The 56,781-nt window shown below is 65.7% G+C and carries 51 protein-coding genes (2 of these 51 running past the window's edge); 23 read left to right on the top strand and 28 right to left on the bottom strand.

Annotation, left to right across the window (positions count from 1 at the left end; all coding sequences use genetic code 11):
• Positions 1–77 carry the end of a hypothetical protein gene (locus DOL89_RS04715; RefSeq protein ID WP_119678098.1) on the top strand. Its footprint begins 181 nt before the window's first position, so 77 of the gene's 258 nt are visible here — the last part of the coding sequence; the start codon falls outside the window, past its left edge; the stop codon is at positions 75–77.
• Here DOL89_RS04715 and eda read toward each other — a convergent pair.
• The 4 genes from eda to zwf are packed head-to-tail and all read right to left on the bottom strand — an operon-like array spanning position 37 to position 4,734.
• Entirely contained in the window at positions 37–705 is a 669-nt protein-coding gene (gene eda / locus DOL89_RS04710; RefSeq protein WP_225889891.1) for a bifunctional 4-hydroxy-2-oxoglutarate aldolase/2-dehydro-3-deoxy-phosphogluconate aldolase, read from the bottom strand. The genes DOL89_RS04715 and eda overlap by 41 nt on opposite strands.
• Position 706: 1 nt before the next feature.
• Positions 707–2,542, bottom strand: a complete 1,836-nt coding sequence (gene edd, locus DOL89_RS04705; protein WP_119678097.1) for a phosphogluconate dehydratase — start codon at positions 2,540–2,542, stop codon at positions 707–709.
• 25 nt (positions 2,543–2,567) lie between these two features.
• Positions 2,568–3,275: a 6-phosphogluconolactonase gene (gene pgl / locus DOL89_RS04700; RefSeq protein WP_119678096.1), complete on the bottom strand. Its 708-nt coding sequence runs from the start codon at positions 3,273–3,275 to the stop codon at positions 2,568–2,570.
• Positions 3,262–4,734, bottom strand: coding sequence for a glucose-6-phosphate dehydrogenase (gene zwf, locus DOL89_RS04695; protein WP_119678095.1), 1,473 nt, complete (start codon positions 4,732–4,734; stop codon positions 3,262–3,264). The genes pgl and zwf overlap by 14 nt, the downstream gene beginning before the upstream one ends.
• Positions 4,735–5,038: 304 nt before the next feature.
• Here zwf and DOL89_RS04690 point away from each other — a divergent pair, with 304 nt between their 5' ends.
• On the top strand, positions 5,039–5,524 hold the full coding sequence (locus tag DOL89_RS04690) for a Rap1a/Tai family immunity protein (protein ID WP_119678094.1): 486 nt from the start codon (positions 5,039–5,041) through the stop codon (positions 5,522–5,524).
• A 44-nt stretch (positions 5,525–5,568) separates the two neighbouring features.
• On the opposite strand, the gene DOL89_RS04685 is transcribed toward DOL89_RS04690, so the two are convergent.
• The 8 genes from DOL89_RS04685 to DOL89_RS04650 form a co-directional block, all read right to left on the bottom strand.
• A complete protein-coding gene (locus tag DOL89_RS04685) occupies positions 5,569–6,873 on the bottom strand; it encodes a glucodextranase DOMON-like domain-containing protein (RefSeq protein WP_119678093.1) in 1,305 nt (434 codons plus the stop codon).
• A gap of 172 nt (positions 6,874–7,045) precedes the next feature.
• Positions 7,046–9,214, bottom strand: a complete 2,169-nt coding sequence (locus DOL89_RS04680) for a hypothetical protein (RefSeq protein ID WP_119678092.1) — start codon at positions 9,212–9,214, stop codon at positions 7,046–7,048.
• 66 nt (positions 9,215–9,280) lie between these two features.
• Complete coding sequence (locus tag DOL89_RS04675; RefSeq protein WP_119678091.1) at positions 9,281–10,084, bottom strand: glucodextranase DOMON-like domain-containing protein; 804 nt, start codon at positions 10,082–10,084, stop codon at positions 9,281–9,283.
• A gap of 77 nt (positions 10,085–10,161) precedes the next feature.
• A complete protein-coding gene (locus DOL89_RS04670) occupies positions 10,162–11,088 on the bottom strand; it encodes a sugar ABC transporter permease (protein WP_205574645.1) in 927 nt (308 codons plus the stop codon).
• A gap of 4 nt (positions 11,089–11,092) precedes the next feature.
• Positions 11,093–13,057 (bottom strand): carbohydrate ABC transporter permease, encoded by a 1,965-nt coding sequence (locus tag DOL89_RS04665; RefSeq protein ID WP_205574644.1) that lies wholly within the window; start codon positions 13,055–13,057, stop codon positions 11,093–11,095.
• Between the two features lie 10 nt (positions 13,058–13,067).
• Entirely contained in the window at positions 13,068–14,330 is a 1,263-nt protein-coding gene (locus DOL89_RS04660) for an extracellular solute-binding protein (RefSeq protein ID WP_205574643.1), read from the bottom strand.
• 78 nt (positions 14,331–14,408) lie between these two features.
• On the bottom strand, positions 14,409–15,530 hold the full coding sequence (locus DOL89_RS04655) for an ABC transporter ATP-binding protein (protein WP_119678090.1): 1,122 nt from the start codon (positions 15,528–15,530) through the stop codon (positions 14,409–14,411).
• A gap of 34 nt (positions 15,531–15,564) precedes the next feature.
• Positions 15,565–17,088 carry an alpha-amylase family glycosyl hydrolase gene (locus tag DOL89_RS04650; protein ID WP_119678089.1) on the bottom strand — a complete coding sequence of 508 codons (1,524 nt, stop codon included), beginning with the start codon at positions 17,086–17,088 and terminating at the stop codon, positions 15,565–15,567.
• Positions 17,089–17,551: 463 nt separating this feature from the next.
• Between DOL89_RS04650 and hexR the strand changes: the two genes are divergently transcribed.
• The 3 genes from hexR to DOL89_RS04635 are packed head-to-tail and all read left to right on the top strand — an operon-like array spanning position 17,552 to position 21,536.
• Complete coding sequence (gene hexR, locus DOL89_RS04645; protein WP_119678088.1) at positions 17,552–18,394, top strand: transcriptional regulator HexR; 843 nt, start codon at positions 17,552–17,554, stop codon at positions 18,392–18,394.
• 44 nt (positions 18,395–18,438) lie between these two features.
• Positions 18,439–20,649 (top strand): 1,4-alpha-glucan branching protein GlgB, encoded by a 2,211-nt coding sequence (gene glgB, locus DOL89_RS04640; RefSeq protein WP_119678087.1) that lies wholly within the window; start codon positions 18,439–18,441, stop codon positions 20,647–20,649.
• Positions 20,646–21,536 (top strand): aldo/keto reductase, encoded by an 891-nt coding sequence (locus DOL89_RS04635; RefSeq protein WP_162937330.1) that lies wholly within the window; start codon positions 20,646–20,648, stop codon positions 21,534–21,536. Before glgB ends, DOL89_RS04635 begins: the two co-directional genes overlap by 4 nt.
• Before the next feature lie 6 nt (positions 21,537–21,542).
• Here the strand turns inward: DOL89_RS04635 and DOL89_RS04630 are convergent, their stop codons facing one another.
• Positions 21,543–24,596 (bottom strand): glycoside hydrolase family 15 protein, encoded by a 3,054-nt coding sequence (locus DOL89_RS04630; protein ID WP_119678085.1) that lies wholly within the window; start codon positions 24,594–24,596, stop codon positions 21,543–21,545.
• A gap of 268 nt (positions 24,597–24,864) precedes the next feature.
• Between DOL89_RS04630 and malQ the strand changes: the two genes are divergently transcribed.
• Entirely contained in the window at positions 24,865–26,385 is a 1,521-nt protein-coding gene (gene malQ, locus DOL89_RS04625; RefSeq protein ID WP_119678084.1) for a 4-alpha-glucanotransferase, read from the top strand.
• A 76-nt stretch (positions 26,386–26,461) separates the two neighbouring features.
• Here malQ and DOL89_RS04620 read toward each other — a convergent pair whose 3' ends face one another.
• The 4 genes from DOL89_RS04620 to ctrA form a co-directional block, all read right to left on the bottom strand.
• Positions 26,462–27,643: a zinc-dependent alcohol dehydrogenase gene (locus DOL89_RS04620; protein ID WP_119678083.1), complete on the bottom strand. Its 1,182-nt coding sequence runs from the start codon at positions 27,641–27,643 to the stop codon at positions 26,462–26,464.
• A 101-nt stretch (positions 27,644–27,744) separates the two neighbouring features.
• On the bottom strand, positions 27,745–28,089 hold the full coding sequence (locus DOL89_RS25465) for a YkvA family protein (protein ID WP_404813479.1): 345 nt from the start codon (positions 28,087–28,089) through the stop codon (positions 27,745–27,747).
• Positions 28,090–28,135: 46 nt separating this feature from the next.
• Positions 28,136–29,296: an NAD(P)/FAD-dependent oxidoreductase gene (locus DOL89_RS25460; RefSeq protein ID WP_119678081.1), complete on the bottom strand. Its 1,161-nt coding sequence runs from the start codon at positions 29,294–29,296 to the stop codon at positions 28,136–28,138.
• 101 nt (positions 29,297–29,397) lie between these two features.
• Positions 29,398–30,105 carry a response regulator transcription factor CtrA gene (gene ctrA / locus DOL89_RS04605; protein WP_119678080.1) on the bottom strand — a complete coding sequence of 236 codons (708 nt, stop codon included), beginning with the start codon at positions 30,103–30,105 and terminating at the stop codon, positions 29,398–29,400.
• Positions 30,106–30,314: 209 nt separating this feature from the next.
• Between ctrA and fliI the strand changes: the two genes are divergently transcribed.
• The 3 genes from fliI to DOL89_RS04590 all read left to right on the top strand — a co-directional run bounded on the left by fliI (position 30,315) and on the right by DOL89_RS04590 (position 32,451).
• Positions 30,315–31,661: a flagellar protein export ATPase FliI gene (gene fliI, locus DOL89_RS04600; RefSeq protein ID WP_119678079.1), complete on the top strand. Its 1,347-nt coding sequence runs from the start codon at positions 30,315–30,317 to the stop codon at positions 31,659–31,661.
• An 11-nt stretch (positions 31,662–31,672) separates the two neighbouring features.
• Entirely contained in the window at positions 31,673–32,098 is a 426-nt protein-coding gene (locus DOL89_RS04595) for a flagellar FliJ family protein (RefSeq protein ID WP_119678078.1), read from the top strand.
• A gap of 89 nt (positions 32,099–32,187) precedes the next feature.
• Entirely contained in the window at positions 32,188–32,451 is a 264-nt protein-coding gene (locus tag DOL89_RS04590) for a ComEA family DNA-binding protein (RefSeq protein ID WP_119678077.1), read from the top strand.
• A gap of 34 nt (positions 32,452–32,485) precedes the next feature.
• On the opposite strand, the gene DOL89_RS04585 is transcribed toward DOL89_RS04590, so the two are convergent.
• From DOL89_RS04585 to DOL89_RS04560, 6 genes are all read right to left on the bottom strand, one after another.
• Positions 32,486–33,319, bottom strand: coding sequence for a CheR family methyltransferase (locus DOL89_RS04585; RefSeq protein ID WP_119678076.1), 834 nt, complete (start codon positions 33,317–33,319; stop codon positions 32,486–32,488).
• On the bottom strand, positions 33,316–34,542 hold the full coding sequence (locus tag DOL89_RS04580; protein WP_119678075.1) for a protein-glutamate methylesterase/protein-glutamine glutaminase: 1,227 nt from the start codon (positions 34,540–34,542) through the stop codon (positions 33,316–33,318). Before DOL89_RS04580 ends, DOL89_RS04585 begins: the two co-directional genes overlap by 4 nt.
• Positions 34,543–34,564: 22 nt before the next feature.
• Entirely contained in the window at positions 34,565–34,930 is a 366-nt protein-coding gene (locus DOL89_RS04575; protein WP_119678074.1) for a response regulator, read from the bottom strand.
• A gap of 26 nt (positions 34,931–34,956) precedes the next feature.
• Positions 34,957–35,355: a chemotaxis protein CheW gene (locus DOL89_RS04570; protein WP_404813487.1), complete on the bottom strand. Its 399-nt coding sequence runs from the start codon at positions 35,353–35,355 to the stop codon at positions 34,957–34,959.
• Between the two features lie 95 nt (positions 35,356–35,450).
• On the bottom strand, positions 35,451–38,138 hold the full coding sequence (locus DOL89_RS04565) for a hybrid sensor histidine kinase/response regulator (protein WP_119678072.1): 2,688 nt from the start codon (positions 38,136–38,138) through the stop codon (positions 35,451–35,453).
• A 302-nt stretch (positions 38,139–38,440) separates the two neighbouring features.
• Positions 38,441–39,082 (bottom strand): histidine phosphotransferase family protein, encoded by a 642-nt coding sequence (locus DOL89_RS04560; protein WP_162937329.1) that lies wholly within the window; start codon positions 39,080–39,082, stop codon positions 38,441–38,443.
• Between the two features lie 134 nt (positions 39,083–39,216).
• Here DOL89_RS04560 and DOL89_RS04555 point away from each other — a divergent pair, with 134 nt between their 5' ends.
• The 10 genes from DOL89_RS04555 to DOL89_RS04510 all read left to right on the top strand — a co-directional run bounded on the left by DOL89_RS04555 (position 39,217) and on the right by DOL89_RS04510 (position 48,942).
• Positions 39,217–39,420: a DUF3553 domain-containing protein gene (locus tag DOL89_RS04555; RefSeq protein ID WP_119678070.1), complete on the top strand. Its 204-nt coding sequence runs from the start codon at positions 39,217–39,219 to the stop codon at positions 39,418–39,420.
• A gap of 132 nt (positions 39,421–39,552) precedes the next feature.
• Positions 39,553–40,230, top strand: a complete 678-nt coding sequence (locus DOL89_RS04550) for a class I SAM-dependent methyltransferase (protein ID WP_119678069.1) — start codon at positions 39,553–39,555, stop codon at positions 40,228–40,230.
• A 99-nt stretch (positions 40,231–40,329) separates the two neighbouring features.
• Positions 40,330–41,841 (top strand): UbiD family decarboxylase, encoded by a 1,512-nt coding sequence (locus DOL89_RS04545; RefSeq protein ID WP_119678068.1) that lies wholly within the window; start codon positions 40,330–40,332, stop codon positions 41,839–41,841.
• A gap of 70 nt (positions 41,842–41,911) precedes the next feature.
• The gene (locus DOL89_RS04540; protein ID WP_162937328.1) at positions 41,912–43,036 is read left to right on the top strand and encodes a DUF3616 domain-containing protein; all 1,125 of its coding nucleotides are present in this window, start codon (positions 41,912–41,914) and stop codon (positions 43,034–43,036) included.
• Between the two features lie 76 nt (positions 43,037–43,112).
• Positions 43,113–43,607, top strand: coding sequence for a peptide-methionine (R)-S-oxide reductase MsrB (msrB, locus tag DOL89_RS04535; protein WP_119678066.1), 495 nt, complete (start codon positions 43,113–43,115; stop codon positions 43,605–43,607).
• Positions 43,608–44,219: 612 nt separating this feature from the next.
• The gene (gene uvrC, locus DOL89_RS04530) at positions 44,220–46,151 is read left to right on the top strand and encodes an excinuclease ABC subunit UvrC (protein WP_119678065.1); all 1,932 of its coding nucleotides are present in this window, start codon (positions 44,220–44,222) and stop codon (positions 46,149–46,151) included.
• A gap of 36 nt (positions 46,152–46,187) precedes the next feature.
• Complete coding sequence (gene pgsA / locus DOL89_RS04525; RefSeq protein ID WP_119678064.1) at positions 46,188–46,790, top strand: CDP-diacylglycerol--glycerol-3-phosphate 3-phosphatidyltransferase; 603 nt, start codon at positions 46,188–46,190, stop codon at positions 46,788–46,790.
• Between the two features lie 10 nt (positions 46,791–46,800).
• Complete coding sequence (gene moaD, locus DOL89_RS04520; protein WP_119678063.1) at positions 46,801–47,052, top strand: molybdopterin converting factor subunit 1; 252 nt, start codon at positions 46,801–46,803, stop codon at positions 47,050–47,052.
• Between the two features lie 17 nt (positions 47,053–47,069).
• A complete protein-coding gene (locus DOL89_RS04515) occupies positions 47,070–47,543 on the top strand; it encodes a molybdenum cofactor biosynthesis protein MoaE (protein ID WP_119678062.1) in 474 nt (157 codons plus the stop codon).
• A 97-nt stretch (positions 47,544–47,640) separates the two neighbouring features.
• Positions 47,641–48,942 carry a sensor histidine kinase gene (locus DOL89_RS04510; RefSeq protein WP_119678061.1) on the top strand — a complete coding sequence of 434 codons (1,302 nt, stop codon included), beginning with the start codon at positions 47,641–47,643 and terminating at the stop codon, positions 48,940–48,942.
• 1,321 nt (positions 48,943–50,263) lie between these two features.
• Here the strand turns inward: DOL89_RS04510 and DOL89_RS04500 are convergent.
• Positions 50,264–51,166 carry a branched-chain amino acid aminotransferase gene (locus tag DOL89_RS04500; protein ID WP_119678059.1) on the bottom strand — a complete coding sequence of 301 codons (903 nt, stop codon included), beginning with the start codon at positions 51,164–51,166 and terminating at the stop codon, positions 50,264–50,266.
• Between the two features lie 89 nt (positions 51,167–51,255).
• On the opposite strand from DOL89_RS04500, the gene DOL89_RS04495 reads away from it, so the two are divergent.
• The 3 genes from DOL89_RS04495 to DOL89_RS04485 all read left to right on the top strand — a co-directional run bounded on the left by DOL89_RS04495 (position 51,256) and on the right by DOL89_RS04485 (position 53,903).
• Complete coding sequence (locus DOL89_RS04495) at positions 51,256–51,756, top strand: MarR family winged helix-turn-helix transcriptional regulator (RefSeq protein WP_119678058.1); 501 nt, start codon at positions 51,256–51,258, stop codon at positions 51,754–51,756.
• 64 nt (positions 51,757–51,820) lie between these two features.
• The gene (locus tag DOL89_RS04490) at positions 51,821–52,516 is read left to right on the top strand and encodes a response regulator (RefSeq protein WP_119678057.1); all 696 of its coding nucleotides are present in this window, start codon (positions 51,821–51,823) and stop codon (positions 52,514–52,516) included.
• Between the two features lie 16 nt (positions 52,517–52,532).
• Positions 52,533–53,903, top strand: a complete 1,371-nt coding sequence (locus DOL89_RS04485; RefSeq protein WP_119678056.1) for an ATP-binding protein — start codon at positions 52,533–52,535, stop codon at positions 53,901–53,903.
• Positions 53,904–53,965: 62 nt separating this feature from the next.
• Here DOL89_RS04485 and DOL89_RS04480 read toward each other — a convergent pair whose 3' ends face one another.
• Together DOL89_RS04480 and DOL89_RS04475 are read right to left on the bottom strand one after the other, a co-directional pair.
• On the bottom strand, positions 53,966–54,442 hold the full coding sequence (locus DOL89_RS04480) for a phasin family protein (RefSeq protein WP_119678055.1): 477 nt from the start codon (positions 54,440–54,442) through the stop codon (positions 53,966–53,968).
• 145 nt (positions 54,443–54,587) lie between these two features.
• On the bottom strand, positions 54,588–55,199 hold the full coding sequence (locus DOL89_RS04475; protein ID WP_119678054.1) for a TetR/AcrR family transcriptional regulator: 612 nt from the start codon (positions 55,197–55,199) through the stop codon (positions 54,588–54,590).
• A 153-nt stretch (positions 55,200–55,352) separates the two neighbouring features.
• Here DOL89_RS04475 and DOL89_RS04470 point away from each other — a divergent pair, with 153 nt between their 5' ends.
• Positions 55,353–55,985: a glutathione S-transferase family protein gene (locus DOL89_RS04470; protein ID WP_119678053.1), complete on the top strand. Its 633-nt coding sequence runs from the start codon at positions 55,353–55,355 to the stop codon at positions 55,983–55,985.
• 44 nt (positions 55,986–56,029) lie between these two features.
• On the opposite strand, the gene DOL89_RS04465 is transcribed toward DOL89_RS04470, so the two are convergent.
• Together DOL89_RS04465 and proC are read right to left on the bottom strand one after the other, a co-directional pair.
• Positions 56,030–56,524, bottom strand: a complete 495-nt coding sequence (locus tag DOL89_RS04465) for a YbaK/EbsC family protein (protein WP_119678052.1) — start codon at positions 56,522–56,524, stop codon at positions 56,030–56,032.
• A 3-nt stretch (positions 56,525–56,527) separates the two neighbouring features.
• Positions 56,528–56,781, bottom strand: partial view of a pyrroline-5-carboxylate reductase gene (gene proC, locus DOL89_RS04460; RefSeq protein WP_119678051.1) — the 3' end only. 547 nt of this gene lie beyond the right edge of the window; the window shows 254 of its 801 coding nt (coding positions 548–801); the start codon falls outside the window, past its right edge; the stop codon is at positions 56,528–56,530.

The following is a 56,781-nucleotide window of genomic DNA, read 5'->3' as shown; positions in this document are numbered from 1 at the left end:
TGATATCCGAGCTGGTGGAGCAAGCGCGCCGTGGCGCTAGCGCCGCAGCGACGCCGCCTGCCGGGCCAATCCGGTGATCGCCGCCCAGTCCTTCGCCGCCACCAGCTTTGGCGGGGCAATCCAGGAGCCGCCGACGCAGACCACGTTCGGCAGGGCCAGATAGTCCGGCGCCGATTCCGGCGTGACGCCGCCGGTCGGGCAGAACTTCACCGCCGCAATCGGGGCGGCCAGGGCCTTCAGCATGCCCATGCCGCCCACGACCTCCGCCGGGAAGAGCTTCTGGTAACGGAAGCCGCGGGCCAGCAGATCCATCACCTCCGACGGGGTCGCCGCCCCCGGCAGGAACGGAATGCCGGAGGCCAACACCGCTTCGGTCAGGGCCGGGTAGGCGCCGGGGCTGACGATGAAGCGGGCGCCGGCGTCGCGGACGCGGAACACCTGGGACGGCTCCACCACCGTGCCGGCTCCGACAACGGCCCCCGGCACGCTCTGCGCGATGGCCTCGATCGCCTCGATGGCGGCGTCGGAGCGCAGCGTCACCTCCAGCACCGGAAGCCCGCCCTCGACCAGCGCCTCCGCCAGCGGAACGGCGTCCTCGAGCTTCTCGATGACGATCACGGGGATGACGGGGGCGAGCCCCAGAATCTCCTCGAGCGTGGGGCCGCGATAGAGGTCGTCGGCGGGGCGGGTCATGGTGAGGGCCATCTCAGGCGATCCCTTCGAAGGAGCTGGCGCCCTGCTCCGCCCCGGTCACGGCGGCGCGGAAGGCACCGAACAGGTTGCGGCCCATGCCCCAGCCATTGGGGGTGAGGTCGGGCACCGTTATCTCACGGGCGGCGAACTCGGCCGGATCGACCAGCGCCTCCAGCGTGCCGGCCTCGGCATCCAGGCGGATGATATCGCCGTCGCGCACCCTGCCCAGCGGCCCGCCGCCAAGGCATTCCGGCGTCACATGGATGGCGGCCGGGACCTTGCCGGAGGCGCCGGACATGCGCCCGTCGGTGACCAGCGCCACCTTGAAGCCCTTGTCCTGAAGCACGCCGAGCTGTGGGGTCAGCTTGTGCAGCTCCGGCATGCCGTTGGATTTCGGCCCCTGGAAGCGCACGACCACCACCACATCCCGGTTCAGCTCGCCCGTCTTGAAGGCGGCCAGCATGGCGTCCTGGCTGTCGAACACCTTGGCCGGGGCCTCGACGATCCGGTGCTGCGGCTTCACGGCGGAGGTCTTGATGACCGCGCGCCCCAGATTGCCGGTCAGCAGGCGCAGGCCGCCCGTGGGCTGGAATGGGTTGTCGGCGGGACGCACCACCTCGGGATCGGCGCTGACCCGCGGGGCGGGACGCCAGGTGACCCGGCCGGTGCCGCCCTCCTCCAGGAAGGCCTCCATCCGGTAGGCTTCCATGCCGCCGGGACCGGCCACGGTCTTTACGTTCTTGTGCAGCAGCCCGGCATCCAGCAGGGTGGAGATCAGGAACTGGATGCCGCCGGCGGCGTGGAAATGGTTCACGTCCGCGATACCGTTGGGATAGACGCGGCAGAGCAGCGGCACCGCCTGGGACAGGTCGTTGAAGTCCTGCCAGTCGATCCGGATCCCAGCGGCGGCGGCCATCGCCACCAGATGGATGGTGTGGTTGGTGGACCCGCCGGTGGCCAGCAGCCCGACCAGCCCGTTCACCACCGCCTTCTCATCGACCACCTCCGCGATGGGGGTGTATTCGTCGCCCAGCGCCGTGATCTTCGTCGCCCGCTCGGCCGCCGCAACGGTCAGCGCGTCGCGGAGCGGCGTGTTCGGATTGATGAAACTGGCGCCCGGCAGGTGCAGCCCCATCATCTCCATCAGCATCTGGTTGGAGTTGGCCGTGCCGTAGAAGGTGCAGGTGCCCGGCCCGTGGTAGGACTGGCTTTCGGATTCCAGCAGCGCATCGCGCCCCACCTTGCCCTCGGCATAGAGCTGGCGGATGCGGGCCTTTTCCGGGTTGGACAGGCCGGAGGTCATCGGCCCCGCCGGCACGAAGATGGCCGGCAGGTGCCCGAAGCTGAGCGCCCCGATCAGCAGGCCCGGCACGATCTTGTCGCAGACGCCGAGATAAAGGGCGGCATCGAACATGTTGTGGCTGAGCGCGATGGCCGTGGACATGGCGATCACGTCGCGGCTGAACAGCGACAGCTCCATGCCGGTCTGGCCCTGGGTGACGCCGTCGCACATGGCCGGCACGCCGCCCGCGAACTGGGCCACACCGCCCAGGTTCCGCACCGCCTCCTTGATGATGGCGGGGAACCGCTCGAAGGGCTGGTGCGCCGACAGCATGTCGTTGTAGGCGGACACGATGGCGACATTGATGTCGGTGCCGCCCTTCAGCCGCTCCTTGTCCACGGCCCCGCAGGCTGCGAAGCCGTGGGCCAGGTTTCCGCAGGCCAGCGTGCCGCGCCGCGGCCCCTTATGGCCGGCGGAGCGGGTCTGCTCCAGATATTGCGCGCGGCTGTGGGCGCTGCGCTCGATGATCCGGTCGGTCACGCGGCGGATGGCGTCTTGCACGGGCATGTCTTTTCCTCCTCGGGCCAAGCGCTCAGGGCGCCCACCAGACGGACACGGGTACGCGGAACTGGTGCAGCACGGCGCGCACCGGCATGGTTTCCACGGGGCCTGGCTCCAGCGCCCGCTCATAGACCCGGCGCTTGCCGTCACCGGTGATCAGCAGCGCGATCTCCCGCGCCTCCAGCAGGGCCGGACGGGTCAGGCTGATGCGGGCGGGACCGCCGGCGGCCGGAACGATGCCGGCCACGCGGACGCCCTCGGCCGGCGACAGCGCCTGCGCCAGCCCCTCCCCGCCGGGGAACAGGCTGGCCGTATGCGCATCCTCCCCCATGCCCAGCAGGACAAGGTCGGCAGGCCAGTGCAGTCCGGCAAGCCGCGCCCCGGTCGCCGCCAGCCCCTCGTCCGGCGTGGCCCCGGCGCTCTTCAGCCCGACCAGGCGCGCGCCTGCGGCCCTGCCCTTCAGCAGCGTGCGCCCGACCATGCCCTCATTGCTGGCAGGGTCGGAAGGGTCCACCCAGCGCTCATCCGACAGGGTCAGTTCGACCCGGTCCCAGGGAAGGTCGATGCCGGAGAGCTTTTCATAGAGAGTGGCCGGCGTGGTTCCGCCGGACAGGACTAGCAGCGCCCGACCCCGAGCCGCCACTGCCTGCGCCACGATTCCGGCAATCCGGTCGGCCAGACGCGTGACCATCTCCTCCCGGCCGGCGAAGGCGCGCAGGCAGGGCTCAGAATTCGGCATCGTGCCACCTCCTGTTATCCCGCGCGAGCAGCAGGGCGGAGTTGATCGGCCCCCAGCTTCCGGCGGAATAGGGTTCCGGCTTCATGTCCGCCTCATCCCAGGCCGCCAGGATGCTGTCGATCCAGGCCCAGGCGGCGTCCACCTCGTCCCGGCGCATGAACAGGGACGGATTGCCCCGGACCACATCCATCAAGAGCCGCTCGTAGGCATCCGGATAGCGGTCCTTGAAGGTTTCCGCATAGGACAGGTTCAGCGGCACGGAGCGCAGGCGCAGCCCGCCCGGCCCCGGCACCTTGGTCATGATGGACAGCTTGACGCCCTCGTCCGGCTGCAAGCGGATCACTAGCCGGTTGGCCTGCAGCTCCCCCGCACCCTTGCCGAACACGCTGTGCGGCACGGCCTTGAACTGGATGATGATTTCGGAACAGCGGGTCGGCATGCGCTTGCCGGTGCGCAGATAGAAGGGCACGCCGGCCCAGCGCCAGTTCTCCACCTCCGCCTTGATGGCCACCAGCGTCTCGGCGTTGGACTGCCCGCCCAGCTCCTCCGGATAGCCCGGCACCGGCTTGCCGTTGATGGCGCCTGAGCGGTACTGGCCGCGCACGGTCTTGGCTTTCACATCCGCCGCGGTGATCGGCAGCAGAGCCCGCAGGACCTTGATCTTCTCATTGCGGATCATGTCCTCATGCAGGCTGGCCGGCGGCTCCATGGCGACAAGGCAGAGAAGCTGGAGGAAATGGTTCTGCACCATGTCCCGCAGCGCGCCGGAGCGGTCATAGTAATCCGCCCGCCCCTCGACCCCGATGCTCTCCGCCACAGTGATCTGCACATGATCCACCCAGGAGGAGTTCCAGAGCGGCTCGAACAAGGCGTTGCCGAAGCGCAGGACCATCAGGTTCTGCACCGACTCCTTGCCTAGATAGTGGTCGATGCGGAAGATGCGGTCTTCCGGGAAGACGGCCCCGACCTCGTCATTGATACGGTTGGCGCTGGCCCGGTCAGTACCGATGGGCTTTTCCAGCACCACCCGGCAGGACCCATTGACCAGCCCCGCCGCGTCCAGATTGCGGCAGATGGCGCCGAACAGCGACGGCGACGTCGCCAGATAGAAGACCCGCGCCCGTCCATCCGCCTCGGTCAGGTAGCGTGACAGCTCCCCGAACCCGTCCGGCTTTGTGGCGTCCAGCGTCACATAGCTCAGCCGGCCGGTGAAGCGCTTCCAGACTTCCGCATCCCGGTCGGCTTCCGGGATGTACTGCTCCAGCGCGTGGGCGATCTGGGCGTGGTACTGCTCCGTGCTCTGGTCGGTGCGGCTCACCGCGATGATGCGGCTGCAATCCGTCATCTGCCGGTCCCGCTCACGGTAATAGAGCGCCGGCATCAGCTTGCGGAGCGCCAGGTCGCCGGTCCCACCGAACACAACGAAGTCGAAAGGATTGACGGGCAAGGTGTCGGCCATGGGTCGTCTTCTCTGAGGCCGGTCCCTGCAAAACTACGGAAGGCGGGTCCGGCGGTGGGCGGCCGCTCCGGCCGCGGGCATAGGTCAGCTCCGGCGAGGATGATGCCCCCATCGCAAGGTCAGGTCAATGTAATCGCGTTACCGAAACCGTGACATTGCCGCGCCAATTCCACATAGCTCGCGCCATCACGCAACGCGATTTCGTGTAATTTCACTACATACCCTTGCCTGGACAAAGCGTCCGGCGCCCGCTTACATTCACCAGCACCCGGGCGCGTCAGCACCCCTTTTCCGGACAGGCTCAATGCTCCACCGCTCCGCCGCCCTTCTCCCGGCCGTTCTCCTTGCCACAACGGCCGCCGTGTCGCCGGCTCGTGCCGCAGATACCGACACCGCCCGGGTCTGGTATGAGAACTGTTCCGTCTTCATCGACGTGATGCGGGGGACCGGAGAAGGCAGCGACGCGGAGATTTCGTACTGCGTCGGACAGACGGAGGGGATCGTCAGCGCACTGCGTACGGGCAGCCAGATTGGAGCCCTGGCCTTCGCGGGCCTGCTGACAGTAGAAGCGGGGATGAATGAACAGGCGGTCTTTGCCCTGTTCAAGCAGACCGAACCCGACAAGCTGATCGGCATCTGCATGCCGGAAGATATCCAGACCTCTACGCAGATCGAGACGGTGCACAGCTATATCGAAGCGCACCCGGACAAGCAGGCCTTGCCCGTCACCGCACTGTTCTTCGAAGCTTTACAACAGCGCTATGCCTGCGCGCACCTGAAGAAGAAATAAGCGTCACGGGGCCGATTGCTGCCGGCCCCGCATTTCACGCCCTGTCATATGCCGGACAGGATGCGCCGCCGCGCGTCCTGATACTCCTCCTCGGAGATCAGGTTCTGCTGCCGCAATTCGGTCAGTTCGCGCAGGCGCTGGGCCACCGTGCGGCGGTCCCCGCCCGCGGCCGGCGGCGCCATGCCCAGCCCGGTGGAGGGAGCCGGAGCAGCCGCAGGGACGTCGGCTGCCGGTTCCGGCAGAATCGGTGCGCCGGACAGGGCGGCGGCGGCATCGCGGGCCGTGGGCTGGAAGGGCTTCGGTTCGGCTGGCGGCTTCCCCCCCGCCGCAGCGCCGGCCAGCTCGGTGGACGGCCCCTTGTAGGGCTGCCAAGCAGTCTGGTTCCGGCCCGTCGGCACCACGCCGGTCAGCCGCGGCAGGCGGCCTGCTACGACATCGTAATCCATCAGCATCCGGCTCTGCAGCGCGCCATCGCCGTGCAGCACATCCACCACGGCCGGCTGGGCGGGATCGCCGTTGATCCCGAAGGCATCCTCCGGGCGCCCTTCCCGCGCCGGCAGCATGAGGACCGAGAAACGGTCGTTCTTGAACGGCAGGTCGAGGGCCGCCTGGGACGGCTCCACATCGGCGCCGGTCACGAACGCCGTGTAGGCCCAGGCCGGGTTGGCCTTGCCGCCCAGGAAGCCGTCCGGCACGAAGAAGCGGATTTCCCGCCGGTTCACCTGCACGCGCGTCGGGAAGAAATAGCGGTCATCCACCGCGCCGGCCACCGACGCCTCGATATTCGCCAAGTCCTGGTTGCTCACCACGCCGGTCTGGGCGCGGCGCTGCTCCTCCAGCACGCGGCGAGCATTGGCCATCATCATGGTGCGGGCAACTTCCGGCCGGGGCGTCAGGATAACCGCCTTCTCCCAGGCATCCGCCCGGTCGATCTGCACCCCGCGGCCCGGCACCGTGGCCGTGTTGCCGGAACCGGGCTTGCGGTCGGTATCGATGTAGATGTCGAGATTCAGAGTATAGAAACCGTTCCGGGCGACACGGTCCAGCATCTCCGGTCCGATACGTCCGCGCTGCCCCTTCGGGTCGCGGATCGGATTGGCAAAATGCGCCGTGAACCAGGTGCCGCCCTTGTCCATTTCCGCCGACAGGGACAGCAGGTCCAGATCCCCGCGCTCGAAGTCGCTCCGGCCTGGATAGATCAGGTCGCCCGAACCGGCGTCGTCACCGGTTGGATCGGTCATGGTGAACAGGGTGACGTTCCGCTGCGCCGCCGCCGGAAGGGCGAAGCCGGCCAGCACGGCCAAGGCCGCCACGGCGGAAACCGGATACTTCCAACCACGCGCACGCAACTGAGCCACTCCTCTGAAGCCCTTTTGCCATGTCCCATTATTGGGCGGGCAGCCGGGCAGGGATACAGGGCGAAAATACCGCAGTCAGGGCGGTTCGCCGAAAGACATTCGCGGGGAAGGCCCCTGCGGAAAAAGGGGCGGCCCGTCAGGCCGCCCCCCGATCGGTCATGCCTTAGAACTGAACCTTGGCGAAGACCTTCATACGGTAGACCTCGAAGTTCACGTCGTTCGGGCTGATATTACCGAAGGGCGTGATGATGTCGCCGTTGGCCGCGCGCTGCAGCGTCTGGCCGGTGCCGGCCCGGAACTCGGGCGAGTACTTGCCGTCGATGTACTGGACATCGGCGCCGAGCTCGAAGCCGGACAGGAAGTAAGAGGCCTGCACGGCGAACTTGTTCGCGGAGTGCTCGCCGGTCATGTACTCGGCATAGCCGAACGTGTTCGACCCTTCGAAGCCCAGGCCCGGGTTGCGGACGTTGGTGGTGCCGTCGAACAGGTCGACATATTGCCACTCATAGACCAGCCGGGCGAAGAAATCGTCGGTGAGCTGGTAGCCCGCGGACCCGCCGACAGTCCAGTAATCCGCCTTGCGGTTGTCGTCCGAAGTGCTGGTGACGGCCCGCTGGGCCTCCGGCAGTGCCGCCCAGTCCGGATTGACAGCGATGAAACCGGCCGGCGTGGTGCCGAACGCATCGGTGTCGTTGCCGCCGTTGAAGGCGATGGTGTTGTACGCCTGCTCCAGGAAGCGGGCGCCGGTGACGCGGTTGTCCTTGTCCTTCACGTACTTCACGCGGCCGCCCAGCTGCACGCCGTTGCCGACGTCCAGCAGGTAGTTGCCGTTGAGGGCGAAAATCCAGAGGGTCTTGTCCTGGAACGGCGCATAGGGCGAGCGGAAGTCGCCGCCGACACCCCAGCTCCGCAGATTGTCATTGCGGGCGAAGGTGGCGCAATCGGTGCCGAAGTTCTCGCCACCGCAGGCCTGCCAGTTGGAGTCGAAGGTGATGAACGACGCCTCGCCTTGCAGCTCCAGGTCGCCGGCGCTGTAGCGCGGCACCAGGGTGACTCCCTGCCAGCCCAGAACGGACTCTGCCGCCCGCTCGTCGAAGTCGGTCAGGTCGTTGTCGGTGGCGAGCGAAACCACCTGGTCCATGTGGCCGTTCCAGCCGCCATAGCCGATGGAGTAGATCACCTCGCCGTTCGGCGAGGACCCGGCATTGTACAGCGGACGGTGGTTGGCCCAGAAGCCCTCGCGCCCCTCGGTCAGCAGCACGTCGCTCTCACGACGCGCGGCCATGAGGGAGTTGTACTCCGCACCGATGTGGAAGGCCTGGACGGCCAGGGAGAAGTCGGAGCCGAAGAGGCTGGCCACTTCCATGTTGGCGACGACGGAGAAGTCGTCCGCATCCTTGCGCAGGGTCGGGCTGAAGGAGCAGCCGCCGCCCCACTCCGTGCCGCAGACATCTTCCTTGATGTCCGTGTTGGAGTAATAGGCTGCGAAGGACATGTCCACGCCAGGCAGGCCGGAATACTGGCCCTTCAGACCGCCGACCGTGTTGGAATAGCGGTTGCGGGTATCGACGCCGTTGCGGATGTCGTTGTCCGCCTCCACCTCGCCATCGAAGGTCTGGGTGGCGATGACGGTAAAGTTGCTGGTGGAGCTGGGCGCGTACTTCACCTGCCCGACATAGGCGGCGTCGTTGGCGAACAGCTCGCCCGAGCCGAAGCCCGGGCCGGCCCAGAGCCGCGGCAGGGAAATGCGGGCCACGTCCCACTTGACCTGCCCCTCGACGGCGGAGCCGGCCAGCATGACGGCGGCCAGGTTGTCGCGGTCGATGTAGCGGATCTTGCCGACCGTGAACGGGTCCCACTGGCCCATGTCGTTGGTGCCGAGGAACGCGCTGTCCAGCCAGTCATAGCCCGGCGTCAGGCGGATGAAGGCGCCGCGCAGCTTGACGTACTGGGCGGACAGGGGATTCGCTTCGTCGCCGCGGACAATCTGCCCGTTGCCGTCGACCGACACGTCGCTGCCGAAGCCGCCGCCATTGGCCCAGTAGTTCTTGCTGAAGCGGCTCTGGATGCGGGCGCCGACCTCGACCTGCCGGGAAACCTGACTGCGCAGGCTCAGATCCACTTCCGTGCCCTGACCCTGGTCGCCGCCTTCGCGGGCCGGGTTGGTGTCGGCGGACGCCAGACCGCCCTGGAGATTGCGGTTGCCGTCCAGGAACTTCATGTAGACGGTACCGAACCAACGCAGATTGCTTTCCTGCGCCTGGGCCGTGCCGGCAGGCACAGCCGCAGCAAAGCCAAGCAGGGCAACCCCGCTCAGCAGTCTCTTCCTCATGATTCTCTCCTTCTGGAACCCGGGTCCCTTCTTGACGGGGACCCGGGGTGTACTCGCCTGGTTGTCTTACTTCTTGACCATGGGGATGACGGCGGTCTTCACCGCCTCGCCCTCAGGGCCGCACTCATAGGCCTTCAGCACGTCGTACTGGGCCTGAGCCTCATCCGCACCGCCGGCAGCGCCGCCGGCCAGGATGTCCATCGCGTGCGGATCGCACATGCCGTCATTGCCGCCGCCGAAACGGTGCTGGCCTTCGAACTCGTTCACGCGGCGAGTCATCAGGTCGCCGCCGGCGGGGAAGCCCTCGTTCGACTGCACCACGACCTGATAGCTCCAGCCGCTCGGATCGCCGGAGCCGATATCGCTGGCCTTCACCGAACCGGCGATGGTCTTGCCGGAGCCCTTCACGCGGCGCGGAACCAGGATGTCGTCCTTCAGGCTGGCCGCCTTGGCATTGATCTCGGAACCGATGCGGGCGGGCTTCTGCGGGGACAGCAGCACGACCTTGTCCCAGCCGGGCTCCAGCTGGACGTTCAGGCCGGCCGGGGCGTCCTTGTGCTTGCCGGTCCCGGTGTTGATGAAGACGAAGACGAGCTGGGTGGCGAAGCCGGTGCCCATGCCCCAGGGATCGTTCAGGTTGCCGGCCACGTCGACCTGGAAATCCACGTCGCTGCCGGACTTTTCGACGCGCAGGCCGGTCAGGTCGAAAGCGCCCGGCAGATAGGCGCTGTCGGTCGGGTAGACATAGGTGCCCGGGCCCTTGTCGTCGCCGACCGGGTCGCTGAAGGACACGCTCTGAGCCTGCGCCGCCGTGGCGAGGAAAGTCGCGCCGAGGATGCCGGCCAGTAGCTTGGTGTAGTTGTGCTGCATGATGCACTTCCCTGGTGGTGTTATGTTTCTGTACGCGCGGGCAAGGAACCGGGCCGCCGGCCCCGTCCGGGGCCGCCCTAGCCCTTCACGCCCCCCGCCGTGAGACCGGAGACGAGATATTTCTGCAGATAGAGAAAGAGGATCACGACCGGCAGCGAGACGATGATCGAGCCGGCGGCGAAATATCCCCACTGGGCGGAGAACCCGCCGACGAAGAAGCGCAGGCCGACCGGAGCCGTGTACCGCCCCTCCTCCGTCATGAAGACGGAGGCCAGGATGAACTCGTTCCAGCCGGTCATGAAGGAGAAGAGCGCCGTCACCGCCACCGCGGGCTTGGCCAGCGGCAGGATGATGCGGAAGAAGATCGTGGAGCGGGAAGCGCCGTCCATGATGGCGCTCTCCTCGATCTCGATGGGGATCGTGTCGAAATAGCCCTTCAGCATCCACACGCAGAAGGGAATGGCCGTCACCGCGTAGACCAGAACCAGCCCGATATAGCTGTTCCCCAGACCCAGCCAGCTCACGATGATGATGTAGAGAGGGATCATCATCAGCGTGCCCGGGAACATCTGGGACACCAGGAACATCATCATGCCCGACTGCCGCCCCGGAAACCGGAAGCGGGAGAAGGCATAGGCCGCGGTGCAGGCCAGGAAGACGCCGACGATGGTGGTCAGCCCCGCCACGATGGCGCTGTTCACCAGCCAAGTCAGGAACGGCTGCTCGGTCAGAACGTCCTTGAAGTTCTGCAATGATAGCTGCGCCGGCCAGGGAGTGACCGCGCGCAGCCGATCCAGGAAGCCTGCATCCGGCGGCAATGAGGCGATGGACAGACTCTGCTGTCCGGAGAAGGCAAGCGCCATCACCCAGAGGATCGGGTAGCAGGCCAGCAGCGTGAACAGCCCCAGCCCGAGATGCAGCCCGAGGTGACGCGGTGCCGAGCGCTTTCGCGGCATGCGGGTGCTGCCGGTTGCAGGGGTGGAGGCGGCGGTCATCGTCGTCATGGCTTCACCGCACCTGTTCCGTGGCCCGGCTGACCCGGTTCTGGAAGACCCCGTAGCCCAGCAGGATCAGGAAAATCACGAAGGAATAGGCCGCGGCGTAGGCGTACTGGTAGCGCTCGAACGCCAGCTTGTAGGCCTTGGTGATTAGGATCTCGTTAGCGCCCGCGGGCTCCCCGCCCGACACCAGATAGATCACGTTGAACATGTTGAAGGTCCAGACCACCGACAGGATGATGGCCGGGATCAGCGCCGGCTTCAGCAACGGCAGGGTAATGTTCCAGAACTGCTGCCACCGTGTGGCGCCGTCGAGCTGCGCCGCCTCGTACATGTCCGACGGGATGGAGGAGAGCGCGCCCAGGCTCACCACCATCATGAAGGGGAAGCTCAGCCAGCCGTTGGTGATGACACCGGTCATGAAGCTGCTGAACACGCTGTCGAACCAGGCGATGGGCTCGCCCCCGAACAGCATGATGGCTTGGTTGATGACGCCGAACTGCTGGTGGAACATGCCCTTCCAGGTCAACGCCGTGATGTAGTTCGGGATGGCCCAGGGCAGGATCAGCAGCACGCGGTAGACCGCCTTGCCCCGCAGCCCCTCGGTGTTCAGCGCCAGCGCAAGCGCCAGCCCGACGGCAACGCCGATGGCCACGTTCGCGACGGTCCAGCAGACGGTGATGAACAGCGTCCAGTAGAAGCTCTCGTAATTCACGCTCCAGCCGTCCGGCGTGGTGCGGATCACGTCGAAGTCGCCCAGGATGGCGGCGTAATTGGCGAAGCCCACCCACAGTTCGGTCAGCGGAACCGACTGGTTGAACAGGGTGCGCTCGGTGAAGGACAGCATCACGCCGTAGGTGAAGGGGAAGAAGACCAGGAACAGCATGCCCAGGATGGCGGGCAGCACGTAGACATACGCGTCCCGGTGCTCCCGCACCGTGCCGGCCAGCCGCCCCGCGGCTCCCAGCGCGAAAAAGGCGGTGATGCCCAGCGCCAGCGCCGCCGTCAGCCAGAGCTGCCGCCCCAGACCGTCCAGCGTGCCGGTCAGCGCCTGCCGGACGGCCGCATCCTCGACCTCTCCCGTCGGCGAAATCTGACCGAGAGGACGGCGGAAGATATCCACATCCCAGGCGCCCGCCCCCAGGCCCGCTCCCACGATGCCGGCCCCTTCCGCAGCGGAGCCGCGAAGGCCGGTGACGACCTGCTGCACCTCGGCAATCTGGCCGTTCCGCGCATCCGCCACGCGGCCGGTCTCCGTCCGCACGAACAGGGCGGCCGTGCCCAGCAGCAGAACCGCGGCGATGGCGAACAGAGTCCAGCGCGATGCGGCAGCCCCGCCCCTTCGCCGGAGCGCCAGGACCGCCGCCGCCATCAGCACCAGACCGCCGAGCGCCATGCCGACGGCCAGACCGGTTCCGGCGGCGATGGCCGGCGCCGCCCGCTCCCGCTCCACCTGGGCAAGGCCCCAGTAGCTGTCTCCGGCATAGACCGGAACCGATACGCCCAGCCGGTCGGCGGCCGGGGCGGCCAGCTCGATCTCCGGAAGCCGCTTGATCCCCTCGCCGGCGTTGCTGTCGACATTGGCGCGCAGGGCGTTGGCCAGATCGAACAGCGGCTTCTCCTCGCGGGACAGGCGGCGGGGAACATCGCCCTTCTCCAGGTCGGCCGGAACGTCGGAGTAGACGAGCTGGGCGCCGGACTGGCGGATCAGCCGGACGGCCCGGATGCCGGGGTCGCCCCGCCGCCACGTCTCCACCGCTGCGCGAACCTGTTCCGGTTCGGCCCCGGCAGCCTGCAGGGCGCCCACCATGTCGGCCAGGCTCATGGCCGACACGGTGGCCTTGCGCGCCTCCGCATCCTGCCGGGCGGACTGGATGGTCTGGCCGGCGAACCACAGGCCCGCCGCCAACAGCACCACCAGCCCGGCCAACAGGCCGAGGAGCGCCGAATACCCTGTATGCTGCCGCACCTTCATCGGCCCTGTCTCACCGGCTCTTACGCAGGTTGGCGATATCGGCGGCCAGCATCTGCTGCGCCTCGTCCAGGGCCTGCTTCGGGCTGGCGGTGCCCTTGACGATCTTGTTCATGGCCGTGGTCATCGGCGACCACATCAGCGACATCACCGCCAGGTTCGGCATCGGGACGGCGGTTTCCGCCTGGGCGCGGAAGCCGGACAGGATCGGGTCCTTGGCAATGGCCGGATCGCTGTAGACATTCTTGTTGGTGGGCTGCTGCCGGCCTTCCAGCGCCATGATCTTCGCCACCTCGTCGGTGGTCAGGAAGCGGGCCAGCTCATAGGCCGCGTCCTTGTTCTTCGACTGGGCGGAGACGAACAGCCCCTCCACCGTCATCCAGGGCCGCATCGGCTCGCCGCCGGCCTCGTCCAGCGTCGGCAGCGGCGCGACGCCGATCTCGATGCCCTTCGCGACCTCGCCCAGGAACCACGGGCCGGAGAAGACGATATCCGACTTCCCCTCGTTGAACAGGGAGGTGACCAGCGCGGTGGAGGGTTCCGCCGGCAGGACGCCGTCCTGCTTGAACCAGCTCATGAGCTGTTCGAACGACTTCACGTTCGCCGGACTGTTCACCGTCGGCTCGGCCAGGGTGCCAGCGCCGTCGGTCATGAAGAGCCCGCCGCCGAAGCCGTTCATCAGCGCGGCATGGTAGTAGAAGTCGGCATAGGTGTAGGACCAGCCATAGCGGCCGGTGGAGGCGTCGGTGTTGGCCTTGGCCCACGTCACCAGCTCGCCCGTCGTCCTGGGCGGGTTCTGGACCTTCGCCTTGTTGTAGATCATGGCGATGGCCGCGTACTTGAACGGCAGGCCGAACACCTGGTCGCGATAGGTCATCGCCTCCATCATGTTCGGCAGGAAGCGCTCGCGGACATCGTCCTCGATATAGAAGTCGATCGGCTCGATGATGTTGCCGGCCTCGATCCAGCCGCCCAGCCGGTCCTGCGCGAAGATGAACAGGTCCGGACCGGTGCCGCGCGGCACGGCGGCGGAGATCTTGTCGGCATAGGCGTCGAACGGCACCGGCAGGGCCTTGGCCTGGACGCCGCCCTGGTTCTGCTCATTGAACAGCTTGATGGCCTTGTCGAACGCCGCCCTCTCCTCGCCGCGGTAGGCGTGCCACACGGTCAGCGTCTGGCCCTGTGCCAGCGCCGGAGGTGCCGCCTGAACGGTCAGCGCCGTCGCGAACATGGCCGCTCCGGCCACAAGGATCAGGTTCCTGCGCGAAAACTGCATGATTCCTCATTCCTCCCTTGAGCAGCGGCCCCGTCCTGCGCCGGGGTCACTGCTGAACGCTGTTCCGCCTTTTTTGCCTCACGCTTCGGCGATGCGCTTTTCAGTCTGGGCGTCGAACAGGTGCAGCTCGTCCGCCTTGACCACCAGTTCGATGAGATCACCGATCCGCGGCAGCACGACGCCATGTCCACGGATTTTGCCGATCACCATTTCCTCGCCGACCCGGAAATGAACGATGGCCTCATGGCCGAGCGTCTCCACAATCTCGACCTGACCGCGGATCGGGGCGGTAGCGCCCCACTGGTGCTCCTCCACATGGCCCACATGCTCCGGCCGGAAGCCCACCGCCACCGCCTTGCCGCGGTGGGCGGAGATGCCGGCCCGGAAAGAGGCCGGCACCGGGATCGCTAGGTCGTGGTAGCGCAGGGCCGTGCCGTCCGCGTCCACCGCCATCTGGATCACGTTCATGGACGGCGTGCCGATGAATCGCGCCACGAACAGGTTCTGCGGACGGTCGTACAGCTCCAGCGGGGTGCCGACCTGCATCAGGTTGCCGCCGGGGTGCCGCTTCAGCGGGGCCAGAACGGCGATGCGGTCGCCCATGGTCATGGCTTCCACCTGATCATGGGTGACATAGACCGTGGTGATCTTCAGCCGCCGCTGAAGCTTGGAGATTTCCGCCCGCATGGTGACGCGCAGCTCCGCGTCCAGGTTCGACAGCGGCTCATCGAACAGGAAGACCTTGGGCTTTCGCACGATGGCGCGGCCCAGCGCCACGCGCTGCCGCTGGCCGCCGGACAGGGCGCGCGGCTTGCGGTCCAGATACTCGGTCAGGCCCAGCATGGTCGCCGCCTCGCCGACCAGCGCGTCGATCTGCGGCTTCGGCATCTTCCGGATCTTCAGGCCGAAGGCGATGTTCTCCCGCACCGTCATGTGCGGATACAGCGCGTAGGACTGGAAGACCATGGCCACGTCGCGGTCCTTGGGGTGGACATCATTCACCACCCGGTCCCCGATCGTGAGGTCCCCGGCGCTGATCTCCTCCAGCCCCGCGATCATGCGCAATGCCGTGGACTTGCCGCAACCCGACGGGCCGACAAAGACCATGAATTCCTGATCCGCGATGTGCAGGTTCAGGTTCTCGATGACCGGAACGTCGCCGAAGCGCTTGGCAACATTGTCGAAAATAATCTGGGCCATTCGGATCAGGTCTTCTTCTGCGGCTCGTCCGGTTTCACTTCACGACCAGATAGCGGGCGGTCAGTCCCGGCACGGTAAGGGCTATCTGCGCCCCCGCCTCGCCCAGATCCTCGCCCGTGACAGCGTCGGTAATGCTCTTGCCCGTCCAGGATTCCGGGAGCGGGATCGTGGCGGCCGCCTCCGCCTTACTCCGGTTGGCAGCGACGATGACGCTGTCACCGCTAGGCTCGTGACTGCGCTGGAACACCAGCAGGTCGCCCTCGGTGCTCAGCTCCGTGTAGTCGCCGTGGGAGAAGGCCGGATGGGCGCGGCGGGCTGCGATGATGCGCTTGTAGTAGTCGCGTAACTCCTCGTTCCGAGGCTTGCCCTTGCCGGGCTGGATATCCATGTCGCCCCAGGGCATGTCGGTTCGGTTCTCCGGCCAGTCGCCGCCCAGCCGCCCGACCTCCTCCCCGTAATAGATCTGGGGCATGCCGAGGCTGGCCATCTGCAGCGCGGCCGCCACCTTGAACCGCTCCAGATCGCCGTCGAGCTGATAGAGGAACCCCGGCACGTCATGGCTGGACAGGTAGTGCGCCATGATGTGGCCGTCGCGTACCCGGTGGCGCTTCTGCAAGAAGCGGCTGAAGGCGATGGTCCGCCCCCGCCCCTGGAGCCAGGACAGCGTCTCGCCCTGGAAGGTGAAGTCCAGCGCACTGTCCAGCCGGTTCGCCTCGAAGTACGGGTCCGCCACCTGATAGCTGCCGCCCCAGATTTCACCCAGAAGATGGAAGTCCTGACCCAGCTCCTGGTCGATGATCTTCCGGTGCATGTCCCAGAATTCGGGACCCAGATGCTTCACCGTGTCGAGCCGATAGCCGTCCAGCCCCACCGCCTTGGCACGGGGAATCTGCATCTCGATCAACCACTTGGCGACCTCGGGCTTCTCCGTCTTGAAGTCCGGCAGTCCGGCCACGCAGGTGGTCAGGTCGTCCCCTTCGGGTCCGCAGTTATTGAATTCCGTGGAGCGGAGCAGATCCCGCGCGTCCGGCCTGGCGAGATAGGCGGAGCCGTAGCCGGCGTGGTTGTAGACTGTATCCAGCAGCACCTTGATACCGCGGTCGTGGGCCGCATCCACCAGGGCCTTCAGCTCCGCCTCGGTGCCGAAGCGTGGGTCGATCAGGGAAAAGTCGTCCGCCCAGTAACCGTGATGGGGCCAATGTTCGAAATCCAGGCCGCTGTTGACCGGATGCTTGATCTGCTCCATCACCGGAGTGATCCAGATGGCGGTAACGCCAAGGTCCGCCAGATCGTCCAGCCGCTGAGTCAGCCCGACGAAGTCGCCGCCATGGAAGCCGCCTGGATTATCCCGCTGCACATCCGCGTTATTCGACTTGCTGCCGTCGGCGAAGCGATCGAGGAGCAGAAAATAGAGGATGTCCTCCGACCAGGGCCGAATCGGCTTCTGCGCCAAGGCGGGGCCGGCGGCCGTACCGAGGGCGGCAATTGCCAGCAGCGCGACGCCGCAACGACGCGCGAGGCTCCCCGCGGAGCCACGCCAGAACCTTGGATTCGGCAACGTTTCCCCCTCGCATCCAGCCGGAAGCTTGTCGCTGACCCGCGGTTCCGGACGTTGGAATGCCCCTACGTCTACGGGAAGATGCGGCGGCGATGCCTCGCTTATGGCCTTGTAGTAACATTACAATCATGAAACGGCGGATTGGCAAGCGCTTTCCTGATGGGGTGGGGTTGGTTTTCCCGCAAAAGTATTGCCCCTGATAGCCATGCACCGATGGCATATTCTGCTTTTCGATCAATCCTGTCTTTTGTGTCGCCGTGACCGGACTTGTGCTAGGTCTTACCAGCGGCGCAGAGAAATCCGTTATTCGAAGTTGCATGGCCACCACGGACCTTTGTGTAACTTTCCTACAAAACCCAGGGCATTCCTGTTGAAAAGATGCCGAAAGGCCATCACGCCCGAAGCGTTCTGATCCAAGGGCTGATAAAAGCCCGAAGGCGTGACAAGGGGGAGGAGACGAGGCGTGCTTGAACGCATCCGCGCGATGATGCCGGGCCTGCGCAAATCCGAGCAGAAGATTGCCGAGCTGGTGCTGAAGCGCCCGCATTCCATGGTCAATGCCTCGGTCGCGGAGGTGGCGCGCGATGCCGCGGTGAGCCAGCCCACCGTGGTGCGCTTCTGCCGGGCCATCGGCTGCGCCGGCTTTCAGGATTTCAAGCTTCGCCTGGCCCAGGACCTTGCCACCGGCACGCCCTATGTCCACGAAGATGTGAAACCGGACGATCCCATCGCGGATGTGGCGGCGAAGGTGCTGAACCGCTCCATGGCGGCCATCGCCCGCATCCGCAATCAGATCAATGCCGATGCCGTCGGCATGGCGGTGGATATCCTCTGCGCCGCGAAGCGGCTGGAATTCTACGGCTTCGGCGCGTCCGGCATCGTGGCGATGGACGCGCAGAACAAGTTCTTCCGCCTTGGCCTGCCCTGCACGGCCTATACCGACTTCCATGTCCAGGCCATGTCCGCCGCCATCCTTGGGCCGGAGGCAGCGGTGCTCGCCATTTCCCATACCGGACGGACCCGGGAATTGCTGCGCAGCGTCGAGCTGGCGCTGGAGAGCGGGGCGAAGGTCATCGCCCTGACCACCGGCGGCACCCCGCTGGCCGAACGCGCTACCGTGTCGCTCCTGGTGGATGTGGAGGAGGATACCAGCATCTACACGCCCATGACCTCCCGCCTCTCCCATCTGGCGATGGTGGACGTACTGCAGGTCGGCGTCGCCCTTCGGCGCGGCACCGGGCTCACTAACAGCCTGGTCCGCTCCAAGCGGCCGATCCGCGAGCGACGCACCACCCAGCGGGCCTGACGGCCCCTTCCCCTCCGCCCTCCTGCCTGCCGGAGCCTGCCGCCATGGCCATCAGCCCCGACGTCATCGCCCTTGTCGTATCCGCCAGCCACGGCAACCCGTTCGCGGTGCTCGGCCCCCATGGGGAACCGGAGCGGGACGGCCGCAGCGCCGTTCGCGCCTTCCGCCCGGAGGCGGAGCGGATGCAGCTCGTCTCCTCTGACAGCTCGGTGCTGAAGGACATGGTTCGCCGGCATGAGGATGGCTTCTTCGAAGCGGAGCTGGATGACACGACAGCTCCCACCTACCGCCTGCGCCTGTTCCGGGGGGAACGGAGCTGGGAAATTGAAGATCCCTACCGCTTCGGTCCCAGCCTGGGCGACTTGGACCGCCACCTGCTGGGCGAGGGTCGGCACTGGCGGGCCTATGACGCCATGGGCGCCCACATCTGCACCATGGATGGGGTGGCCGGGGTGCGCTTTGCTGTCTGGGCGCCCAATGCCCGCCGTGTTTCGGTGGTCGGCGACTTCAATGGCTGGGACGGGCGCGTCCATCCGATGCGCCTTCATCCCGGCCTCGGCATCTGGGAACTGTTCGTGCCTGGTGCCGCAGAGGGCGACTCCTATAAGTATGAAATCCTGGGCCCCCAGGGAAACCTGCTCCCGCTGAAAGCAGATCCCTATGCCTTCGCGGCGGAGTACAGGCCTGCCACTGCATCGAAGGTCGCCCGTATCGACCGGCATGAGTGGAGGGATGCCGCCTGGCTGGAGCAGCGCGCCGCCCGCATGGACCGTAGCGCGCCGATCAGCATCTACGAGGTGCATCTCGGCTCCTGGAAGCGGGGAGAGGAAAGCCACTTCCTCACCTACCGCGAGCTGGCGGAGCAACTCGTCCCCTACGTCAAGGAAATGGGCTTCACCCATCTGGAGGTGATGCCGGTGCATGAGCATCCCTTCGACGGTTCCTGGGGCTACCAGCCGACCGGGCTCTATGCCCCCACTGCACGCCATGGCAGCCCGGCAGACTTCCAGGCTTTCGTGGATGCGTGCCACCAGGCCGGGATCGGCCTCATCATCGACTGGGTACCGGGCCACTTCCCCAACGACGCCCATGGCCTGTACGAGTTCGACGGCACCCATCTCTATGAGCATGCCGACCCGCGCCAGGGCTATCACCCGGACTGGAACACCGCGATCTACAATTTCGGCCGGCAGGAGGTGGCGAACTTCCTGACGGCGAATGCGCTGCACTGGATCAGGAACTTCCATATCGACGGGCTCCGCGTCGATGCCGTCGCCTCCATGCTCTATCTCGATTACAGCCGCAAACAGGGCGAGTGGGTGCCCAACCGCTTCGGCGGGCGGGAGAACCTGGAGGCCATCGACTTCCTGCGCGCGATGAACGAGCTGGTCTATTCCAAGGATGAGGGGGCAGCCGGCGGCGCCGTCACCATCGCGGAGGAATCCACCGCCTGGCCGGGCGTCTCCCGCCCCACCTATGTCGGCGGGCTGGGCTTCGGCTACAAATGGAACATGGGCTGGATGCACGATACGCTGCAATACATGCAGCGCGACCCCATCCACCGCCGCTTCCACCACAACGACCTGACCTTCGGGCTGCTCTACGCCTTCTCGGAGAATTTCATCCTGCCGCTCAGCCATGACGAGGTGGTGCACGGCAAGGGTAGTCTGCTGGCCCGCATGCCGGGCGATGCCTGGCAGAAGTTCGCCAATCTCCGGGCCTATTTCGGCTTCATGTGGACCCATCCCGGCAAGAAGCTGCTGTTCATGGGCGGGGAGTTCGCCCAGGGCCGGGAATGGAATCACGATGCCAGCCTGGACTGGCACCTGCTGGACATCGACTGGCACCAGGGCGTGCAGTCCGCCGTGCGCGATTTGAACCGCCTGTACCGCGATACACCCGCCCTGCACGAGTTGGATTGCGAGGGAAATGGCTTCCGCTGGATCAAGGGCAATTCGGCGGACGAATCCATTCTGGCCTTCGCCCGCTTCGGAAAGGCTCCGGACCAGGCCGGCGGAACTGCCGTGGTGGTCTGCAACTTCACCCCGACTGTCCGCCAGGATTACCGGGTCGGCCTGCCCGAAGGCGGAGTCTGGCGGGAGGTGTTGAACACCGATGCCGCCGCCTATGGCGGGTCCGGCGTCGGCAATCCCGGTGGCACCGCCGCCGAATCGAAGGAATGGGACGGCCAGCCCTTCAGCGCCGTCTTCACCGTGCCCCCGCTGGGCACCATGGTTCTGGTGAGGGAAGCATGACGACCGCCCCTGCCCTGTCACCTGTCGTCGTTGGCTGCATGCGGCTGCTGCAATGGGGCCTGGATGCTCCTGGCCTGCGCGACTGGATGAAGGCCGCCGTCGATCTGGGCATCAACAGCTTCGACCACGCAGACTGTTATGGCGGCTACACCGTGGAGGGGCGGTTCGGGGAAGCGCTCGCGCTCGAGCCGGGGCTACGTGACCGGATCGTGCTGATCGGCAAGATCGGGGTGATGTTCGATGCCCCCGGCAACCCTGTCCGCACCAAACATTACAATCTCTCCAAGGTTCACCTGATCGAACGGGCGGAGCGGTCCCTGCGGGAGCTGCGCACTGACCGGCTGGACTACCTGCTGCTCCACCGCCCCGACCCGCTGATGAACCCGGACGAGGTGGCGGCAGCCATTACGGAGCTGAAACGATCCGGCAAGGTCCTGGCCTTCGGCGTCTCCAACTTCAGCGCCAGCCAGGTTCGCATGCTGGCCTCCCGCGTGGAGGAGCCCCTCGTGGCGAACCAGGTGGAGATCAGCCTGGAGCATCCAGACGCCCTGTTCGATGGCACGCTTGACGCTTGCATGCAGACCGGCATGGTCCCGATGGCCTGGTCGCCGCTGGGCGGCGGCGGGCTGTTCCGGGACCCCGCCGCCTCACCGGAGCTTGATCGCCTCCGCGCCGTCCTCTGGGAGGTTGGTCAGGCCCATGGCGGGGCGGTGCCCGATCAGGTGGCGCTTGCCTGGCTGATGACCCATCCCGCCGGCATCCGCCCCCTGGTCGGAACCGGCCGCCTGGACCGTCTGGCCGGTGCGGCGGGCGCAGCGCGCATCAAACTGGACCGGCAGGACTGGTACAGGCTGCTGGAAGCTGCCCGCGGCATCGAGGTGCCCTGAGCTGTCTCAGGCCGCTACGCTTACTCCTGGACTGCCGGCACGGGCTGGAAAGGTGGCGGCAACCGCCTCGGCCACCTCCGTCGGCGAAAGGGCACGGAAGCGGCGCCATGCCTCCGCCGGGTCTGCGATCCCCTGGGCGCACACAGCGGCGGCCAGAAGCTCGTCCACCGCGACGCTCCCTTTGATCCGCAGGTCCGAACGGGCCCGGAGCAGCTCCGACATGGCCCACAGCGTCTCCACCGTGAGCTGTCGATAGGCGGGATCGGCGATCCGGTCCAACAGCAGCTCCACCGCCAACGCGAAATCCCGCTCGTCCGGCGTGGCATCGGCCCGCAGCACGAAGCTGTCCAGCCGGTGTGCGGGTTCGGCTGGATCGGCGATCACCAGGGCATCGCAATGGTGCAGCACCTCCCAGACCCTGGCGAAGAAGTCAGGAGGCACCGGCAGCAGCGCACCGGTTGCGTCCCGCCATGCCGCCCAGTCGCAGCCGCCGGCGATGAAGCCCGCCACCCAGCCCGCCGTCTCCGCCTCCAGTCCGAAGACCGGCCGGTCGGACTCCATCCCGCTCAGCGTTGGAAGACAGAACTCCCCCGTCATCCCCGGACAGCCAGCGATAAGCCGGCGAAGCCGCGTCGCCACGTTATGCGGGCTCTCCCCGGCAAGGTGCCGGCAGGCCTCCGCCTCGTCGATGCTCCGGTCCCGTTGAAGGCTGCGCACCAGCAGTCCGACCAGGTCAAGCGGGCGGAGCGTCAGGCAGTGGCGGAACAGGTCCGGGTTCGCCTTCACCGCTGTCCCGCAGAACAGCACCATCTCCTCGGCCAACATGTCCTGGCAGGGGTCGCCGGCGCAGGCTCGCGCCAGCCGGGCGATCACCCCGGCATTGTCCAGCGGCGTATCAACCAGATCGCCGGGCTGTCCGGTGCGGCCCAGCATGATGCGCTTGCGGCGCACCACCATCTCCTTGACCGCGTCCTGCAACCGCTCGTCATGCCGGCCAAGCCGGTAAGCCGCGGTTCGGACGGTGGCCCATTGTCCGTGGCGTCCGGCCGTGCGGTAGAGAAGCTCCAACTGCTCCTCCTCCGACAGATCCGGACGGTCCAGCGCCTCGGTCTCGGCCGCCACTTCGAAGCGGTTGGAGGGCGCAAGCGGTCGTCCCGGCGGCACGCCGTGCAGGCTGACCGTATGGGCGTCGGCCAGCGCCTGCCCCAAGGTCACGCCCCGGATCGCCAACTCCGGAACCCGCCCCGCCGAGAGGGCGGCCAGTGTCCGCGCCAGCTCGTCGAAACCGGCGGACTCCGTCATGCCATGGGTCACTGGCAGCACCAGCAGCGGCGCCTCCGACCGGGTCCAGCTCCGGTTGACATAGGCCACCTCGGTCAGAAGCCGCTGGATCACCAAGCGGTTGTCGAAGCTGAAATAGAAGCCATCCTCACCGATGAAGGTCGGCACGAACACGGTCGGCTTGCCCGAAAGGCGGAAAGCCTGCGCCGTGATGAGGCTGCCGAGACGGCGCGGCGGCCGCCCGGTCAAACCCAGTGCGGGACAGTCGCCGATGTGGCCCAGCACCTCCGTCAGCACGTCGGGCGCGCAGACAGCGACGGGACCGGCGGGATCGAGACGCTGGGCTTCCACCCCGAACCTGCCGAGGCTGCATCGGATATCCTCATCCTCGGCCAGCACCACCAGCCGAACCGGCACCGGCGGCTTGCGCCCGATCCGTGAGCGGCGGTTCAGCGGGTCGATATCCGCCGGGGCGAGCAATCCCGCTTCCAGCAGCAGCCCCACCACATACAGGCTCTGTGCCCAGAGCAGCGGCACATTCTCGTTCGGCACGCGCGGCTGGCTGCCCGGTGCGGCCCGCTCGGCCTCTGCCAGCTCGGCAGGGACGATGAACAGCTCGGGCAGCAACGGTTCTCCATGCCGCTCCACCAGCAGCCCGTCCAGCTTCTTCCGGTAGACGGACGCCGCCTCCCGGTCTCCGGTCAGCAGAGCCGTGACATAGCGATAGGTGAAGAAGAGCGGCCATTCCGATTCGATCCCGTCGAAGCGGCTCAGCTCCCCTGCTTCGTAGTGCAGGCGGTTATGGTCTTCCAACGCGGTCTGATGCCCGTCGCGCAGGAAGCGCTTGGCGCCCCAGCGCCCTTCCAGCTTGGCCGCGATGTTGGCGCTGGTGCGGGCCACCAGATCGGGGTCCTCCACCGCGAAGGCGGGCCAGCCGATCACGGAGAGGAGCGCCGCATCCACCTCCTTGGAACCCGATTCGCGCGGCAGCAGCGCTTCCAGCGTGGCGCGGGCGCGGGCGATCTCGTCGGGGACCACATGGATGACGGCCTGCCGCCCCTCGCCGGCGCCGAACGCGTCCTCCCCGAACATGTCCATGCCCTGGATGGCTTCCAGCGCCGCCTTCGCCATGCCGATGGAACTGGCATTCAGCTCCGCCCTGCCGTCATTGATCTTCCGGCCCCGCTCCCAGATGCCGTAATCGGCGATGCGGTAGGCCGGGCCGATGTAGTGGGCCAGATTCTGGACGAACGCCACCTCGTCCATGGTGTACAGGATCGGCAGGCCGGAGCGCGTCATCTGCGCCAGCATCAGCAGGAACAGCGAGGTGGCGTCGATCTGGAGGTGCCCCCAGCCATTATCCTGCGCCACCGTTTCCCCGGTGCTGGCGGAATAGATCGCGTGCAGGCTGTCCAGCGGGTTCTGGGTGTGCTTGAACCTCTCCACCTTCGCGGCCTGCCGCATCATGGCCTGAAGCAGGCCGCGCATGGTCTTCAGCACCGACTGCTCAAGCAACCGGGCGCGAGCGGGACGGTCGCCCCTTCGGCGGTAGGCCAACCCAAGTGCCCAGGCGCCGATGACGCTGTAGACGTTGTCTCGGACCCACGCATGGGTGTAATTGCCATGCACGGTGATCGCCGTACTGGCCGGCAGCAGGCCGGTGACCGGGTGCTGGCGCGACAGCATCACCTTTGTGACATGATCGTACAGCCGGTCCAGCGCCGCGATGGACGCTTCCGGACCGCTGATGCTGCCGGGCGGAAGGAGCTGAAGTGTCATGGGGCGTCGAACCGTGGCAGGGCGCGAGGGCTATGTCTCTTGAAACGGCCGTCGGGCCATCTGTCGCACATGGATTTTGTAATCCTGGTACCGGAACGCGGTCCTTGGCAAGCCGGACATCACCGATAGCGCGCAATTCTTAACAACGGCTCACATCCGAAAGTGATTTGAGGCTTGTAACGCTACTACTAATATCACAACGCAAGGGACCGCCGGACAGCCCCGGTTCCGCGCGCCCGCCACCACCGACCCATCCCAGATCCAAGACATGAACCTCGAGCGCGCCAGCGGCATCCTGCTGCATCCAACATGCCTACCCGGTGGCCATGGCATCGGCGACCTGGGCCCGGCGGCCCGCCACTTCGTGGACCAGCTTGCGGAAGCCGGGCAGTCCTGGTGGCAGATCCTGCCGCTCGGTCCCACCAGTGCCGGCAACTCCCCTTATTCCGCCCTCTCCACCTTCGCCGGCAATCCGCTGCTGATCAGCTTCGACGACCTGATCGCGGAGGGGTTGGCCGACAGCGCTATCCAGTACCGCCTGCCGCAGAACCGGGCAAACGGCGTGGATTACGGCGACGTGGTCTCGGCAAAGCTGGCGGCGCTGGACGAGGTCTGCGCCAACTTCCTGCGCCGTGACGGCAGCGATGAGCTGTGGGCCGATTTCGACCTCTTCCGCGCCCGGCATGAAGCCGACTGGCTGGACGACTACGCCCTCTTCATCGCGCTGAAGGACCGCCATCGCGGCCGGCCCTGGCAGGAGTGGAACGCGCTCTATGTCATGCGCGACCCGATGGGCCTGTCAGAGGCGCGCCACAGCCTGGGCATGGAAATCCGCCGCATCAAGGTTCAGCAGTTCCTGTTCTTCCGCCAGTGGGAGCGGCTGCGCGCCCATGCCCATTCCAAGGGCGTGAGGATCATCGGCGACATTCCGATCTTCGTCGCCGGCGACAGCGCCGACGTCTGGTCCAAGCCACATTTGTTCGAGTTGGACAATACCGGTCGCCCGACGCTGGTCGCCGGCGTCCCGCCGGATTATTTCAGCGCGACCGGCCAGCTCTGGGGCAACCCGCTCTACCGCTGGGACGCGCACCGGGCGGAAGGATTCGCCTGGTGGCAACTCCGCATGGCCAAGACGCTCGAGATGGTCGATCTGGTCCGCGTCGACCATTTCCGCGGCTTCGAGGCATACTGGGAAATTCCCGCTGGGCAGGAAACGGCCATCAATGGCCGCTGGGTCCCCGCCCCTGGGTACGAGCTGTTCCAGTCCCTGCGGGACCGGTTCGGCGATGTGCCGGTAATTGCAGAAGACCTCGGCATCATCACGGATGAGGTGGAGCGTCTGCGGGACCATTTCGGTTTCCCCGGCATGCGCGTCCTGCCCTTCGAGTGGGGAGAGGATTTCCATCCGGAGCGGTCGGACTCGAGCCGGCATCCAGAGAACCGGATCTTCTATACCGGCACCCACGACAATGACACGATCCTGGGCTGGTTCCGCCATGTGGGCGGGGTGGACTCGGATACCGGTCGGGCGATGCTGGACTTCCTGCACAGCAACCATACCGCCGTACATTGGGACTTCATCCGCTATGCGATGGAAACCAATGCGCGCCTGGCGGTGGTGCCCGTGCAGGACGTGCTGGGCCTGGGTACGGAAGCCCGGATGAACATCCCCGGCGTGGCGGACGGCAACTGGGCCTGGCGTCTGCAGCCCGGCCAATTCGACCATCATGCCGTGGAGGGGCTCCGCGCCCTGACTGAACGGACCAGCCGCCTGCCCGGCCAGTCCTGAGCTGGCGGCAGCCGAGGACGGATTGCGACGACCAGGACAGGGAAGTCGCAATCCGCCAAGCGCCACACGTCGGCGCTTACGGCCGCAGCACCACCTTGATGCAGCCGTCCTTCTTGTCGCGGAAGGTGTGATAGGCCTCCGGCCCGTCCTTTAGGTCCAGCTTGTGCGTGATGACGAAGGTTGGGTCGATCTGCCCTTCCTCGATCCGGCGCAGCAGATCATCGGTAAAGCGCTTCACATGGGTCTGGCCCGTTCGCATGGTCAGGCCCTTGTTCATGAAGGCACCCAGCGGAATCTTGTCGGCCAGTCCCCCGAACACCCCGGCGACAGAGACGATGCCGCCGGGGCGGCAGGCATAGATCGCCTCACGCAGGGCCACCGGCCGCTCTGTCTCCAGCATCAGCGTGGATTTGGCCTTGTCGTACATGCCCATCAGCCCGTGCGCACCCAGGCCGGCATGCGCCTCCATGCCCACAGCCTCGATGCATTTATCCGGTCCGCGCCCGCCGGTCAGCTCATTGAGCCGCTCCAGCACCGGCTCCTCATCGAAGTTGATGGTGATGGCGCCCGCCTCCTTGGCAAGGGCCAGCCGTTCCGGGACGCGGTCGATGGCGATGACCGTATGGGCGCCCAGCATCAGGGCGCTCTTGATCGCGAACTGTGCCACCGGCCCGCAGCCCCAGATCGCGACGACATCCGTGGGCTGGATGTCGCAATGGACCGCCGCCTGCCAGCCGGTCGGGAAGATGTCGCTGAGGAACAGGAGTTGATCGTCGGTCAGTCCGGTCTTCGGCACCTTGATTGCCGTCGGGTCGGCGAAGGGCACCCGCACATATTCCGCCTGCCCGCCGGCATAGCCGCCGGTCAGGTGCGAATATCCGAACAAACCGGCGGTGGTATGGCCGAACATCTTGGCGGCCAGGCTGGCGTTCCGGTTGCTGTTCTCGCAGACGGAGAAGTTGCCGCGCCGGCACTGGTCGCACTTGCCGCAATTGATGGTGAAGGGGATCACCACCCGGTCGCCGACCTTCAGGTTCTTCGTTTCCTTGCCGACCTCGACCACCTCGCCCATGCATTCATGGCCCAGCACGTCGCCGCTTTCCATGAACGGAATGTACCCATCCATGAGGTGTAGGTCGGAACCGCAGATGGCGCAGCTTGTGACCTTGATAATGGCGTCCTGCGGATCCTCGATCTTCGGATCGGGAACCGTGTCGTAGCGGATATCGCCTTTCCCGTGCCAGCACAGCGCCTTCATCGTCCGGTTCCTCTCTTGTCTCGGTCGGTTGAACGCCGAACAGGCGGGGCATTGATCCGGTTCCGACCTTGGAGGGCGGCCGCTCATATCAGGTCCGGCCGTTATTCCGGCCGGATTAACCAGAACCAAGCCAGGATTCCGGCTCCTGCCAGCCAGAGCGCAAGGATCAGCGCGGCGCTAGCCCGGCTGACCGGCCGGTCGAGAGCGGCCGCCCGTTCCCGTAGTTCCGTCATCAACGCAACAGGGATCAGACGCACCGCCAGCCAGATGCCGGCCGGAACCAGGATCAGATCGTCAAGATAGCCCAGCACAGGAATAGCATCGGGGATCAGGTCGATCGGCGACAGCGCATAGGCCGCAACCACCGCCGCCAGGACCTTGGCATGCCAGGGCACCCGCCGGTCACGCGCCGCGAGCCAAAGGGCCAGTACGTCCCGCTTCATCATGCTAACCCAACGGCGTAGACGGCCGGGCGCCCGCCTCTTTGCCGCTTCAGGCAACGATGTCGCTCCCGGCGGCGATCTGATATTCCCGCAGGAATCGGCGGTCGATCCAATCCTTGAGGCGGAATGCAAGCCGCCCATGCCACCAGAGCCCGCCGCGCACGGCGAGCCCGGTTTCATCGCCGAGATTCATGATCCAGAGATAGCGCGCCTGCGGGGCATAGGTCTCCGCCGGCTCGCAGTCCAGGGCCGCAAGTAAATTGCGGAACAGGATCGGCGCCTCCCGGATGGCGTGGACGCCAATCCTGGGCAGTTCGTATCCCCTGATGGCGATGCAGTCGCCGCCGCCATGGACGTTGGGATCGGCAATGCTCCGCAACGTGTCGTCCACCAGCATCGCACCCCGGCCATCGACTGGAAGGCCGGAGCGTTTCAGAACAGGATTGGGCTGCAGGCCGGTGGCGTTGACGAACAGGTCGAAAGCAACCGCGGTCCCGCTTCCTTCCAGGATGGCGCAGCCGGGCTCCACCCGCTCTACCCGCGCGCCCGACTGCACACAGATGCCTCGCCGCTCCAGTATGTCGAGAACAAGGCTGGCTGCCGCGGGAGGAAGTTGGCGCAGAGGCCCGCCGCGACCGGCCAGCACGACGACTCGGACATTTCCGCCGAAGCGGCGGGCAAGCGCTTCGAGATTGGACGCGAGTTCCACCGCGGTAACACCGCCGCCGGCCACCACGATCCGTGGCGCGGACGAGGGATCGGCCGTCAACCGCCTTTCGATTTCCTCGCGGAGCCGGCAGATCTGGGCAATCGGCTTCACGCTATAGCAGCCTGGAACGCCTCCGGCACCGGGAACGGGATGCGGTTCGCTTCCCAGCGTGATGGACAGCGCATCGAAGCTGAGGGGATCGCCCCGTTCCAGATGCACCAGGCGCCGGGTCAGATCGACTTCCGTGATCCTGTCGCGGATGAAGCGGCCACCCGCCTGCCGGGTCAGCGCTTCCACATCCACCTTGTCGATCGCTGGCGTATAGAGGCCGGAGAGGACGCCGGTGGCCAGCCCCGAATACCAGAAGTGGTCCGGTGCGATGGTAACCAGCTCATGCCCGCGCCGGGCGAACTCGATGGCGTGCTTCAGCGTATAGAGCTGCGCATGTCCGGCCCCGGCCAGCACGACGCGCCGGCCGGAAGGCCGGGTCGATCCATTCATGGGACCGCTCCCGGAACAATCAGCGTCCGCACGCAACAGTCCAGCAGCCGGATTGACACACCCCCGTATGATTCAGGATATGCCAATCCGGCCGGCGCCCATCAACCCGCCTGACGCTGGGCCTTCGCATCGGCCGGCGGATCGCGCAACACATAGCCGCGCCCCCACACCGTCTCGATGTAGTTCTCGCCCTTGGTGGCGGTGGTGAGCTTCTTGCGGAGTTTGCAGACGAAGACGTCGATGATCTTCAGCTCCGGCTCATCCATCCCGCCATAGAGATGGTTGAGGAACATCTCCTTGGTCAGCGTGGTGCCCTTGCGCAGGGACAGCAGCTCCAGGATTCCGTACTCCTTGCCGGTCAGGTGCAGCGGACTGCCATCCACCTCCACCGTGCGGGCCTCCAGATTGACGGCCAGCTTGCCGGTCCGGATCAGGCTCTCCGAATGGCCCTTGGAGCGGCGGATGATCGCCTGAAGCCGGGCGACCAGCTCCCGCTTGTCGAACGGCTTCGTAATATAGTCGTCCGCACCGAAGCCCAGCCCCTTGATCTTGGCATCCATTTCGGTCAGGCCGGAAAGGATCAGGATCGGCGTGTTGACGCGGGCGGAGCGCAGACGGCGCAGCACCTCGTACCCGTCGATGTCGGGCAGCATCAAGTCGAGAATGATAATGTCGTAGTCATAGATTTTGCCGATTTCCAGGCCGTCTTCGCCAAGATCGGTCGTGTCCACGATGTAGCCTTCGGTACCCAGCATCAATTGGATACTCCTGGCCATGGACTTGTCGTCTTCGACCAACAGGACTCTCATCGTGTTCCTCACAATTCCGGTGCTGGTCCGGATATGACTGTATCCGGCGCGCAAAGGTGGAGAAGCCGGGCCAACCCCGTCCGATTGATCGACAGAAATAGGTTAACTGAGGTTAGTTCATTATGCTATCCGAAGGGAATACCCGTCGTTAATATTTTAGTGCCAGCATAAATTTGGCACAGCAATGCGCGCCAAGGAAACCGGACCCCGTGCAATACGACCCTGACCGGATTATCCAGGAAATTGAAGCTATTCCGGCGGCGCGCGTGTTCGGGCGGGTCACGTCTGTACTTGGCATGCTTGTTGAGGTCGGCGGGGTGGAACGCCGATTGTCGGTCGGCGGGCGGTGCCGGGTCATAACACGCGGCGGTCGCGTTGTGCCCTGCGAAGTGGTGGGGTTCCGCTCCGGAAGAGCGTTGCTCATGCCGTTCGGCAGCCTGGACGACATCGGCCTCGGCTGCCGGGCGGAGGTGGCAGACGGTCAGGCCGCCATCCATCCCACCCACGCTTGGCTAGGGCGCGTGATCAACGCGCTCGGGGAGCCGATCGACGGTCTTGGTCCCTTGCCCCAAGGGCCCGAGGCGGTGCGCGTCCGCAACGCCCCGCCGCCAGCCCATGCCCGCAAGCGGGTCGGCGCCAAGATCGATCTCGGCGTGCGCGCCCTGAACACCTTTCTGACCTGTTGCCGCGGGCAGCGGATGGGCATCTTCGCCGGCTCCGGCGTCGGCAAGTCCGTGCTGATGTCGATGCTGGCGCGCTACACCGACGCCCCGGTCAGCGTGATCGGCCTGATCGGTGAGCGTGGCCGCGAGGTGCAGGAGTTCCTGGAGAACGATCTCGGCCCCGAGGGGCTGGCGCGTAGCATCGTCATCGTCGCCACCAGCGATGAGCCCCCCCTGCTGCGCCGCCAGGCCGCCTACATGACCATGGCGGTAGCGGAGTATTTCCGCGACCAGGGCCAGGATGTGCTGTGCCTGATGGACAGCGTGACACGCTTCGCCATGGCCCAGCGGGAAATCGGACTGTCCGCCGGGGAACCGCCGACCACCAAGGGGTATCCGCCCACCGTCTTCGCCGAGCTTCCGCGCCTGCTGGAGCGGGCCGGCCCAGGTACCGGAGAAGGCAGCATCACCGGCCTGTTCACGGTCCTGGTTGAGGGCGGCGATATGGAGGAACCAATCGCCGACGCCGTGCGCGGCATCCTGGACGGCCATATCGTCATGGAACGGCGCATCGCTGAACGCGGCCGGTTCCCTGCGATCAACATCCTCCGATCCGTCAGCCGGACCATGCCGCACTGTAACTCGGAGGCGGAAAACACGCTGGTGACGCGTGCGCGCCAGCTCATGGCGACCCATGCCGACATGGAGGAGATGATCCGGCTCGGCGCTTACCGGCGCGGGTCCGACCCGCAGGTGGATGAGGCGATCCACTATGCCCCCGCCCTGGAGGCCTTCCTGAAGCAGCGGATCCATGAACAGAGCGACCTAGCCACCGGCTATGCCGAGTTGGGCGCGATCCTGGGCATGGATGCCGGCGGCACCGCCGCAGGCTGAGGAGAGTCGCCATGAAGGACCTCGGCCCCCTGATCCGACTTCACAAGCTCCAGGTGGATGAGCAGCGACGACAGCTCACGGAACTCCGGACGCTGCTGGAGCGGCTGCAGGAGGAGCGCAGTCGGGTGGACACCGAGTTGGCGGAGGAGCAGCGTGTCGCCGCCGGCTCCATCGTGGTTTCCATGACCTTCTCCGCTTACGCGCGGCAGATGCGGCTGCGGCGGGAGAATCTGGACCGCTCCATCCTCCAGGCCGGCCAGCGGGTGGAAGACGCGGAAGAGGCTTTGGCGGATGCTTTCCGGGAGCTGAAGCGTTACGAGCTGGCGCAGGAGGAGCGCGACCAGCGCCGCAGGCAGGAGCGCGCGAGGCGCGAAACCGGGACTTTCGACGAGATCAGCGCCACGCGCTTCCAGCGTCGCAAGGACGAGACGGATTGACCCCGGACCTCACCGCCGCGTGACAGCAATGGACCTCGCCGGTTGGAGCGTGACTTCGCACCACCGCCAACAAGCGAGGAGAAGCCACAATGACCAGCGAACGCCGCGAAGCGCCACGCGACCGCATCGACGGGTCCAGCGTGGAACGTCAGGTGCTGAACAAGCCCGTCGATCTGAATCATGCCGGACGTGACGAGCTGATGAGCGTGCGCGGGATCGGTCCCGGCCGTGCGGACGAGATCATCGCCCATCGCGATCGACACGGCCCCTTCGGCTCGGTCGAGGACCTTCAACGGTTGAATCTCGTCGATCCCGGCCAGATGTCGGATCTCAAGGACAGGCTGAAGGTCTGATCCAGACCGGCGCCGGCGCCGCGCATCCAACGTCCTATGCGAGCGCGCGCGCCGGAGCGCCGGCCAGGGTGTAAAGGCCGCGCTGGCCTTCCATGGGCTTGAACCTCTCGGTGATCCCCAGGACCGTTTCCGCCCCACCGAGATAGAGAACGCCGTCCGGGGCCAGGATGCGGGACATGGCTTCCAGCACCTTGGCCTTGGTGGGCTGGTCGAAATAGATCAGCACATTGCGGCAGAAGATCACGTCGAACTGGCCAAGCGGGCTCAGATCGTTCAGCAGGTTGAACTCCCGGTACTGCACCCGGTCGCGCAGATCCTGATTCAGTTGCCACTTGTCTCCCACCTGCTTGAAATACTTGACCAAGTGGGTGATGGGCAGGCCGCGCTGAACTTCGAACTGTGTGTAGATGCCGTTCCGGGCCTTGGTGATCATCTCGCCCGACAGGTCGGTAGCGACGATCTCGAACCGCCAGCCGGCGAGCTTCGTCCCCTCCTCGTTCAGGAGCATGGCAAGGCTGTAGGGCTCCTGGCCGGAGGAGCAGGCAGCCGACCAGATGCGGACCTGCCGCTTGGCCGCCCGCGCCTGGAGCATGGTGGGCAGCACCACGGATTTGAACTGGTCGAACGGCTTCTGGTCCCGGAAGAAGGACGACTCGTTGGTCGTCATCGCCTCCGTCATGTCCCTCAGCAGCGCCTCGTCCCGGCGGGTCCGGACCGCGGCGGCCAACTCGTCCAGACCCTTGAGGTTCCACTTCCGGGCGACCGGCATGAGCCGCGACTCCAGCAGATAGGCCTTGTCCTTGGTCAGGACCAGACCGGAGCGCTGGCGCAGCAGGGTGCAGAACATGTCGAAGTCTTCAACCTTCATGCTGCCCGCCTCGATGCCATCCTTCGGATGTGCGGCCCAATCTCCTTGAGCGGGAGCACGGCGCTGCACAGGCCGGCCGTGGCAACGGCGCCGGGCATACCCCAGACGACGCTCGAAGCCTCGTCCTGCCCGACCACGTTGCCGCCGGACTGCACCACCTGTTCGCAGCCTTTCTGACCGTCATGCCCCATGCCGGTCAGGATGACGGCCAGCACCTTGCGCCCCCAGAATCCGACGATGCTGCGCAGCATCGGGTCCACGGCCGGCCGACAGAAATTCTCCGGCGGGTCCTTGGTGAGCTGGATCGTAGGCAGGCCGTTCTTCGAGACGATCAGCATGTGGAAATCGCCGGGCGCCACATAGGCCCGCCCACCGACAACCGGTTCGCCGTCCTTCGCCTCCGTGCACTGCACCCCGCACTGGCGGGTAATGTGCTCGGCCAGGATGGTGGTGAAGGTCGCCGGCATGTGCTGGGTGATAAGGATCGGCTGGTCAATCCCGGCCTTGAGATGCTGAAGCACCTCGAACAGGGCCTGCGGCCCACCGGTGGAGCTTCCTATGGCGATCACGTCGGGCCGGATATCGACGGCCGGGCGAAGCGTGACCACCGCCGGCTCCGGCTTCAGCCGCATCGGCGTCGGCAGGGTGTAACCGCTGGTGGGCTGCGCCACGATGGTCGCGGCAGGCTGGACTGGCGGACGCGGGAGCGGCCGGGCCTGAGGCTCCCCGGCGGCGGTCGCCTTGCGCGGGTCGGCGCGCCGCGCGGCTTGACCCAGCGCCTTGACCTTCTCCGTCAGCTCGCGCTTGAAATTGTCCGCGCCGGTCAGTTCCCGCGTGCTCGACGGCTTTGGGATGTAGTCGGCCGCCCCCGCCCGCAGAGCGCGCAGCGACACGTCCGCTCCCTTCGCGGTGAGGGTGGAAGCCATGACGATCTTGACGTGCGGATCGACCTCGAGCAGGTGCGGCAGGGCCGAGAGCCCGTCAAGCACCGGCATCTCTATATCCAGCACGATGACGTCGATGGTCGGTTGTCGCTGAAGCGTGTTGATCGCCATCTGGCCGTTGGCGACGGACGCCACGACGCGGATTTCCGGATCGCTTTCCAACGCCCGCGTGATCAGCCCGCGGATCACCGCGCTGTCGTCCACCACCATGACCCGGAAAGGTTCATGGCCGGTCTGTGGTGCCCCCGTCGGCACGGTTCGTCCGGGAAGATCGGTCATCACGCGCACATATCCCGGGGCCTCAGAGCAGGCCGACCTGCTGAAACTTGGTCTGGATGATTTCGCTGTCGAACGGCTTCATGATGTACTCGTTGGCGCCGGCCGACAGGGCTTCCTGGATATGGGCCAGATCGTTCTCCGTGGTGCAGAAGATGACCTTCGGCCCTTCGCCGCCGGTCATCTTCCGGAGCCGGCGCAGGAACTCGATGCCGGACAGCACCGGCATGTTCCAGTCCAGGAGAACCGCATCGGGCATGGACCCGGCGCAGATGTCCATCGCCTGCTTGCCGTCCTCGGCCTCGTTGCAGGCGAACCCCAGCTCCTCCAGGATCTTCCGCGCGACCTTGCGGACCACGCGGCTGTCATCGACGACCAGGCAGGACTTCATAGAGGAACCTCATCCGAGGGGCGTGGTCACGCCGCTTCGATAGTGGCGAAATTCAGCAGACGGGACACTTCGAGTACGACCAGCAGGTTGCTCTTCAAGCGGTAGATGCCCCTCGACACCTCCCGCCAGCGCTGATCCATGGTCGCCGGATGGCGCTCGAACTCCTCGGCCGAGAGGGACAGAACCTCTCCGACATTGTCGACCATCAGGGAATAGAGTTCCCCCTTCAGGTCGACGACGATGCTCATCCCCTTGATGTCCGAAGGCCGCGGCGGCAGTCCCAGCCGCTTGCGGACATCCACTGCGGTGACGATGCGGCCGCGCAGGTTCAGCGACCCCGCGATCTCCGGCGGAGCCAGCGGAATGCGGGTGATCTTCTGCGGGCCCAGCACGTCCTGAACCTGCAGGACGGGAATGCCGAACATCTGGTCGGCGATGCTGGCCGTTACGAAGTCCTCGTTCCGGACCGTGTTGATTTCGGACGGCAGATTGGCCTTGGCGGCAACGGGCAGGCGGGAACTCATGCGGCACCTCTGGTCTCGGCGAGGGTATGCTGCAGGGTAAAGAGCAGCGCGTCGCGGTCGAACTTGGCGACATAGTCGGTGAAGCCGGCCTGACGGCCGCGATCCAAATCACGCGGGCTGGCATGGCTGGACAGGGCCACCAGCGGCACGGCGGCCCAGCGCTCGGTGCTGCGGACCGCGCGGGCGAAGTCCAGCCCGCTCATGCCCGGCATCTCGATGTCGGACACGATGACGTCGAACTCCTCCCCGGCCTCGCAGAGCGCCAAGGCGTCGTCCGCGTTGTCGACCGCATGGACATCATAGCCGGACACCGCAAGCATCGGGGTGAGCAGGTTGCGGAAGAACGGGCTGTCATCCACCAGCAGTATCCGGTGCGCCCTTCCATCCTCGTTCGCGTCCTGGGCGGCGGAGCCGAACCAGTCCTTGAACGCCTGGGTCAGGTAGAAGCCGGCATCAATCACGTCGGTGGCCTTGCCGGCGATGATGGCGCTGCCCAGGAAGCCCGGCCGCTCGGTGCCGAGCTCGACCTGCATCTTGTCGTCCACGATGTCGACGATCTCGTCCACCACCAGGCCCATGGAGCGGTCGCCATCGGCGAACACCACCACCGGCTGGCGGGCGCCGCGGCGGATCTGCCAGTTGGGATCGATGGGCACCAGGGGCATGAGCTTGCCGCGGTACTGCACGACCGGCGAACCGTTCGACAGCTCCACCTGATCGAGATCGATATCCTCCAGGCGGGCGACCAGGGCCAGGGGCACCGCCTTCGGGCCCTCCCCGCCAGCGGTGAAGACCAGAAGCGCCATGGTGTCCTCCTCCCGACGGGAGGTCTTGGTGGTCAGCTCCTGGGCGGTCTGGCTGTCCTGGACAGCCATTTCGCCGGTCTCCATGGCGATGCCGTTCGGGTCCAGGATCATGATCACCGAACCGTCGCCCAGGATCGTGTTGCCGGAGAACAGCTCCAGATGGCGCAGGATCGGCGCCACCGGCTTCACCACGATTTCCTCGGTGTCGAACACCTTGTCGACGATGATGCCGAACGTGTAGTTGCCGACCTGCGTGACGACGATGAAGGTCTCGCGCTTGTCCTCCTCGTCATCGCCCAGCTTGAGCAGCCGTTGGAGCGAAACGAGGGGGAGAAGCCGGTTGCGCAGGCGCAAAACCGGCGTGCCGTGGATGCGCTCGATCTTGTGCTCGCTGTCGCTGGCGGCACGGACCAGCTCGATCACGCTGATCTGCGGGATCGCGAACCGCTCCCCGCCGCACTCGACGATCAGGGCGGAGACAATGGCGAGGGTCAGCGGGATCTTGATGGTGAAGGTGGTGCCGCGGCCCTCCACCGACTTCATCTCGATGGTGCCGCCGATCTTCTCGATGTTGGTCTTCACCACATCCATGCCGACGCCGCGGCCGGACACGCTGGTGACAGCGGCGGCCGTGGAAAATCCGGGCTTCATGATGAAGCCCTGGATCTGCTGGTCGGTCATGGTGGCGAGCTCGGCCTCGGTGGCGAGACCGTTCTGGATCGCCTTGCGCTTGATCGCCTCGATGTTCAGGCCGCGGCCGTCATCGCTGATCTCGATGATGATGTGGCCGCCCTCGTGGAAGGCGTTCAGGGTGATGCGACCGGTCTCCGCCTTGCCCTTGGCGACGCGATCCGCCGGCTTCTCCAGCCCATGGTCGCCGGAGTTGCGGACCATGTGGGTCAGCGGGTCCTTGATCAGTTCCAGCACCTGCCGGTCCAGCTCGGTCTCCGCACCCAGCATCTGCAGCTCGATCTTCTTGCCCAGTTCGTGGGCCAGATCGCGGACCAGACGGGGCAGCTTTGCCCAGGCATTACCGATCGGCTGCATGCGCGTCTTCATGACGCCTTCCTGCAGCTCGCTGGTCACATGGTTCAGGCGCTGCAGCGGTGTCGCGAATTCCGAGTCCTTCTGCGCGCGCAGGATCTGGAGGAGCTGGTTGCGGGTCAGAACCAGCTCCGAGACCATGGTCATCAGGTTTTCCAGCAAATCCACATGCACGCGGATCGTCTGGTTGGCGAGGGCGGATTCCTTGGCCTCTCCGGCCGGGCCGTGATCCACCGCCTCGGCGCGGACCGGTTCCTGCGGATGGGCGGGCGGGGCAGCCTCCGCCACCGGCGCAACCTCGCGCGTTTCGGCCAGGGATGCGGCGGCGGCGGATGCCGCGAGCACTTCCCTGCTGGCGGGAACGGGAACGAAGCCGAACTCATCCTCTTCCGGCTCGGCCGGTGCGGGGGGCTCCACGGGCTCCGCTGCCGACGCTGCGGCGGCCTTCGGAAGCTCACGCCCTTCGGCCATGGCATTCAGACGGTTGATCAGATCCTCGTCGGACCCCGCCGGCTCCGCCTCGGTCTGCTCCAGAACGGACAGGATGTTCTTGATGGTGTCCAGCGATTCCAGGATCAGGGTCACGGCATAGGGTGTGACCTCCAGTTCCCCGTCGCGGAACCGGCCCAGGACGTTCTCCGCGGCATGGGCGACCGATTCCAGCCGGGGGAGCCCCAGGAACCCGCAGGTTCCCTTGATGGTATGAACCAGGCGAAAGATGTTGCTGAGCAGGTTCGGATCGTTCGGGTTCTGCTCCAGCCGCACCAATTCGACGTCGAGAACGGCAAGATTCTCATTGGTTTCGGTGAGGAACTCGCTCAGCAGATCGTCCATGGTCCTCGCCCCAGTCGGGTTTTCGCCGTTATTGAGCCTGTCTCTGGTCGTTCCGGTGCCGTCCCCTGGTTGCAGCGGGTAGCGGGCCTCCGGCGCCACCATGGATCATGGCGCAATGGTGTTAAATACACCTTACTATAACCCGATGGATAGCATATCTGCTTTCCATCGGGCTGGGCGAGATTACCCGTTCGTTCGGGAAAGAACCACTTTCTATATTCGGTCGCGGACAGAACCGTGCGCCGAGCTACAGAAAGGCGCCGGCGATCCGGCTTTCCTCCGCCTCGACGACGAAAACGTATCTAGACCAGCGGTGCGCCGGATTGGGGCAGGACCCGGATGGCCACACGCCCAGGTTCTTCCGCCTCGATGGCGAGGCCTAAACCATATGCGGCCGCAATGCGCCCCGCGGCATAGCCAAGGACAGCGCGCGGGGTCAGATCATCCTCCACGCTTCCGCCTTCCAGAGCGGTTCGCACCTCTTCGCGAACGCTGGCGGCCCGTCCCTCCCCCGCGAGACGCACGCCGCCGCTGCCGGCGGTCAGGGTCAGGGCTCCCCCTTGGGGCATTGCCTCATCGGCAAGGAGAACAGCGCAGAGAAGCACTTTCATGAAGCCACGGGGCGTCTCCGGAAAGCTGGCGGCGCTCCAGACGAAGCGGACCTTCCCGCCGCGGAACCAGCCTTCGATGACCGCCCGGATGTCGCCCAGGCCCAACGTATCCTGGGCGCCGGCTGCGCCGAAGGCTAGGCGGAACATCTTCAGCCGGCGGGAAGCGATCTCGGCGCTTTCCGATACCAGATCGAACGCGTCCTCCGAACCGGCAAGGCCGCTCTCCTCGATCAGCTCGACTCCGTTGTTGATCGCGCCGACCGGACCCACCAGATCATGGCAGAGGCGGGAGATGAGCAGTTCCATGGCGCGGACGCCGATCATGGCTGGCATGGACGGTTCCTTCCCTGGCTTGGCCCCGTCCGGGGCGGGCCGCCGCATCCTGGGCGGCTGACGGTGAGTATGGCTCGCGGGAGCGCCCGGACGGTTATCACAGGGCGCGATGCAGACGAAGGAGAACCGTACACGTGACCGATTTCCTGTCGCCGGGAAGCATAGTGCGTCATCCGGAACAACCCGACTGGGGCCTGGGGCAGGTCCAGTCCGTTATCGGCAACCGGGTGACCGTCAATTTCGAGCATGTCGGCAAGCTGTTGATCAACACGGCCGTGGTTTCCCTCGCAGTGGTCGATCCGGACGATCCCTCGCTCCTGCCTGAGAACAGAAGCTGAGCCGAATCCATCCCGACTGGAGCGGTTGTCGATCTTCCTCCCCGCGCCTTACCTTCGTCCTGTCGCGGCCGACGGCAGGTCCGCGCCGTTACGCTGTGCGGGTCCGGGCCGCCGCATTATGAATGAGCCAGCATGACCGACCGGTCTCCCCTTGACGGCGACAGCCGCCATCTCGACTTCGTCCGTGCCCACACGGCAATTGGTCGCGCGCCACTGCTGCCCGAGTTGCGCCTCCACCTCGCAACCGAGATCACGCCGCTCTGGGAAGCGACGGAGGCGTGGCTGGAGCGGAACGGCGTGCCGCCGCCCTTCTGGGCCTTTGCCTGGGCCGGCGGACAGGCCCTGGCCCGTCATGTGCTGGATCATCCGGAGATCGTCCGCGGCAAGCGCGTGCTGGACTTCGCGACCGGCGGCGGCCTGGTGGCGCTGGCCGCCGCCAAGTCCGGCGCCGCCCATGTCATGGCAGCGGAGATCGACCCGTTCGCCATCGCGGCGACCCGGCTGAATGACGCCCTGAACGGGCTTGCGGTGGAAACCACCTGTCAGGACCTCATCGGCAGTCCGCTGCCCGGCATTGATGTGCTGCTGGCCGGCGACATCTGCTATGAGCGCCCCTTGGCCGAGCGCGCGCTGGCATGGTTCAAGGCGGTGGCGGCCACCGGAACGCTGGTGCTGATCGGCGACCCCGGCCGCACCTATCTGCCCCGCGAGGGGCTGGAGCATCGAGCCACCTATATCGTGCCCACCAGCCGCGAGCTGGAAGACCGGGAGGAGCGGGAAACCAAAGTCTGGCGGGTGCCGCCCGGCTGAACGGGCCGTCTCCGCCCGCGCAGGAAATCGGCACGCAGCTTGTCTGCTGCCAAGCACCCCATTACTAAGGCTGCACGCCTGCAACGGAAGTCCACGCCCATGCCCTATGCCTCCCTCCGTGAGTTCATCGCCCGCCTGGAAGAGACAGGCCGCCTCGTCCGGGTGCGGGAGCCGGTTTCCACCGTGCTGGAGATGACGGAGATCCACACCCGCCTGCTGGCGGAAGGCGGGCCGGCCGTGTTGTTCGAGAACCCGATCAAGGCGGACGGCACCCGTAGCGATATGCCGGTGCTGATCAACCTGTTCGGCACGGTGGAGCGTGTGGCCTGGGGCATGGACCGGGAGCCGCATGAGCTGCGCCAGGTCGGCGAGACCCTGGCATTCCTGAAGCAGCCGGAGCCGCCGCGCGGCCTGCGGGAGGCGTTCGACCTGCTGCCGCTGGCGAAGACGGTGATGGCCATGCGGCCGGGCAATGTATCCCGCGCGCCCTGCCAGGAGGTGGTGCTGACCGGCGATCAGGTGGACCTGTCCCGCCTGCCCGTCCAGACCTGCTGGCCGGGGGAGCCGGCGCCGCTGATCACTTGGCCGCTGGTGGTGACCAGGGGGCCCAGCGACAAGCGGGAGGATGCCTTCAACCTGGGCATCTACCGCATGCAGGTGCTGGGGAAGAACAAGACCATCATGCGCTGGCTGAAGCACCGCGGCGGGGCGCAGCACCATCAGCGCTGGAAGCAGGCCGGCAAGCGGGAGCCGCTTCCCGCCGCCGCCGTGCTGGGCGCCGATCCCGGCACCATCCTGGCCGCCGTGACGCCGGTGCCGGATACTCTGTCCGAATACCAGTTCGCCGGCCTGCTGCGCGGCAAGAAGGTGGATCTGGTGGACTGCAGGACCGTACCCATCAAGGTTCCTGCCACGGCGGAGATCGTGCTGGAGGGCTATGTCTCACTGGACGAGTACGCCGATGAGGGGCCGTATGGCGACCACACCGGCTATTACAACAGCGTGGAGCAGTTCCCGGTGTTCGAGGTCACGGCCATCACCATGCGCCGCGATCCGATCTACCTCTCCACCTTCACCGGCCGCCCGCCGGACGAGCCCAGCGTGCTGGGAGAGGCGCTGAACGAGGTCTTCATCCCCCTGCTCCAGCAGCAGTTCCCGGAAATCGTGGATTTCTGGCTGCCGCCCGAGGGGTGCAGCTACCGCATCGCCGTGGTCAGCATGAAGAAGGCCTATCCCGGCCATGCCAAGCGCGTGATGATGGGCGTCTGGTCCTTCCTGCGGCAGTTCATGTACACGAAGTGGGTGATCGTCGTGGACCATGACGTGAACGCCCGCGACTGGAAGGATGTGATGTGGGCCATCTCCACCAAGATGGACCCCGCCCGCGACATCACGGTGATCGAGGGCACGCCCATCGATTATCTGGACTTCGCCAGTCCCGAATCCGGCCTCGGCGGCAAGATCGGGCTGGATGCCACCGATAAGCTGCCCCCCGAGACCCACCGCGAATGGGGCGAGGTGCTGCGCATGGACCAGGGCGTGGTGGATCGGGTCAGCGAAATCTGGGGCAAACTGGGCCTGCCGGGAGCGGGAACGCCGATCTGGAAATAGTCCTGCCTGACCGATGACGTCGGCGCGTGGATGGGTGTTAAGCTCCGGCAATGCCTTATCGGAGACGCCCATGTCCGCACCCGCCACGCCCGCCCGCACCATCACCCTTCGCCTTCCGCATCATGATGAACTGCCGGAGGCGGTGGATGAACCATTGCGGAACAATCTTTCGGCCCTTGAGCTGACGGGCGACTACCTCTGGACCGCCTCGGATGAGACCTGCTCGGTGGAGAGGCTGGTCACGGCGGATGGCGGTGGGAGCTATGGGGAGGCATGTGTCTACAGCCTCGCCGACTTCTTCGATCTCCCGGAAGGGGCCGAGGGCGAAGTTGATATCGAAGGGCTGGCGATGGATGGCGACTATCTCTGGGTCACCGGCTCCATGGCCTATGCGCGCAAGAAACCCAAGCCGCTGGAGAATGATCCGGCGAACGCTTTGAAACGGCTGACCGAGGTCAAGCGCGATCCGAATCGTTGGCTCCTGGGCCGCATTCCTTGTCTGCGCGCGAAGGACGGGACCTACGAGCTGCACCGGGAGGCAACGAGCCCGGACGGTACAAGGCTGTCCGCCGCCTGCCTGAAGTTCTCCCACAAGCATGGCAACGTCCTCACCCGCGACCTGCGGATGGATGAGCATCTCGGCCGCTTCCTGGAGGTGCCGGCGAAGGAGAACGGGTTCGACGTGGAAGGCATCGCCGCGCACCGGACCGAGGATGGCATCCACCGCGTATTCCTGGGCCTGCGGGGACCGGTTCTGCGGGGATGGGCGGTGGTGCTGGAACTGGCCCTCAGCCTGCCCAAGGACAAACCCGGCCGGCTGAGGCCGGAATGCCTGGGCGAAGAGGATGAGCGCTATGCCAAGCACTTCCTGGACCTGGACGGACTCGGCATCCGCGACCTGAAGATGGACGGCAACGATCTGCTGATCCTGGCTGGCCCAACCATGGATCTGGACGGGCCGGTGCAGATCTGGCGCTGGCCGGGCGCGCTCAACGCCGGAGGCGAAACGGTGGTCCCCCGGGAACGGCTGGTGAAGGTCATGGACGTGCCGCACGGCCATGGCTTCGATCATGCGGAGGGATTCTGCCTTCTGCCTGATCATAGGCGTCTGCTTGTCGCCTACGACAATCCGGGCGAGGGCCGGCTGCACCAGGACGGGGCATCCGTCGACCTGGACATGTTCGACCTACCCTGAGCCCCCCTCGCCCAGCAGCAGCGCCGTCGCCATCTGTATGCTGTAGCCAGATCGATGCAGCGGAGAAGAGGCGACCATGACCAAGCGGCAGTTCCTGGGCGGAATCGGAGCGCTCACGGCCGGCATCCTGGGGACGGGCGCCGCCCGACAGGCGTCCGGCGACAGTGACGACCATTCCGGGGAGTTCCCTTTCCAGCTCACCGACGAGGAATGGCGGAAGCGCCTGACGCCCGACCAGTACCGCGTTCTGCGCGGTCACGGGACGGAGCGGGCCGGCACCAGCCCCCTGAACGCGGAAAAGCGTGATGGCGCTTTCACCTGTGCCGGCTGCGGCGAATCTCTGTTCGAGGCGGCGACCAAGTATGAGAGCGGTACCGGCTGGCCCAGCTTCTGGGCGCCGATCGAAGGCGGGGTCGGGCTTTCCGAAGACAGGACCTTGTGGATGGTTCGTACCGAGGTGCATTGCGCCAATTGCGGCGGTCATCTGGGCCATGTTTTTCCGGACGGACCGGAGCCGACGGGCCTTCGCTACTGCATGAACGGCGTAGCGATGCAGTTCGAGCCGAGGTAGCGCAACCGGAACAGGGTGGAAGTAGATTGGATGAGAGTGTGGCCGCCGTGGAACCGGCGGCTTTCACTTCGGGGTATTCGGCTCCGGTATTAGGCCGTTCGGGCAGTCTCTTGGCAAAAATTGGTTACGGACGGGAATGCGGCTCCCCTTCCTTGACCCGAAGTTTTACACACCACGATACGGATGTGCTGCCCACTGTGGCTTCAATGCCTGTCAAGCTTGAAAATCCACGATGTGACAGAGGCATGACCGGTTGACATCGAAAAAACCCAATAAAATCAATAGTCCCGATTTTTCTGCCTGTTTTTTGTGCAGACCGGTAAAACCCTTGCGGCGCTTGGGGTCCCACAACAGCCACCCCGACTTGTTCGCAGACTTATCCACAGCTTTGGTGGATGAACATCCACACACCCCCGCCAAAGGGATTAGACCCCCTCGATTCGATAGACGGCGTCTGCGCCATTGCCCCGACGGCTAGCCGATAAGGGCTCGGAACATTTTTGCTTTGCCAGCATCTCCGCCATCCTTTTAGGGCCGGGCGGCCACCCGATGCGATTTCGCCGCTTGCGGCCGCATTGACCGGGCTTCCTGGATCGGCCACATGATCCGCCCATGCAGAACGCAGCCGACACCGACAGCCCTCTCCCCGTGGACGCTCCGGCAGCCGCAAAGGCTCGCCGAGGCACGGCCGACATTGCCCGTGGGGTGGAGACCATTAAGGGCTATCTCCGCACCCTGCCGGAGACTCCGGGCGTGTACCGCATGATGAATGCGGATGGCGACGTGCTCTATGTCGGTAAGGCCCGTAACCTGAAGCGCCGGGTCACCAACTACACCCAGGTTCAGCGCCTCCCCGTCCGGCTGCAGCGCATGGTGGCCGAGACGGTCACCATGGAGTTCGTCACGACCCATACGGAGGTCGAGGCGCTGCTGCTGGAGTCGAACCTGATCAAGCGGCTGATGCCGCGCTACAATGTGCTGCTGCGGGACGACAAGGCGTTCCCGCACATCCTGATCACCGGTGACCAGGATTACCCGCAGCTCACCAAGCATCGCGGGGCGCGCGACCGGAAGGGCGACTATTTCGGCCCCTTCGCCAGCGTCGGCTCGGTAAACCGCGTGATGACCGCGCTCCAGCGCGCCTTCCAGATTCGCAATTGCGCCGACGCAGTCTTCAACAGCCGCACCCGCCCCTGCCTCCAGTACCAGATCAAGCGCTGCACCGCGCCCTGCGTGGAACGGGTCACGCGCGAGGAATATGCGGCCCAGGTCGCGGAGGCGAAGGCGTTCCTGTCGGGGAAGAGCAGCGAAATCCAGGCCCGCTTGGCCCACGCCATGCAGGAGGCATCCGACCGCATGGAGTTCGAGACCGCGGCCAAGCTGCGCGACCGTATCCGCGCCCTGACCGCCATCCAGGCCCACCAGGATATCAATGTCGAAGGCGTCGGCGATGCCGACGTGGTCGCCGCCCACCAGGATGGCGGCAGCACCTGCATCCAGGTCTTCTTCTTCCGCGGCGGTCGCAACTACGGCAACCGGGCCTACTTCCCCAGCCACGACAAGTCCCAGGACCTGTCGGAGGTGATGGCCGCCTTCATCGCCCAGTTCTACGAGAACAAGGCCGCCCCCGAGCTTGTGCTCGTCAGCCACGATCTGGCGGAGCATGAGCTGCTGGAAGAGGCGCTGGGCGTCCGGGCCGGGCACAAGGTGGAACTGCACCGCCCCCAGCGCGGCGACAAGAAACGTCTGGTCGACCATGCCCTGACGAATGCGCGGGAGGCACATGGACGGCGGCTGGCGGAGACCGGCAGTCAGGCCAAGCTGCTGGCTGGCGTAGCAGAGGTGTTCGGCCTGACGGAGCCGCCGAAGCGGATCGAGGTCTACGACAACTCCCATATCCAGGGCGCCCACGCCGTGGGCGGCATGATCGTGGCTGGGCCGGAGGGCTTCACCAAGAACGCCTACCGCAAGTTCAACATCAAGACGGAAGGTGCGGCCGGCGACGACTATGCCATGATGCGGGAGGTGCTGACCCGCCGCTTCGAGCGGGCGGTGAAGGAGGACCCGGAGCGCACCGGCGAATCCTGGCCCGACCTGATCCTGATCGACGGCGGCGAAGGCCAGTTGAACGTGGCGGTCGAGGTGTTCAACGAGCTTGGCATCGACGATGTGCCCTTTGCCGCCATCGCGAAGGGTCCCGACCGCGATGCTGGACGGGAACGTTTCTTCATGCCCGGAAGGCCGCCTTTCGGCATGGACCCGAAGGACCCGGTCCTGTACTTCCTTCAGCGGCTGCGGGACGAGGCGCACCGCTTCGCCATCGGCACGCACCGGGCCAAGCGGGAAAAAGCCATTGGGGTCAACCCCCTGGATGAGGTTCCCAATATCGGCCCGAAGCGAAAGAAGGCCCTGCTGCACCATTTCGGCTCCGCCCGTGCGGTGTCCCGCGCTGGGCTGGCCGATCTGGAAAATGTGGAGGGGATCAGCAAAGCGGTGGCAAAACTCATTTATGCGCACTTCCATCCCAATGGCACGAATGGGTAGGATGGGTGCGGCTTTGCCCAAGCCCGACCGGACATCATGCTCACCAGCCTGCCGAATATACTGACCCTTTCCCGCATCGCCGTCATTCCGGTGGTGGTGGCGCTGTTCTTCGTGGAGGGCGCCTGGCCGGCCTATACCGCCTGCGCCCTGTTCGCCGCGGCGGCCGTCACCGACTGGTTCGATGGGTATCTGGCCCGCGCGTGGCAGGAAGAGAGCGTCATCGGCAAGTTCCTGGACCCCATTGCCGACAAGCTGCTGGTAGCGGCCGTCCTGATGATGCTGGTCGCGGTTGGGAAGATTTCCGGGCTGGTGGTGCTCGCCGCCGTCGTCATCCTGCTGCGCGAGGTCCTGGTTTCCGGCCTGCGGGAATATCTCGCCGGACTTCAGGTCAGCGTGCCGGTCAGCCGTCTGGCCAAATGGAAGACCGCCATTCAGATGGCCGCGATCGGCGTGCTGATCGTCGGCCGAGACGGCCCCTCCTGGTTCCCGACGGAGATGGTGGGGGATGTCGGACTGTGGGCCGCGGCGGCACTGACCCTGCTGACCGGCTGGGACTATCTCCGTGCCGGGCTGAAGCACATGCTCGACACCGAGGCGCCGCGCAAACGTGGGCCTGTTGCCGCCAAGACCGTACGCTGAGGACCATCCGATGAAGCTTCTGTATTTCGCTTGGCTGCGCACCAAAATCGGCCTCGCCGAAGAGACGGTGGAGCCGCCGGCCGGCATCGCGGATGTGGGCGGGCTGGTTGAGTGGCTGAAGGGTCGTGGCCCCGGCTATGCCGACGCCCTTGCCAATCTGGCCGTGGTCAAGGTCGCTGTGAATCAGGAGTACGTGCCCTTCGACCATCCGGTGAAGCCGGGCGACGAGGTGGCGCTGTTCCCCCCTGTGACAGGCGGCTGACCGCCGGAGGTTCCTGCATGGCGGTACGGGTACAGGCGGAGGATTTCGATGTCGGCGCCGAGTTGGAGGCGCTGACCCGCGGCAATCACGCCATCGGTGGCCTGACCAGCTTCGTCGGACTGGTGCGCGACATGCACGCCAAGGGTCCGGAAGCGGGCCGGAGCGTCAGCGCCATGACGCTGGAGCATTATCCCGGCATGACGGAGCGCCAGCTCGAGGCCATCGAAGCGGAGGCCCGGGCGCGTTGGCCCCTGGACGCCACCCTGATCATCCATCGCCATGGACGGCTCGAGCCCGGCGACCGCATCGTTCTGGTGGCCTGCGCCAGTTCCCATCGGGAAGCCGCCTTCGAGGCATGCCATTTCCTCATCGACTGGCTGAAGACCAGGGCGCCGTTCTGGAAACGGGAGGAAACGCCGAGTGGCGAGCGCTGGGTAGAGGCGAAGGACAGCGACAACGCCGCCGCATCACGCTGGTCAAAAAAGGAGTAGCGCGCAACGGTTGCCATCCCTCTTTGCGGCTAGGACCGGTTTTCCCGAGAGACAAGCCCTGATCCCGAGGCTAGGATGCAACCATGCATACACGGCGATGGCGGCGGCGATCTTGTCCAGCGGGCATCCGATAATCCTGATCGTGGGCATTGCCTCATCTACCGGCACCGAAGGGTCGGTAACCGCGCTTCTCCGCCATGCCGGCTTCGACGATGTACGGGAGGTCACTGGCGCTGATGCCAGTGCACTGACAGATGCATGCCGGGAGCACGCGCCGACGCTGATCCTTCTGGTCGGCCCGGCAGCGGATCGTCCGGCGTCCATGGCGGATGCCGTGGCCCAGGCCCGCCTCCCCCAACCGCCTGTCCTCGTTACTATTCCCGACCATGCGGATGAACGGTCCCGGCTCGAAGCGCTGGAGGCCGGGATCGCCGACATACTGGTCCGGCCGGTCCCGCGCGCCGAGCTGGTGATCCGCATCGGCAACCTCATCCGCCAGCAGCAAGCTCTGGCCGAAGCCCGTGAACAGGCCGCGACGCTGGAACTCCTTCTGGAGGAGCGCACACAGCGTCTTCAGGAGGCTGTCGATCTGCTCCGCGCGGCGGAGCGACGCCTGACCGACCAGCTTGAGGCGTCACGGGCCGAGAGCCGGGGCAAGAGCGAGCTGATGGCCACCGCCGCGCATGAGCTGAGGACTCCTCTGCACGCCGTCATCGGATTTGCCGACCTGATCCGAACGGAGGCCTATGGCCCCCTGGGCGATCCCCGCTATGTCGAGTACAGCCACGACATCCACCACGCGGCCAGCCATATGCTGGCGCTCGTCGACGGGACGCTTGATCTGGCCAAAGCCGAATCCGGGCTGGAGATGCTGGAAATCCGCCGGGTCGATGTCGGCCGCGTTGTCCAGGACAGCGTCCGCATGCTGAACCAGATGGCTGCGAACGCAGGGGTGCGGCTGGACGTGACCATTCCAGACCAGCCTTTGATGATCCGCACCGATCCGGAGAAGGTCAGGCAGGTTGTTCTGAACCTGGCGTCGAACGCGGTCAAATTCACGCCCCATGGCGGTCGCGTCACGGTGGAGGTGGCGGCGGATGCGGCCCAGGGCGCAATCATTATGGTTGTCCGGGACACCGGCATCGGCATGGCTGCCGCCGACATTCCGACCGCCATGAAGCCCTTTCGGCAAATCCGTCAGTTGGACCGGGCCCATCCGAAAGGAACAGGGTTGGGCCTGCCCCTGACCCGCCGCTTCATCGAAATGCTGGGAGGTGAAATGAGCATCGCCAGCAAACCGGGCCGCGGCACCATTGTAACGGTCAGACTCCCGGTAGACCCGCCAGCGGGGAACAATTGCGCAACGCAGCCGGAAGCATCTGTCGCCGCAGGCCGATAGGCATCTTTCGGCCCTTCCAGATCAGCTCCCGGCACCGAATCGGCCGCCTTCCACGAAGCCCGCAAACCGCCCGGTTCTGCGTAGAATTCTACGGTGCCTAAGTTTTAAGCAAGGCCCGAAACCCCCTGAGAAACACTCGTTAGGTACCACTTCCGCAGATGTCGTCCCCAGGCTTATCCACAGATTCTGGGGATCATGATGTTGTCAAGTTTCGGGTTCGGAAGGCGCAGCATCCCAGATATGGTGGCAGACCACGCGACATCCACCACCGCCAAGCGAACATTTCCACATCCGGGTAAGTTCGGAGGCTTCTACAGCCGGAGCCTGTAGCAGCCATGATCCGGAAGTTCCTTCAGCACCTGGAGATCTTCAACGATCTCGCGGCCCTCCTCCTGTCCTCCCATGCTTTCCGATTCTCCGCAGCATGCAGGATGCCGCTGCCAGCAGCGCCTGTAGAGCCCGCCTGCTCCGCGCACGCGGAGGCCGTGACATGGTACCTTGATGGCTAGCATCCGCCGATTTTCCGGGCCTGTACGGTGCTTCCGCCGTCATCGGAGCATGTACGGCGCGGACAAGCGAAGTGACCTGCCTGAATGCTTCCAACCTTGCCCGTGCTTCCGGATTTCGCTCCAGCTCCGCTTCGACCTGGAGGATTTCCGCCTCGGTCAGCTCGCCATCCAGATAGGCAGCCAGCAACTCATCGGTCAGCTTGTCCATGTCCGCCCTGTGCCGCCTCTCGCAAGCGGTTACGGAAAGCACTTCATGCCGTTCCGGGCCGTAGGTGTCGGACCCGGTCTGCACAAGCTCATAAGGCAGCAGAACATTCAGGCAAATCTTTGCACCGAACTGCTGCCCGCATGGAATATCCCCCTGCAGATCTCACATCTGCGAGGAGTACTTACATGCTAGCCCCATGGATTTTCTGAACTGGTAATCGCGAGCAGCGGATATTCTTCCGGCCGTCGGGACAAGCGCACCGATCTTGCTCGAGCCCAGGGTACGTGCCCGGAGCGTCCACGGATTTATACCGAATGGACCGCCACAGCTCAAAAGCAAAATCTGGACCATGCGCGTTTTCTGAACCGCGGGCTTCACACTCAATCTCGCGAACTGATCATCTTGATGAAGCAACTCTCCGTCGCACGTCGTTGAGCATGGTCCCAGCCAGCCCTGCCGTCATTGGGTGGCTGCGGAACGGAGCGGCTGCGGAGCTGCAGAGGCGGCCAGAAAGCAGAATGCCCCGCAGGCGGAACCCTGCGGGGCATCTCCAACGTCGTCGGACACCTGGAACTTCCGGTCTCAAGTCCGGGAGGGGCGGACCCTATTCCGCGGCGGCGGCCTTCTCCAACCTGCCATTCACCAGGGCATCGTAGTCCAGCATCAGATTCTTGCAGACCTCGCCAGGGGTGAAAATCATGTCCTCGATCCGGCCGACCGGGGTCACCTCCGCCGCCGTGCCGGTAATGAAGATTTCCACCGCGTCTTTCAGCTCCTCCGGGAAGATCGCCCGCTCGACGACCTTGTAGCCACGGCGCTTGGCCAGATCGATCACGGTGCGACGGGTGATGCCGTCCAGGAAGCAATCCGGCTTCGGCGTGTGGATCACCCGATCCTTGTCGACCATGAAGAAGTTCGCGCCCGTCGCCTCCGCGACCTGCCCCCGGTAGTCCAGCATCAGCGCGTCCTGAAAACCGGCCTTCTCCGCTGCATGCTTGGACAAGGTGCAGATCATGTAGAGACCCGCGGCCTTCGACTCCGTGGGGGCGGTATCGGGGGCGGGGCGGCGCCACTTGGACATTTGCAGATGGATGCCCTTCATCCGGGCCTCCGGGCTGAAGTAGCTTGGCCATTCCCAGCAGGCGATCGCCAGATGGATCGTATTGTGCTGGGCGGAAACGCCCATCATCTCGCTGCCGCGCCATGCAACCGGGCGGATATAGCCGTTGGTCATGTTGGCGGCCTTGACCACGTCGCGGGTTGCCTGATCGATTTCCGCCACGCTGTAGGGGATGGTGAAGCCGAGCAGTTCGCCGGACTTGACCAGCCGCTCCGAATGCTCGGTCAGCTTGAAGATCGACCCGTTGTAAACCCTCTCCCCTTCGAATACACAGCTTGCGTAGTGCAGTCCGTGGGTCAGCACATGAACCTGGGCTTCGCGCCAAGGCACCATCTGGCCATCGAACCAGATCAGGCCGTCTCGGTCATGGAAGGGAATGATGGACATGTCGGATCGTTCCTTGTCACCTTGTATCGAGACATTTTATTGCTCGCGGGGCGATTCCACAGTTAGGATTCTTACAGAAAAAAGTCAACATGGCTGACGCAAAATCCGGTCCGAATCCCCTGTTCCTCCGTGAGGAGGAGCTCCGCCAAGGCATTGAGCTGCTGTTCTACGCCTACCGGGATTTTACCGCCGAACCCGATGCAATGCTTGCGAAAATTGGTCTGGGACGGGCGCACCACCGGACGATCTATTTCGTCGGCCGCTACCCGGGCATCAACGTGACAGAGCTGCTCGGCATTCTGCGCATAACGAAGCAGAGCCTGGCCCGCGTGCTATCGGAACTGGTGGCGGAAGGGTATGTGCAGCAGCAGCCGGGCACCCGCGACCGGCGGCAGCGGTTGCTGACGCTCACGGAGAAAGGCCAGGACCTGGAACGGCAGCTTTCCGACGCCCAGCGCGCCCGTTTCGCCCGCGCCTACCGGGCCGCTGGCGCCGAGGCGGTGGAAGGATTCCGCACCGTCATGCTGGGCATCATCGACGAGGAGGATCGAGCCAAATTCCCCTCCCCCCGCGGCCCCGGCAAGCGCTGAGGCGCAGCGGCCCCGCCCGTGCTAGGATCGGGCCGCCGGGCTTTCCAGCGTGCGACGGATTGCAATGACGACGGAAGACCTTCCCCACATTCTGGTCGTGGACGACGACACCCGTCTGCGAGACGCCCTGCGCCGGTATCTCACCCAGAATGGGATGCTGGTGACCACGGCCACGGACGCGGCGGACGCGCGCGCGAAGTTGGCTTCGCTGGCCTTCGATCTCATCGTGCTGGATGTGATGATGCCCGGTGAGGACGGGCTGAGCCTTACCCGTGCCCTTCGGCAGGACCGGGCCGCGGCGCGCGTCCCCGTCCTGCTGCTCACCGCCCGCGGCCAGCCGGACGACCGGATAGAGGGATTGGAGGCCGGCGCCGACGACTACCTGCCGAAGCCGTTCGAACCGCGGGAGCTGCTGCTCCGCATCCAGTCCATCCTGCGCCGCCTGCCCCGCCCTGCCGCTCCCGCCGCGGAAATGCGCCTTGGCCGTTGGATATTCGACCCGACGCGGGAAGAGCTGCGGTGCGGGGCGGAGGTGGTGAAGCTCACCAGCGCAGAATCCGCCCTGCTCAAGGTGCTGTCCGCGGAACCCGGGATGGTCTTCAGTCGGGAGGAGTTGGTTGAGAGGGCTGGAGTGGACGGAAACACCCGGACCATCGACGTGCAGGTCACCCGCCTGCGCCGCAAGCTGGAAGAGGATGCCCGCCAGCCGCGCCACCTCCAGACCGTGCGTGGCGAGGGCTATGTGCTCCGCCCGGACTGAGGGGGAAAACCGCCCCATGCCGTCTCCCAGGAATGGCGCCGGACCGAGCTGGAGCTGGCAACGGCCACGTCCCTTTCGCTGGCTGAAGCGGTTCCTGCCCCGCACGCTGTTCGGCCGGTCGCTGATGATCATCGCGACACCGGTGGTGCTTGCCCAGGCGATCGCGACCTTCGTGTTCTACGACCGGCACTGGGAAACCATGACCAACCGGCTGGCCTTCGGCGTTGCCGGCGATATCGCCATGATCGTCCACCAGTTGGAGCGCGACCCGTCGGACGAGGCGCGGACGGAGACACTGGCGCTGGCGGCCCGCACCATGGACCTCTACATCACCTGGATGCCCGGCGACAGCCTTCCCCAGGAGCCGCAGCGACTTTCCGGCATCCTGGAGAACACGCTGGCCAAGGCGCTGGACGAACGGGTTCGGCTTCCCTGGCGCATCGACACAGGCGTGGCCCAGGAATGGATCGAAATCCGCGTGGGCATGTCCAACGGCGTGCTCTCCATCATGTCGCCGGAGCGGCGGCTGTTCAGCTTCACCAGCTATCTCTTCATCACCTGGATGATCGGCAGCTCGCTGGTGCTGTTCACCATTGCGATCGTCTTCATGCGGAACCAGATCCGCCCCATCCGCCGCCTGGCCATCGCCGCTGACGCCTTCGGCAAAGGCCGCGACGCCCCCGGCTTCAAGCCGGAAGGGGCGGTGGAGGTGCGCCAGGCCGCGCATGCCTTCCTGACCATGCGGGAACGCATCCAACGCCAGATCCAGCAGCGTACGGACATGCTGGCCGGCGTCAGCCATGACCTGCGCACGCCGCTGACGCGGATGAAGCTGGAACTCGCCATGATGCCGGAAGGCGGGGGTGTGGAGGAGTTGAAGGCCGATGTGGCCGACATGGAGACGATGATCGAGGGCTATCTGGCCTTCGCCCGCGGGGCTGGCGCGGAACAGCCTCAGCCGTTGGACCTTGCGGCCCTGCTCGCCGAAGTGGCGGCCAATGCCCGGCGGGAGGGAGCGAAGGTCAGCCTGGAACTGGACGGGCAGGCCCCTGTCCTCCCCCTGCGGCCCAACATCTTCAAACGCTGCCTGACCAACCTCGTGGGGAACGCCAGGCGCTATGGCGGACATGTCTGGATCGGCCTGCGCCAGAACGCCAGGACGGTGGAAATCCTGATCGATGATGACGGCCCCGGAATTCCCGCCGCGCGCCGGGACGAGGTGTTCCGCCCCTTCTACCGGCTGGACAACTCGCGCAATCCGGAGACCGGCGGCGTCGGCCTGGGGCTGACCATCGCCCGTGATGCCGCCCGCGGGCATGGCGGCGACATCATACTGGATGACAGTCCCCATGGCGGGCTGCGCGCCATCGTACGGCTGCCGCTGTAACGCAGAAGGGCCGCCCCGAGCAGGGGAGGCCCTTCCAGAGTTCTCAGCCTGCCGGACAGCGCTCAGCGCTTCGGCATGGACTTGGAGATGGTGGTCTTCATCTCCTCGATGCTCGCAGACACGCGGGAGGAGAGCACCTCGGCGGCCTCGTTATTGGCCTTGGCGACCATCTCGGCCAGTTCCTTCATGTTGGCAATGGCCTTCTCGAACTGAGCCTTGATCAACTCGGCCTGCTTGTTGACCTTGTCCTCCGGGGTTCCGGCGGCCATCATGTCCGACATGGTGCTGGAAGCTTCCTCCATGGTCTGGCGCATGATTTCGGCTTGACGGCGCATCACCGCCTGCAGCCCCTCGACCGCAAGTTGGTTGGCCGTGGTCAGCGCCTCGATGTTCTTGCGCTGGGTGGCCAGAATGCCTTCCATGTCCACGCCGGGGACCTTGAAGTCCGCCATCATCCGGGACATGTCCATGAACTTCGTCGGGTCCATGAACTTGGTGACATCGAAATCCATGAACGGGTTCCTGTAGTCCTTGGCCATAGCGATCTTCCCTATTTTGGTCTGGTGAGTTGGGCCGCGGCACCACCGCTGCGGGCATGCTGCACCGCAGCATTCCTGTCGCATAATGGTGTTTGCCGCTTTTCTAGTCAATCTCCTTGCTGCACTGCACAAAGCACAAGGGGAATCAAGCATGTACCTCGTCTGCCCGCGCGGAGGGCCGGCGTCGCCGTCCGGGCAGGCTATTCCAGGCCTCTTCCGCCCGACGAAGACGGGCATCCAACGCCGCCATCGTCCGGGCCAGATCCTCGCTGTCGTCCTGGAACCAGGTCCGCAGCAAGGATAACCAGATCCCGGCAAGCACCCGGGACTTCACAGCACCTTCCAACCCGTCCGACGTCAGCCCCGCGGCCTCCAGCATCCAGCCCATGGATCGGCGGAGCTGGCGAACGGTGCAGATGGCGGCGAACGGATCGCGCGGAGTTACGTCCGCTACCGCCATCAGGCCGAGCTTATAGGGCGCCAACGCATCGAACCGGCGCATCAGTACATCAAACAGCCGGTCGCGCGGCCGTTCCTCCATGTCCGGTGCTCCGCCCGCAAGAACCTGGGCATCGGCATGGCGGGACAGGGCTTCCAGGATGCCTTGCTTGCCGCCGACGCTGCGGAATACATCTGCCAGGGAGACGTTTGCCCGCTTCGCGATTTCCGCCAGCGTCGTCTCCCGCCATCCCTTCTCCGCCGCCAGGGCCATGGCGGCCCCGATGATCTGCGGCTGCACCTCCGCCTTCCTCGCCATCAGTCACCTGTCTCTCACCGGATATCTTCAAGATTTGGGCGGTTTCGTGCGTTCCGCCAGTGCAAAGAAGGCGGTGACTCGATTTCCGGCCGCCTTTGGGCATACTGGAAGCAGGTCATCCGGAACGGGGACCGCGGCAATGGAGGTGAAGCGATGACCGGCGACCGCAGAGTGACCTTCTTCCATTCTCCGAATACCCGATCCACGGGCGCCCTGGCCCTGCTTGAGGAAATTGGCGCTCCCTATGAGATGACGGTGCTGAACATGAAGGCGGGGGAGACGCGCGGCCCCGACTATCTTTCCGTCAATCCCATGGGCAAGGTTCCAGCCGTACGGCACGGCGATGCCATGATAACGGAGCAGGCCGCGGTCTATCTCTATCTGGCCGATCTGTTTCCGGAGGCGGGGCTTGCGCCCTCCATCGGCGATCCCCTGCGCGGCCCCTATCTGCGCTGGATGGTCTTCTACGGCTCCAGCTTCGAGCCGGCGATTGTGGACCGCGCAATGAAGCGGGAACCGGCGCCGCCCTCCATGTGCCCCTATGGCGACTATGACACGATGCTGGACACCTTGACCGGCCAGCTTGCCAAGGGGCCTTACCTTCTGGGCGAAAGGTTCACAGCCGCCGACATGCTCTGGGGCATGGCGCTGAAGTGGACGACCGCCTTCAAACTGGTGCCGGAGACGCCGGTGGTGATGGACTATGTGGCCAGGATCGCCGCCCGCCCGTCCGTGACCCGCGCCATGGCAAAGGATGCCGAACTCGCGGCCGGGCTGACTGCCTAGGCTTCCGGATTAACGGCGGCGGGTGGGGAAGAGGCTCCCGCTGGCTAAACCACCTCTCCCGTCACGCCGCCGGTCAGGCGCAGCAGCGCCTCCGGCGTGATGGCGAAGATCGAGTTGGGCGTTCCCGCAGCGGCGTAGACCGTCTCGAACTTCAACAGATCCTGGTCGAAGAGGGTGATCGGCGGAACGGTGTGGCCGACCGGCGCCACGCCCCCGATCGGAAAGCCGGTGCTGGTCCGCACGAACTCCGGGTCCGCCTTGACCAGCCGCTCCCCGCCGATCCGGTCGGCTAGGCGACGGCCAACCACCGCCTCGTTCACGCGGTTCATGCCGCTGGCGACCACGAGCACGGGGCGGGAGGATTCACGGGTCCGGAAGATGATGGATTTGGCGATCTGCCCGACATCGCAGCCGATCACCGCCGCCGCCTCAGCAGCCGTACGGGTCATCACGGTGTACTCGACCACATGCACCGGATGTCCAAGATCGTTCAGCAGGTTCTGGATACGCTGGGCGCTGGGGCTGAGCACGCGCGCCATGGATCAGCCCGCCAGTTCACGCGACCGGCGCTGCCCCGCAGCCACCGCCCGCACCATCAACGGCTCCAGCCCCTCGGGGGCCATCAACACCTCCAGCGCCGCCTGGGTGGTGCCATTGGGACTTGTCACATTGCGGCGGAGCTGCTCCGCCGATTCGGGCGACCGGTGCAGCAACTCCCCCGCACCGGCGACCGTCGCGCGGGCGAGATGCATGGCGAGGTCCCCCGGCAGGCCGGCTGCGACACCGGCCTTCGCCA

The organism is Indioceanicola profundi (assembly GCF_003568845.1).
Lineage (GTDB): Bacteria > Pseudomonadota > Alphaproteobacteria > Azospirillales > Azospirillaceae > Indioceanicola > Indioceanicola profundi.
Note: the sequence above shows the minus strand (reverse complement) of the source record. Positions and strands in the feature narration are given on the sequence as shown.

What these genes read in the sequence shown, in the direction of transcription:
- eda (WP_225889891.1), bottom strand. Translation starts at nt 705, where the DNA reads ATGGCCCTCACCATGACCCGCCCCGCCGACGACCTCTATCGCGGCCCC.
- edd (WP_119678097.1), bottom strand. Translation starts at nt 2,542, where the DNA reads ATGCCCGTGCAAGACGCCATCCGCCGCGTGACCGACCGGATCATCGAG.
- pgl (WP_119678096.1), bottom strand. Translation starts at nt 3,275, where the DNA reads ATGCCGAATTCTGAGCCCTGCCTGCGCGCCTTCGCCGGCCGGGAGGAG.
- zwf (WP_119678095.1), bottom strand. Translation starts at nt 4,734, where the DNA reads ATGGCCGACACCTTGCCCGTCAATCCTTTCGACTTCGTTGTGTTCGGT.
- DOL89_RS04690 (WP_119678094.1), top strand. Translation starts at nt 5,039, where the DNA reads ATGCTCCACCGCTCCGCCGCCCTTCTCCCGGCCGTTCTCCTTGCCACA.
- DOL89_RS04680 (WP_119678092.1), bottom strand. Translation starts at nt 9,214, where the DNA reads ATGAGGAAGAGACTGCTGAGCGGGGTTGCCCTGCTTGGCTTTGCTGCG.
- DOL89_RS04675 (WP_119678091.1), bottom strand. Translation starts at nt 10,084, where the DNA reads ATGCAGCACAACTACACCAAGCTACTGGCCGGCATCCTCGGCGCGACT.
- DOL89_RS04670 (WP_205574645.1), bottom strand. Translation starts at nt 11,088, where the DNA reads ATGACGACGATGACCGCCGCCTCCACCCCTGCAACCGGCAGCACCCGC.
- DOL89_RS04665 (WP_205574644.1), bottom strand. Translation starts at nt 13,057, where the DNA reads ATGAAGGTGCGGCAGCATACAGGGTATTCGGCGCTCCTCGGCCTGTTG.
- DOL89_RS04660 (WP_205574643.1), bottom strand. Translation starts at nt 14,330, where the DNA reads ATGCAGTTTTCGCGCAGGAACCTGATCCTTGTGGCCGGAGCGGCCATG.
- DOL89_RS04655 (WP_119678090.1), bottom strand. Translation starts at nt 15,530, where the DNA reads ATGGCCCAGATTATTTTCGACAATGTTGCCAAGCGCTTCGGCGACGTT.
- glgB (WP_119678087.1), top strand. Translation starts at nt 18,439, where the DNA reads ATGGCCATCAGCCCCGACGTCATCGCCCTTGTCGTATCCGCCAGCCAC.
- DOL89_RS04635 (WP_162937330.1), top strand. Translation starts at nt 20,646, where the DNA reads ATGACGACCGCCCCTGCCCTGTCACCTGTCGTCGTTGGCTGCATGCGG.
- DOL89_RS04630 (WP_119678085.1), bottom strand. Translation starts at nt 24,596, where the DNA reads ATGACACTTCAGCTCCTTCCGCCCGGCAGCATCAGCGGTCCGGAAGCG.
- malQ (WP_119678084.1), top strand. Translation starts at nt 24,865, where the DNA reads ATGAACCTCGAGCGCGCCAGCGGCATCCTGCTGCATCCAACATGCCTA.
- DOL89_RS04620 (WP_119678083.1), bottom strand. Translation starts at nt 27,643, where the DNA reads ATGAAGGCGCTGTGCTGGCACGGGAAAGGCGATATCCGCTACGACACG.
- DOL89_RS25465 (WP_404813479.1), bottom strand. Translation starts at nt 28,089, where the DNA reads ATGATGAAGCGGGACGTACTGGCCCTTTGGCTCGCGGCGCGTGACCGG.
- DOL89_RS25460 (WP_119678081.1), bottom strand. Translation starts at nt 29,296, where the DNA reads ATGAATGGATCGACCCGGCCTTCCGGCCGGCGCGTCGTGCTGGCCGGG.
- ctrA (WP_119678080.1), bottom strand. Translation starts at nt 30,105, where the DNA reads ATGAGAGTCCTGTTGGTCGAAGACGACAAGTCCATGGCCAGGAGTATC.
- DOL89_RS04595 (WP_119678078.1), top strand. Translation starts at nt 31,673, where the DNA reads ATGAAGGACCTCGGCCCCCTGATCCGACTTCACAAGCTCCAGGTGGAT.
- DOL89_RS04590 (WP_119678077.1), top strand. Translation starts at nt 32,188, where the DNA reads ATGACCAGCGAACGCCGCGAAGCGCCACGCGACCGCATCGACGGGTCC.
- DOL89_RS04585 (WP_119678076.1), bottom strand. Translation starts at nt 33,319, where the DNA reads ATGAAGGTTGAAGACTTCGACATGTTCTGCACCCTGCTGCGCCAGCGC.
- DOL89_RS04580 (WP_119678075.1), bottom strand. Translation starts at nt 34,542, where the DNA reads ATGACCGATCTTCCCGGACGAACCGTGCCGACGGGGGCACCACAGACC.
- DOL89_RS04575 (WP_119678074.1), bottom strand. Translation starts at nt 34,930, where the DNA reads ATGAAGTCCTGCCTGGTCGTCGATGACAGCCGCGTGGTCCGCAAGGTC.
- DOL89_RS04570 (WP_404813487.1), bottom strand. Translation starts at nt 35,355, where the DNA reads ATGTTCGGCATTCCCGTCCTGCAGGTTCAGGACGTGCTGGGCCCGCAG.
- DOL89_RS04565 (WP_119678072.1), bottom strand. Translation starts at nt 38,138, where the DNA reads ATGGACGATCTGCTGAGCGAGTTCCTCACCGAAACCAATGAGAATCTT.
- DOL89_RS04560 (WP_162937329.1), bottom strand. Translation starts at nt 39,082, where the DNA reads ATGCCAGCCATGATCGGCGTCCGCGCCATGGAACTGCTCATCTCCCGC.
- DOL89_RS04550 (WP_119678069.1), top strand. Translation starts at nt 39,553, where the DNA reads ATGACCGACCGGTCTCCCCTTGACGGCGACAGCCGCCATCTCGACTTC.
- DOL89_RS04545 (WP_119678068.1), top strand. Translation starts at nt 40,330, where the DNA reads ATGCCCTATGCCTCCCTCCGTGAGTTCATCGCCCGCCTGGAAGAGACA.
- DOL89_RS04540 (WP_162937328.1), top strand. Translation starts at nt 41,912, where the DNA reads ATGTCCGCACCCGCCACGCCCGCCCGCACCATCACCCTTCGCCTTCCG.
- msrB (WP_119678066.1), top strand. Translation starts at nt 43,113, where the DNA reads ATGACCAAGCGGCAGTTCCTGGGCGGAATCGGAGCGCTCACGGCCGGC.
- uvrC (WP_119678065.1), top strand. Translation starts at nt 44,220, where the DNA reads ATGCAGAACGCAGCCGACACCGACAGCCCTCTCCCCGTGGACGCTCCG.
- pgsA (WP_119678064.1), top strand. Translation starts at nt 46,188, where the DNA reads ATGCTCACCAGCCTGCCGAATATACTGACCCTTTCCCGCATCGCCGTC.
- moaD (WP_119678063.1), top strand. Translation starts at nt 46,801, where the DNA reads ATGAAGCTTCTGTATTTCGCTTGGCTGCGCACCAAAATCGGCCTCGCC.
- DOL89_RS04515 (WP_119678062.1), top strand. Translation starts at nt 47,070, where the DNA reads ATGGCGGTACGGGTACAGGCGGAGGATTTCGATGTCGGCGCCGAGTTG.
- DOL89_RS04510 (WP_119678061.1), top strand. Translation starts at nt 47,641, where the DNA reads ATGGCGGCGGCGATCTTGTCCAGCGGGCATCCGATAATCCTGATCGTG.
- DOL89_RS04500 (WP_119678059.1), bottom strand. Translation starts at nt 51,166, where the DNA reads ATGTCCATCATTCCCTTCCATGACCGAGACGGCCTGATCTGGTTCGAT.
- DOL89_RS04495 (WP_119678058.1), top strand. Translation starts at nt 51,256, where the DNA reads ATGGCTGACGCAAAATCCGGTCCGAATCCCCTGTTCCTCCGTGAGGAG.
- DOL89_RS04490 (WP_119678057.1), top strand. Translation starts at nt 51,821, where the DNA reads ATGACGACGGAAGACCTTCCCCACATTCTGGTCGTGGACGACGACACC.
- DOL89_RS04485 (WP_119678056.1), top strand. Translation starts at nt 52,533, where the DNA reads ATGCCGTCTCCCAGGAATGGCGCCGGACCGAGCTGGAGCTGGCAACGG.
- DOL89_RS04480 (WP_119678055.1), bottom strand. Translation starts at nt 54,442, where the DNA reads ATGGCCAAGGACTACAGGAACCCGTTCATGGATTTCGATGTCACCAAG.
- DOL89_RS04475 (WP_119678054.1), bottom strand. Translation starts at nt 55,199, where the DNA reads ATGGCGAGGAAGGCGGAGGTGCAGCCGCAGATCATCGGGGCCGCCATG.
- DOL89_RS04470 (WP_119678053.1), top strand. Translation starts at nt 55,353, where the DNA reads ATGACCGGCGACCGCAGAGTGACCTTCTTCCATTCTCCGAATACCCGA.
- DOL89_RS04465 (WP_119678052.1), bottom strand. Translation starts at nt 56,524, where the DNA reads ATGGCGCGCGTGCTCAGCCCCAGCGCCCAGCGTATCCAGAACCTGCTG.